This is a genomic window from Acidisoma sp. L85 (genome assembly GCF_009765865.1).
Lineage (GTDB): Bacteria > Pseudomonadota > Alphaproteobacteria > Acetobacterales > Acetobacteraceae > Acidisoma.
Map to the genome: position 1 here is coordinate 74,351 of NZ_LMUQ01000049.1, position 56,614 is coordinate 130,964.

General features: G+C 63.2%; 52 protein-coding genes, 5 tRNA genes and 1 pseudogene (1 of these 58 only partly in view). 53 read left to right on the forward strand and 5 right to left on the reverse strand.

Annotated features, from left to right (window positions below):
• The first annotated feature begins 407 nt into the window (after positions 1–407).
• Genes GSQ83_RS14515 through GSQ83_RS14545 form a run of 7 tightly spaced genes read left to right on the forward strand, consistent with a single transcriptional unit; the run spans position 408 to position 7,765 of the window.
• Positions 408–653 carry a helix-turn-helix domain-containing protein gene (locus GSQ83_RS14515; protein ID WP_158803584.1) on the forward strand — a complete coding sequence of 82 codons (246 nt, stop codon included), beginning with the start codon at positions 408–410 and terminating at the stop codon, positions 651–653.
• 46 nt (positions 654–699) lie between these two features.
• Positions 700–2,700: a hydrogenase 4 subunit B gene (gene hyfB, locus GSQ83_RS14520; RefSeq protein ID WP_254065694.1), complete on the forward strand. Its 2,001-nt coding sequence runs from the start codon at positions 700–702 to the stop codon at positions 2,698–2,700.
• Between the two features lie 8 nt (positions 2,701–2,708).
• A complete protein-coding gene (locus GSQ83_RS14525; protein ID WP_158803585.1) occupies positions 2,709–3,656 on the forward strand; it encodes a respiratory chain complex I subunit 1 family protein in 948 nt (315 codons plus the stop codon).
• On the forward strand, positions 3,656–4,318 hold the full coding sequence (locus tag GSQ83_RS14530; protein WP_158803586.1) for a hydrogenase-4 component E: 663 nt from the start codon (positions 3,656–3,658) through the stop codon (positions 4,316–4,318). The genes GSQ83_RS14525 and GSQ83_RS14530 overlap by 1 nt, the downstream gene beginning before the upstream one ends.
• A complete protein-coding gene (locus tag GSQ83_RS14535) occupies positions 4,315–5,763 on the forward strand; it encodes a hydrogenase 4 subunit F (RefSeq protein WP_158803587.1) in 1,449 nt (482 codons plus the stop codon). Before GSQ83_RS14530 ends, GSQ83_RS14535 begins: the two co-directional genes overlap by 4 nt.
• A complete protein-coding gene (locus GSQ83_RS14540) occupies positions 5,760–7,256 on the forward strand; it encodes a hydrogenase expression protein HypE (RefSeq protein WP_174246668.1) in 1,497 nt (498 codons plus the stop codon). The genes GSQ83_RS14535 and GSQ83_RS14540 overlap by 4 nt, the downstream gene beginning before the upstream one ends.
• Positions 7,256–7,765 carry an NADH-quinone oxidoreductase subunit B family protein gene (locus GSQ83_RS14545; RefSeq protein ID WP_158803588.1) on the forward strand — a complete coding sequence of 170 codons (510 nt, stop codon included), beginning with the start codon at positions 7,256–7,258 and terminating at the stop codon, positions 7,763–7,765. Before GSQ83_RS14540 ends, GSQ83_RS14545 begins: the two co-directional genes overlap by 1 nt.
• A gap of 22 nt (positions 7,766–7,787) precedes the next feature.
• Here GSQ83_RS14545 and GSQ83_RS14550 read toward each other — a convergent pair whose 3' ends face one another.
• Both GSQ83_RS14550 and GSQ83_RS14555 read right to left on the reverse strand, forming a co-directional pair.
• Positions 7,788–9,380 (reverse strand): DHA2 family efflux MFS transporter permease subunit, encoded by a 1,593-nt coding sequence (locus GSQ83_RS14550; RefSeq protein WP_158803589.1) that lies wholly within the window; start codon positions 9,378–9,380, stop codon positions 7,788–7,790.
• Positions 9,377–10,504: an HlyD family secretion protein gene (locus GSQ83_RS14555; RefSeq protein WP_158803590.1), complete on the reverse strand. Its 1,128-nt coding sequence runs from the start codon at positions 10,502–10,504 to the stop codon at positions 9,377–9,379. Before GSQ83_RS14555 ends, GSQ83_RS14550 begins: the two co-directional genes overlap by 4 nt.
• A 169-nt stretch (positions 10,505–10,673) precedes the next feature.
• Between GSQ83_RS14555 and GSQ83_RS14560 the strand changes: the two genes are divergently transcribed.
• From GSQ83_RS14560 to GSQ83_RS14590, 7 genes and pseudogenes are all read left to right on the forward strand, one after another.
• The gene (locus tag GSQ83_RS14560) at positions 10,674–11,255 is read left to right on the forward strand and encodes a helix-turn-helix domain-containing protein (RefSeq protein ID WP_158803591.1); all 582 of its coding nucleotides are present in this window, start codon (positions 10,674–10,676) and stop codon (positions 11,253–11,255) included.
• 10 nt (positions 11,256–11,265) lie between these two features.
• Positions 11,266–12,000 (forward strand): histidine utilization repressor, encoded by a 735-nt coding sequence (gene hutC, locus GSQ83_RS14565; protein WP_158803592.1) that lies wholly within the window; start codon positions 11,266–11,268, stop codon positions 11,998–12,000.
• Between the two features lie 174 nt (positions 12,001–12,174).
• Positions 12,175–13,176, forward strand: a complete 1,002-nt coding sequence (locus tag GSQ83_RS14570; RefSeq protein ID WP_158803593.1) for an ABC transporter substrate-binding protein — start codon at positions 12,175–12,177, stop codon at positions 13,174–13,176.
• Positions 13,177–13,211: 35 nt separating this feature from the next.
• Positions 13,212–14,012 (forward strand): ABC transporter permease, encoded by an 801-nt coding sequence (locus GSQ83_RS14575; protein WP_158803594.1) that lies wholly within the window; start codon positions 13,212–13,214, stop codon positions 14,010–14,012.
• Positions 14,009–14,488 (forward strand): annotated as a pseudogene (locus GSQ83_RS31370) (ABC transporter ATP-binding protein); the annotation flags it as partial. The gene GSQ83_RS14575 and the pseudogene GSQ83_RS31370, both read left to right, overlap by 4 nt.
• Positions 14,489–14,787: 299 nt before the next feature.
• Positions 14,788–16,107 carry a histidinol dehydrogenase gene (gene hisD / locus GSQ83_RS14585; protein ID WP_158803596.1) on the forward strand — a complete coding sequence of 440 codons (1,320 nt, stop codon included), beginning with the start codon at positions 14,788–14,790 and terminating at the stop codon, positions 16,105–16,107.
• A 2-nt stretch (positions 16,108–16,109) separates the two neighbouring features.
• Positions 16,110–17,117: a zinc-binding dehydrogenase gene (locus tag GSQ83_RS14590; protein WP_158803597.1), complete on the forward strand. Its 1,008-nt coding sequence runs from the start codon at positions 16,110–16,112 to the stop codon at positions 17,115–17,117.
• Between the two features lie 5 nt (positions 17,118–17,122).
• Here GSQ83_RS14590 and GSQ83_RS14595 read toward each other — a convergent pair whose 3' ends face one another.
• Positions 17,123–17,908, reverse strand: a complete 786-nt coding sequence (locus GSQ83_RS14595; protein WP_158803598.1) for an SDR family NAD(P)-dependent oxidoreductase — start codon at positions 17,906–17,908, stop codon at positions 17,123–17,125.
• 225 nt (positions 17,909–18,133) lie between these two features.
• On the opposite strand from GSQ83_RS14595, the gene GSQ83_RS14600 reads away from it, so the two are divergent.
• Genes GSQ83_RS14600 through GSQ83_RS14610 form a run of 3 tightly spaced genes read left to right on the forward strand, consistent with a single transcriptional unit; the run spans position 18,134 to position 21,005 of the window.
• Positions 18,134–18,919 carry a (Fe-S)-binding protein gene (locus GSQ83_RS14600; protein WP_254065695.1) on the forward strand — a complete coding sequence of 262 codons (786 nt, stop codon included), beginning with the start codon at positions 18,134–18,136 and terminating at the stop codon, positions 18,917–18,919.
• Complete coding sequence (locus GSQ83_RS14605; protein WP_158803599.1) at positions 18,916–20,331, forward strand: LutB/LldF family L-lactate oxidation iron-sulfur protein; 1,416 nt, start codon at positions 18,916–18,918, stop codon at positions 20,329–20,331. The genes GSQ83_RS14600 and GSQ83_RS14605 overlap by 4 nt, the downstream gene beginning before the upstream one ends.
• Positions 20,328–21,005, forward strand: coding sequence for an LUD domain-containing protein (locus GSQ83_RS14610; RefSeq protein ID WP_158803600.1), 678 nt, complete (start codon positions 20,328–20,330; stop codon positions 21,003–21,005). Before GSQ83_RS14605 ends, GSQ83_RS14610 begins: the two co-directional genes overlap by 4 nt.
• Before the next feature lie 22 nt (positions 21,006–21,027).
• Here the strand turns inward: GSQ83_RS14610 and GSQ83_RS14615 are convergent, their stop codons facing one another.
• Positions 21,028–21,783 carry an SDR family oxidoreductase gene (locus GSQ83_RS14615; RefSeq protein WP_158803601.1) on the reverse strand — a complete coding sequence of 252 codons (756 nt, stop codon included), beginning with the start codon at positions 21,781–21,783 and terminating at the stop codon, positions 21,028–21,030.
• On the reverse strand, positions 21,780–22,172 hold the full coding sequence (locus GSQ83_RS14620) for a DUF305 domain-containing protein (RefSeq protein WP_158803602.1): 393 nt from the start codon (positions 22,170–22,172) through the stop codon (positions 21,780–21,782). Before GSQ83_RS14620 ends, GSQ83_RS14615 begins: the two co-directional genes overlap by 4 nt.
• Before the next feature lie 150 nt (positions 22,173–22,322).
• Between GSQ83_RS14620 and GSQ83_RS14625 the strand changes: the two genes are divergently transcribed.
• From GSQ83_RS14625 to GSQ83_RS14800, 36 genes are all read left to right on the forward strand, one after another.
• On the forward strand, positions 22,323–23,756 hold the full coding sequence (locus tag GSQ83_RS14625) for an NAD(P)H-hydrate dehydratase (RefSeq protein ID WP_254065696.1): 1,434 nt from the start codon (positions 22,323–22,325) through the stop codon (positions 23,754–23,756).
• Between the two features lie 59 nt (positions 23,757–23,815).
• Positions 23,816–23,900, forward strand: a tRNA-Leu gene (locus GSQ83_RS14630).
• Positions 23,901–23,989: 89 nt separating this feature from the next.
• The gene (gene tig, locus GSQ83_RS14635; protein ID WP_158803603.1) at positions 23,990–25,324 is read left to right on the forward strand and encodes a trigger factor; all 1,335 of its coding nucleotides are present in this window, start codon (positions 23,990–23,992) and stop codon (positions 25,322–25,324) included.
• 209 nt (positions 25,325–25,533) lie between these two features.
• Positions 25,534–26,178: an ATP-dependent Clp endopeptidase proteolytic subunit ClpP gene (clpP, locus tag GSQ83_RS14640; protein WP_158803604.1), complete on the forward strand. Its 645-nt coding sequence runs from the start codon at positions 25,534–25,536 to the stop codon at positions 26,176–26,178.
• 133 nt (positions 26,179–26,311) lie between these two features.
• Entirely contained in the window at positions 26,312–27,565 is a 1,254-nt protein-coding gene (gene clpX, locus GSQ83_RS14645) for an ATP-dependent Clp protease ATP-binding subunit ClpX (RefSeq protein WP_158803605.1), read from the forward strand.
• Between the two features lie 160 nt (positions 27,566–27,725).
• Positions 27,726–30,149, forward strand: coding sequence for an endopeptidase La (gene lon / locus GSQ83_RS14650; protein WP_158803606.1), 2,424 nt, complete (start codon positions 27,726–27,728; stop codon positions 30,147–30,149).
• A 145-nt stretch (positions 30,150–30,294) separates the two neighbouring features.
• Positions 30,295–30,369: transfer RNA gene (locus tag GSQ83_RS14655), tRNA-Val, on the forward strand.
• A 159-nt stretch (positions 30,370–30,528) separates the two neighbouring features.
• Positions 30,529–30,605, forward strand: a tRNA-Asp gene (locus tag GSQ83_RS14660).
• A 188-nt stretch (positions 30,606–30,793) separates the two neighbouring features.
• Positions 30,794–31,159, forward strand: a complete 366-nt coding sequence (locus GSQ83_RS14665) for an NADH-quinone oxidoreductase subunit A (protein WP_158803607.1) — start codon at positions 30,794–30,796, stop codon at positions 31,157–31,159.
• A gap of 62 nt (positions 31,160–31,221) precedes the next feature.
• On the forward strand, positions 31,222–31,740 hold the full coding sequence (locus GSQ83_RS14670) for an NADH-quinone oxidoreductase subunit B family protein (RefSeq protein ID WP_158803731.1): 519 nt from the start codon (positions 31,222–31,224) through the stop codon (positions 31,738–31,740).
• A 94-nt stretch (positions 31,741–31,834) separates the two neighbouring features.
• Positions 31,835–32,380: an NADH-quinone oxidoreductase subunit C gene (locus GSQ83_RS14675; protein ID WP_158803732.1), complete on the forward strand. Its 546-nt coding sequence runs from the start codon at positions 31,835–31,837 to the stop codon at positions 32,378–32,380.
• Between the two features lie 3 nt (positions 32,381–32,383).
• On the forward strand, positions 32,384–33,592 hold the full coding sequence (locus tag GSQ83_RS14680; protein WP_158803608.1) for an NADH-quinone oxidoreductase subunit D: 1,209 nt from the start codon (positions 32,384–32,386) through the stop codon (positions 33,590–33,592).
• 2 nt (positions 33,593–33,594) lie between these two features.
• A complete protein-coding gene (locus tag GSQ83_RS14685; protein WP_158803609.1) occupies positions 33,595–34,335 on the forward strand; it encodes an NAD(P)H-dependent oxidoreductase subunit E in 741 nt (246 codons plus the stop codon).
• Positions 34,336–34,339: 4 nt separating this feature from the next.
• A complete protein-coding gene (nuoF, locus tag GSQ83_RS14690) occupies positions 34,340–35,656 on the forward strand; it encodes an NADH-quinone oxidoreductase subunit NuoF (RefSeq protein ID WP_158803610.1) in 1,317 nt (438 codons plus the stop codon).
• A 5-nt stretch (positions 35,657–35,661) separates the two neighbouring features.
• A complete protein-coding gene (gene nuoG, locus GSQ83_RS14695) occupies positions 35,662–37,749 on the forward strand; it encodes an NADH-quinone oxidoreductase subunit NuoG (RefSeq protein WP_158803611.1) in 2,088 nt (695 codons plus the stop codon).
• A 9-nt stretch (positions 37,750–37,758) separates the two neighbouring features.
• Entirely contained in the window at positions 37,759–38,769 is a 1,011-nt protein-coding gene (gene nuoH / locus GSQ83_RS14700) for an NADH-quinone oxidoreductase subunit NuoH (protein ID WP_158803612.1), read from the forward strand.
• 15 nt (positions 38,770–38,784) lie between these two features.
• Positions 38,785–39,273 (forward strand): NADH-quinone oxidoreductase subunit NuoI, encoded by a 489-nt coding sequence (gene nuoI / locus GSQ83_RS14705; protein ID WP_158803613.1) that lies wholly within the window; start codon positions 38,785–38,787, stop codon positions 39,271–39,273.
• A 12-nt stretch (positions 39,274–39,285) separates the two neighbouring features.
• Positions 39,286–40,011 carry an NADH-quinone oxidoreductase subunit J gene (locus GSQ83_RS14710; RefSeq protein WP_158803733.1) on the forward strand — a complete coding sequence of 242 codons (726 nt, stop codon included), beginning with the start codon at positions 39,286–39,288 and terminating at the stop codon, positions 40,009–40,011.
• Positions 40,012–40,014: 3 nt separating this feature from the next.
• Positions 40,015–40,323: an NADH-quinone oxidoreductase subunit NuoK gene (gene nuoK / locus GSQ83_RS14715; protein WP_158803614.1), complete on the forward strand. Its 309-nt coding sequence runs from the start codon at positions 40,015–40,017 to the stop codon at positions 40,321–40,323.
• 4 nt (positions 40,324–40,327) lie between these two features.
• Positions 40,328–42,250, forward strand: coding sequence for an NADH-quinone oxidoreductase subunit L (nuoL, locus tag GSQ83_RS14720; RefSeq protein ID WP_158803615.1), 1,923 nt, complete (start codon positions 40,328–40,330; stop codon positions 42,248–42,250).
• Positions 42,251–42,255: 5 nt separating this feature from the next.
• Positions 42,256–43,791, forward strand: a complete 1,536-nt coding sequence (locus GSQ83_RS14725) for an NADH-quinone oxidoreductase subunit M (protein ID WP_158803616.1) — start codon at positions 42,256–42,258, stop codon at positions 43,789–43,791.
• Entirely contained in the window at positions 43,788–45,212 is a 1,425-nt protein-coding gene (gene nuoN / locus GSQ83_RS14730; RefSeq protein WP_158803617.1) for an NADH-quinone oxidoreductase subunit NuoN, read from the forward strand. The genes GSQ83_RS14725 and nuoN overlap by 4 nt, the downstream gene beginning before the upstream one ends.
• Entirely contained in the window at positions 45,209–45,997 is a 789-nt protein-coding gene (locus GSQ83_RS14735) for a biotin--[acetyl-CoA-carboxylase] ligase (protein WP_158803618.1), read from the forward strand. The genes nuoN and GSQ83_RS14735 overlap by 4 nt, the downstream gene beginning before the upstream one ends.
• On the forward strand, positions 45,994–46,803 hold the full coding sequence (locus GSQ83_RS14740; protein ID WP_158803619.1) for a type III pantothenate kinase: 810 nt from the start codon (positions 45,994–45,996) through the stop codon (positions 46,801–46,803). The genes GSQ83_RS14735 and GSQ83_RS14740 overlap by 4 nt, the downstream gene beginning before the upstream one ends.
• A gap of 19 nt (positions 46,804–46,822) precedes the next feature.
• The gene (locus GSQ83_RS14745; RefSeq protein WP_158803620.1) at positions 46,823–48,475 is read left to right on the forward strand and encodes a ribonuclease J; all 1,653 of its coding nucleotides are present in this window, start codon (positions 46,823–46,825) and stop codon (positions 48,473–48,475) included.
• A 28-nt stretch (positions 48,476–48,503) separates the two neighbouring features.
• Entirely contained in the window at positions 48,504–48,770 is a 267-nt protein-coding gene (locus GSQ83_RS14750) for a DUF1467 family protein (protein WP_158803621.1), read from the forward strand.
• Between the two features lie 63 nt (positions 48,771–48,833).
• Positions 48,834–48,908: transfer RNA gene (locus tag GSQ83_RS14755), tRNA-Val, on the forward strand.
• Positions 48,909–48,959: 51 nt separating this feature from the next.
• Positions 48,960–49,958: an MBL fold metallo-hydrolase gene (locus tag GSQ83_RS14760; RefSeq protein ID WP_254065697.1), complete on the forward strand. Its 999-nt coding sequence runs from the start codon at positions 48,960–48,962 to the stop codon at positions 49,956–49,958.
• Positions 49,959–50,134: 176 nt separating this feature from the next.
• Positions 50,135–50,845, forward strand: a complete 711-nt coding sequence (locus tag GSQ83_RS14765) for a response regulator transcription factor (protein ID WP_158803622.1) — start codon at positions 50,135–50,137, stop codon at positions 50,843–50,845.
• 80 nt (positions 50,846–50,925) lie between these two features.
• A tRNA-Ser gene (locus tag GSQ83_RS14770) sits at positions 50,926–51,015 on the forward strand.
• Positions 51,016–51,756: 741 nt separating this feature from the next.
• Positions 51,757–52,080 carry a hypothetical protein gene (locus tag GSQ83_RS14775; protein ID WP_158803623.1) on the forward strand — a complete coding sequence of 108 codons (324 nt, stop codon included), beginning with the start codon at positions 51,757–51,759 and terminating at the stop codon, positions 52,078–52,080.
• 527 nt (positions 52,081–52,607) lie between these two features.
• On the forward strand, positions 52,608–53,372 hold the full coding sequence (locus GSQ83_RS14780) for a short-chain dehydrogenase/reductase (RefSeq protein WP_158803624.1): 765 nt from the start codon (positions 52,608–52,610) through the stop codon (positions 53,370–53,372).
• A 90-nt stretch (positions 53,373–53,462) separates the two neighbouring features.
• Positions 53,463–54,215, forward strand: coding sequence for an ABC transporter ATP-binding protein (locus GSQ83_RS14785; RefSeq protein WP_158803625.1), 753 nt, complete (start codon positions 53,463–53,465; stop codon positions 54,213–54,215).
• Positions 54,208–54,900: an ABC transporter ATP-binding protein gene (locus GSQ83_RS14790; protein ID WP_158803626.1), complete on the forward strand. Its 693-nt coding sequence runs from the start codon at positions 54,208–54,210 to the stop codon at positions 54,898–54,900. Before GSQ83_RS14785 ends, GSQ83_RS14790 begins: the two co-directional genes overlap by 8 nt.
• 42 nt (positions 54,901–54,942) lie before the next feature.
• On the forward strand, positions 54,943–56,175 hold the full coding sequence (locus GSQ83_RS14795; protein ID WP_158803627.1) for an ABC transporter substrate-binding protein: 1,233 nt from the start codon (positions 54,943–54,945) through the stop codon (positions 56,173–56,175).
• Positions 56,176–56,189: 14 nt separating this feature from the next.
• Positions 56,190–56,614, forward strand: the beginning of a protein-coding gene (locus GSQ83_RS14800) for a branched-chain amino acid ABC transporter permease (protein ID WP_158803628.1). It continues 463 nt past the right edge of the window; 425 of the gene's 888 nt are visible here — the first part of the coding sequence; its start codon is at positions 56,190–56,192; its stop codon lies beyond the right edge, outside the window.

The following is a 56,614-nucleotide window of genomic DNA, read 5'->3' on the forward strand; positions in this document are numbered from 1 at the left end:
CATGGACGCTGGGCAGTCCACACGGTGACGCCTCAATTTGCGGTAGCGTCTAGATTATCTGACCCTTGGAAACGCGCCAACTAGCCTCCGCGAAGTGCGGGGGGCCAATACTCGGTGAAGGCACGTAGGCACCCAACCGCGGTGTCCGGATCTTTTGCATCGGGCCGTGAACCTCGGTGAGATCGTTGCCAACGAGAAGTCGGGCTGGTGCGGCAACGTCCGTTGCGGATCCTAACGACAGTCGGGTGATAGGGTGGCGACTATCGACAGACAGGCATTCATATCGCAAATTGCGGTTGAAACTCATGAAATGCAGTTTTAGACATCACTTCTTAGAGTTCGCGCTGACGCCTTAGCCGGCAAGACGTCTTCCCGCGCGAGCTAGGTCATCCCGAGGGGGAAGGCGCATGATTACGGCGTCACAGATGCGAGCGGCGCGTGCCCTGCTGGGGATGGACCAGCGCGAGCTCGCTGAGAGCTCCGGCCTTTCACTGCCGACGATTCAGAGAATGGAGGCCAGTGATGGCGTCATCCGCGGGAACGTTGATTCCCTGATGAAGTTGATTACTGCGCTGGAGGTCGCTGGCGTCGTGCTGATCGGCGAAGGTGTGCCAAGCGCTGGTGGCGGCCGTGGCGTGAGGCTGAAGACGTGACTTCGCGCATGGCACGAGTTGCTGCGCAAGCGATCGAGGGCCGCCGGTGATCATCGGCATTCTCCTCTGCGTTGTCGCGCTGCTGGCCCTCGCCATGGCCGCGACCGCTCTGGTCCGGGGCAAGCTTGCGACTCCTGTTGTCTATTCCGGCTGTCTGCTTCTGTCGCTCGTGCTCGCCACGCTTGCCGCGGTCTCGGTTGTTGCGGCGCCCACAACCACAATTTTGCCAATAGGATTGCCATGGGTCGGGGCGCGGTTTCGCCTCGATGCGCTCGCCGCCGCCTTTCTGGCGATCATCAATATCGGCGCGGCGGGCGCGAGCGCCTTTGGTATCGGCTATGGGCGGCACGAGACTACGCCGGGCCGGGTGTTGCCCTTCTTCCCAGCCTTCCTGGCCGCCATGAACCTCGTGGTGCTCGCGGCCGACGCCTATAGCTTCCTGTTTGCCTGGGAGCTCATGTCCCTGACCTCCTGGGCGCTTGTGATGTCGACGCAGCGCAGCCCGGGAACGGCGCGAGCGGGGTTCGTCTACCTGCTCATGGCGAGTCTCGGGACCTTCGCGCTATTGCTCGGCTTCGGGCTGCTGTCGGGCGGCGGAGGCTTCTATACCTTCGATGCGATGCGCACGCATCCTTTGCCGCCTGGTTTGGCGGCGCTGGCCTTGTTTCTCGTGTTGATCGGCGCTGGGTCGAAAGCGGGCCTCGTTCCGTTGCACATCTGGCTGCCGCTCGCGCATCCCGCGGCACCGAGCCATGTCTCCGCGCTGATGAGCGGGGTGATGACCAAGGTCGCCATCTACGCCTTCATTCGCATCACCTTCGACCTGCTCGGGCCGATGGTCTGGTGGTGGAGTGCGCCGGTCCTGATACTCGGCGGCTGCACGGCGGCGATGGGCGTGCTCCACGCGCTGATGGAGACCGACCTCAAACGCGTGCTCGCCTACAGCACCATCGAGAATGTCGGCATCATCTTCGTGGCACTCGGACTCGCCATGGCATTCAAGGCGAGCGGCTTGGCGGGTGCGGCGGCGCTTGCCCTGACGGCGGCGCTGTTCCACGCGATGAACCACATGCTGTTCAAAGGCGTGCTGTTCTACGGCGCCGGCACGGTGATCGTGGCGACAGGCGAGCGCAGCCTTGAGCGGCTGGGCGGTCTGATCAAGCGCATGCCCGTTTCCTCGGCCGCAGTGCTGGTCGGTAGCATGGCGATTTCGGCGCTGCCGCCGTTCAACGGCTTCGCGTCGGAATGGCTTATTTTCCAGAGCATTCTCGTCAGCCCGCAACTGCCGCAAATGGGGCTGAAGCTGCTGGTGCCGGCGATCGGCGTGTTGCTTGCTCTGGCGGCGGCGCTCGCGGCAGCCTGTTTCGTGCGGGCCTTTGGCACAACCTATCTTGGGCGTCCGAGGAGTGCGGCGGCCGAGGGAGCGGTTGAGGCCGATCGGTGGTCGATCGGCGCGATGGTTGTCTTCGCCGCGCTGTGCTTGGCGGCGGGAATTTTCCCGACGATCGTCATTGATTGGTTGCAGCCGGTCTCGCGCCTTCTCGTCGGCGGGGCGATGCCGGCGCAAGGCGGCGGCAACTGGCTTTCCATCGTACCGGTGTCGGCTAGCCGCAGTTCCTATAATGGCTTTCTGGTTTTTGCTTTTGTGGTGGCTTCCGCAGGAATCGTGGCGACCGCGGTGCATCGGTTCGCGTCCCGCGCCGTGCGTCGCGCTCCGGCCTGGGATTGCGGCTATCCCGGCGCTGGCCCGGTCGCGCAGTATTCGGCGACGAGCCTGTCGCAACCTCTCCGGCGCGTTTTCGGCTCGGTCGTATTTGCGTCGCGCGAGCAGGTCGAGATGCCGCCGCCCGGCGATATGCGGCCCGCGCGGCTGCAAAGGATCCTCCGCGACCCTGTCTGGGATCTTGGCTACGCGCCGGTGGCGAGAAGCGTGAATGCCGCGGCGACCGTGCTCAATCGCCTGCAGTTCCTGACGATCCGCCGTTATCTGGGGCTGGTGTTCCTGACGCTGGTTCTGCTGCTCGTGGCGCTTGCGCTGTGGGAGTAGCGGCCGGCATGGTTGGGACGCTGGCGGCTCAGCTTCTGCAGATGCTGCTCGTGCTGGCTCTGGCGCCGGGCGTGACGGGGCTCGTCCGTAAGCTAAAGGCGAGGCTGCAGCGGCGAATCGGGCCGCCGGTATTGCAGCCCTATCGCGACTTGCGGCGCTTGCTTGGCAAAGAGGTCGTGCTGGCCGAGAGCACATCCTGGCTGTTCCGCGCCGCGCCGTATCTCATCTTCGCCACGACCTGGGTTTCGGCGGCGCTGGTGCCGACCTTCCAGGCAGGGCTGCTGTTCAGCTGGACCGGCGATCTCATCGCCATTGTCGCACTGCTGGGTGCCGCACGGTTTCTGCAGGCGCTCGCGGCATTGGATGCCGGCACCAGCTTCGGCGGCATTGGCGCGAGCCGCGAAATGATGATCGCGTCGCTCGCCGAGCCGGCCATGATCATGGTGGTGTTCACTGTCGCGCTGGTTGCCGGTTCGACGCTGCTCTCCACTATCGCCGAATTCATGGTGAACACCGGCGGGCTGCGCGTGTCACTCGGCATGGCGCTGATCGCCCTGGTCATCGTGGCACTGGCCGAGAATGCCCGCATCCCGGTCGATAATCCGGCCACGCATCTCGAACTCACGATGGTGCATGAGGCGATGGTGCTGGAATATTCGGGCCGTCATCTGGCGATGATCGAGATGGCGGGGTCGCTGCGTCTGCTGCTCTATCTGTCGCTGATCGCCTGTATCTTCGCGCCTTTCGGACTGCTCACTCATGCCGCGGGATTGCTCGCGCATGCGGGAGCGCTCGCCGCCTATCTGCTCAAGATGGTCATCGGCTGCGTCTTGTTGGCGACGTTGGAAACCACGATCGCCAAGATGCGGGTGTTTCGCGTGCCCGACTTCCTGGGCATCGCGCTGATGCTGGGGCTTCTGGCGACGCTGCTGTTATTCGTCGCGGGGCATATGTGATGACGCCCTTTGCCTTCGACGTCGCGCATATGTTTGCCGGCGGCCTGGTGCTGGTCAGTCTCATGATGCTGTACCAGGACCGGCTTTTGCCGCTGATCAATGTCCTCAGACTGCACTCGTTGCTGCTGACCCTGTCGGTCGCCTGGCAGGCGCATATCCAGCAATTGCCCGATCTTTATGTCACGGCGGTGATCGCCTTCGGCTTCAAGACCGTGGCAATTCCCATCGTGCTGCGCCGCATGGTGCTGCGGATGGGCATTCATCGCGAGATCGAGGTCGCGGTCTCGACCGGGTTGACCATGCTGGTGGGCATCGGCCTGATTGCCTTGTCGATGGATCTCATGCTGCGGGTGACGGCGCGCGCCGCATTGCTTGTGCGAGAGGATGTCGCGCTGTCGCTTTCCGTCGTGCTGCTCGGTCTGCTGATCATGGTGACGCGGCGCAATGCCGTGAGTCAGATCATCGGCTTCATGTCGCTGGAGAATGGGCTGGTGCTGGCGGGGACCGGTGCGAGCGGGATGCCGCTGGTGGTGGAAATCAGCGTCGCCTTCTCGGTGCTCATCGCCTTCATCGTGATCGGCATTTTCCTGTTCCGTATTCGCGAGCGCTTCGACACGGTAGACGTGCAGGCGCTGGACCGCTTCCGCGGAGAGCGACAATGAGCCTGCTGCCACTCAATCCGGTGAGCGCCTTGCTGCTCACGCCGCTGGTGGCCGCCGCCGTGCTGGCGCTGGTGCAGGATTATCGTCTGTCGGCGCGGGTGAACATGGCGGCGAGCGCGATTGCGCTGCTCTTCGCGGTTGTGTTGCTCCGGGGCCATCCGCCGGTGACGCGCTTCTTCATCATCGATGACCTCAACATTATTTTCATTCTGCTGAACACGCTGATCGGCCTCACCACCAGCATTTTCAGCGCGAGCTACATCGGCCATGAATTGGAGAGCGGGCGGCTGACGCCCGGCTATCTGCGTTTTTATCACGCGACCTTTCAACTCATGATGTTCGGCATGAACCTTGCGCTCACGGCCAATAATATCGGCCTGATGTGGGTGGCGATCGAGCTTGCGACGCTCACCACGGTCATGATGGTGGGGATCTACCGAACGCATGAGGCGATCGAGGCGGCGTGGAAATACTTCATACTTGGCAGTGTCGGCATCGCGCTGGCGCTGTTCGGCACCATCCTCGTCTATCTCGCCGCGGTATCGGTGCTCGGGGAGGGTTTGGGTTCGATGGCCTGGAGCAACCTGCTTCAGCATGCGACCGCCTTGGACCCGGCGCTGCTCAACGTCGCGCTGATCTTCCTGCTGCTGGGCTATGGCACGAAGGTCGGTCTGGTGCCGATGCATGCCTGGTTGCCGGATGCGCATGCCGAGGGCCCGACGCCGGTTTCGGCCGTGCTGTCCGGATTGCTGCTGAACGTGGCGCTCTATGCGCTGCTGCGATTCAAGATGTTGATCGAGGCGAGTCCGGGTGCCATCGCGTTTGGGCCGTTGCTGATTCTGCTCGGGCTCGTTTCGCTGCTTTTCGCCGCTTTCATGCTGTATCGGCGCCGCGACATAAAGCGGCTGTTCGCTTATTCCTCGATCGAGCATATGGGCATCATCGCCTTCGCCTTCGGCATGGGCGGGCCATTGGGGAATTTTGCCGGGCTTTTGCAGATGGTCATGCATAGCCTCACAAAATCGGCGATTTTCTTCACGGTCGGGCATGTGGCGCAGGTCAAAGGCACGCAGCGGATCGATGAAATCCGCGGGCTGACGACCAGCCATCCGGTGCTTGGCTGGACCCTGGTCGCCGGGGTCGTGGCAATAGCGGGACTACCGCCGTTCGGGATCTTCACGAGCGAGTTTCTTCTCATCACGTCCACTTTTGCCCGGGCGCCGGTGCTGGCTGTCATCGCCGTGATCGGGTTGCTGGTGGCTTTCGGCGCGCTGCTGTTCCAGATGAACCGCCTGGCCTTTGGCGAGCCGACCGGTAGCAATGCCGCGGTGCGGGCCTCCTATGTGCCGATCTTCGTTCATCTCGCTTTGGTTCTGGCGGCGGGGCTGTATTTGCCGAACGTGATGGTCGGCTGGTTTCAGAATGTCGCGGTGCTGCTGAAATGATCGCTGAGGGCCCCACACTCGATCCCATGGCGCTGCCGGGCTGGGCTGTGGCCGGTCATTGGCCTTGGCCTCGGCTTGCGGTCTCGCCGGAGGTATGGGCGGAGGCGGCAGAACGTCTGGGTAATGGCGCGCTGGTGTTGCTCGGACTGTGGGGAGATTTCGGCGCGGTCCATATGGCGATCGCGGATGCGGTGGATCCGGCTCGCATTCTCGTGCTGAGTCTGCATTGTCCGGATGGAACCTACCCCTCCGTTGGGCGCGCTCATCCGCCGGCGATCCGGCTGGAGCGCGCCACACAGGATCTTTTCGGCACAAGCGCGATCGGTCTGCCGGATAGCCGGCCATGGCTTGATCACGGGCTATGGGACGAGCAGGCCAAGGCTGCGGCCTACGAGTTCCTCCCGGTTGAGGCTGAGGACGTCCACCAGATTCCGGTCGGGCCGGTGCATGCCGGCATCATCGAGCCCGGCCATTTTCGCTTCACCGCGGATGGCGAGACGATCGTGCGGCTCGAGGCGCGGCTTGGCTATACGCATCGCGGCATCGAGAATCGTCTGCAGGGCATGCCATTGGAGCAGGCGGCGCGGCTGGCGGGCCGGTGCTCGGGCGATTCGACCGTTGCCTATACGCTCGCTTTCTGCCGGGCGGCGGAGGCCGCGATGGGATGGGAGCCGCCGCGCCGGGCGGTTTGGTTGCGCGCACTGATGGCGGAGTTGGAGCGTCTCGCGAACCATCTCGGCGATATCGGCGCCATCTGCAACGATGCGGGTTTCGCCATCCTGCTCGCGCGGTGCGGCGTGCTGCGGGAGGATGTGCTGCGTATCGGCGCCGCATGTTTCGGACACCGGCTGATGATGGACCGGATCGTGCTCGGCGGTGTCGCGGTGGATCTGGATGCGACGGATTTTGCGCTCATCCGCGCGCTGGTGCCGGATGTGCGGAGCCATCTGAAGCCTTTGATGGCGCTATACGATAAAACCGCTTCGCTGCAGGATCGCACAGTTGGGACCGGTATTCTGCGACCAGCGCTGGCCGCGCAGTTCGGGGCTGGCGGATATGTCGGCCGCGCGTCCGGTCGCCGCTGCGATGCGCGGCGCTGGCCTGGCTATGCGCCGTATGACGAGCTCAACTTCGATATTCCGGTTCTCACCAAGGGCGATGTCGATGCGCGGCTGCGCATCCGGATCCTAGAGGTGGAGCAATCCTTGCGGCTGGTCGAACAAATTGTGTTCCGCATGCCCAATGGCGAGATCCAGGTGCCGGTGCCACCCGCCCATGGCGGCGAGGGTATGGCCATCGTCGAAGGCTTTCGCGGCGATATTCTGGTCTGGCTGCGGGTCGATACGGCCGGGCATGTCGCACGGTGCCATCTGCGTGACCCGTCCTGGTTCCAATGGCCTTTGCTGGAGGCGGTGGTCGAGGGCAACATCATCGCGGATTTCCCGCTCTGCAATAAGTCGTTCAATTGTTCCTATGCGGGGCATGATCTCTGATGCGCGGCACCCTGCTCGAAAGCCTGCTTCGCGGGCCTTTCACGGAGAAGGCGCCGCTGGGGGCTGACGGCGATATCGCGCGGATGGCGGCTGAACTCGATGTCTCGGCGCAGCGGCGTCTGGGCCGCAGCCTGTCATTGCGATTGGTCGATGCGGGGTCCTGCAACGCATGCGAGCTGGAACTCAATGCGCTGAGCAATGCCTATTACGATCTGGAACGTTTTGGACTGCGCTTCGTCGCGTCGCCGCGTCATGCGGATGTGCTGCTCGTTACCGGGCCGGTCACCAAGAATATGCGGGAGGCGCTGTTGCGGACGCACGATGCAATGCCGAGCCCGAAATGGGTGGTGGCAGTGGGAGACTGCGCGACCTGCGGCGGGCTGCTGGGCGGTGGCTATGCCTGTCTGAACGGAGCGGGCGACGTGCTGCCGGTCGATCTTAGAATTCCGGGATGCCCGCCGACGCCTACGCAGTTACTGCAAGGCCTGCTCGCGCTATTCGCGAAATAGGCAGTGCTTTGGGCGCACGGCGTCAATGCGCGTCAGCCGGTGGAGCTTTCGGCCGGACGACCTTTTTCATCAGCGGCACCATCACCGTTGCGATGATGAAGCAGAGGGCAATGCTGAGGAAGGCGTCTGAGAAAGACAGCGTCTGGGCCTCGTTCCACGTCAGCAGCCACAGGGATTTGAGTGCCATGGCGCCACCTTTCGCGGCATCGCCTCCAGCCAGAACCGTATCGTGGGCGGTGGTTCGCTGAAGCAACGCGGTCATCGCGGGATTTGCGGTGGTCAGATGTTCGGCGAGCCGCTCGAAATGCAGGTTGGTGCGGTTGTTCAGGATCGTCCCGCACGCGGCAATGCCGATGGCGCCGCCGAGATTTCGCATCAGGTTGAACAAGCCGGAGGCGAGCTTGAGGCGATTTGGTGCGAGGCCGCCCAAAGTCAGCGTCACCGTCGGCGCCACGGCGAATTGCTGCGCGAAGCCGCGGAAGGCTTGGGGCAGCAGCAATTGCCGCCATCCCCAGTCATGGGTGATCGGCGTGAAGAACCACATCGAGAGGGCGAAACAGCCGAGGCCGAACATCATCAGCCAGCGCAGGTCGATGCGTTTGGCGAGCACGGTGTAGACGGGAATCGCGCAGACCTGGAACAGGCCGGTCGAAAAGATCGCAAGGCCGATCTGCAGGGCGCTGAAGCCGCGCACGCCGCTGAGGAAGAGCGGCGTGAGGTAGATGGTCGCGAAGATGCCGATGCCGGTGACGAAGGAGAAGAAACAGCCCAAGGCGAAGTTGCGGCTTTTGAGCGCGCGCAGATCGACCACTGGCTGCGCGATGGTAAGGCTGCGCCAGACAAAGGCGACCCCCGCGATGCCCGAGACCCAGGCAGCCGCGCGAATGCTGTCATCGCCGAACCAATCCCATCGCGGTCCTTCCTCCAGCGTATATTCGAGGCAGCCGAGGAAGAGCGCCATCAGCACCATGCCGAGATAGTCGGCGCCTTTGAGAAGTGAGAGGTCGGCCTTGTCGATGCGGATGAGGATCGGGACCACAACAGCGACGAAGATTCCAGGCACGAGGTTGATGAAGAACAGCCAGTGCCAGGAATAATTATCCGTGATCCAGCCGCCGACGGTCGGCCCCAAGGTCGGGGCCAGCGAGGACAGCGCGCCGATGGTCGCGGCGGCAAGGACGATCTGCGGGCCTGAGAAGAACGCGAAAGCCGTGGTGAAGACGGTCGGGATCATCGAGCCGCCAAGGAAGCCCTGCAGCGCGCGGAACGCGATCATGCTCTGGATGTTCCAGGCGGCGCCGCACAGCAGGCTGGCCAGGGTGAAACCGACGGCTGAGGCGCAGAACAGCCAGCGCGTCGACATCACGCGCGACAGCCAGCCGGAGAGCGGAATGACGATGATCTCGGCGATCAGGTAGCTGGTTTGCACCCAGGCGGTTTCGTCCGTGCCGGCCGACAGACCGCCGCCGATATCGCGCAGCGAAGCGGAGACGATCTGGATGTCGAGCAAAGCGATGAACATGCCGACGGCCATGGTGGCGAAGGCGAAAATCTTGCCGGTTTGCGTGAGGGTTCGTGGCGCGCCGGGCGCGGCCGCGACCGAGAAGGCGCTCATTGGCTGGGGGCGTCGCGATCCCGCTCGACGACCGAGGCGGTGACTGAGAGGCCGGGCCGCAGCCTTCCGAGTTCGGACGCGCCGTCATCGAGGCGAATGCGGACCGGGACGCGCTGCACGATCTTGGTGAAGTTGCCGGTCGCGTTCTCGGCGGGCAAGACGCTGAACTCGGCGCCTGTGGCGGGTGCCAGACTGACGACATGGCCGTGGAAGACCTCGCCAGGGAGAACATCGGCGGTAATGTTCACCGGCTGTCCGGCCTTCATGCGGGCGAGCTGGCTTTCCTTGAAATTCGCATCCACCCAGAGGTCGTGCGCCGGGATGACGGAGAGAAGCTGCGCGCCGATCGCGGCGAAGGCGCCGAGTTGCGCGCTGCGGTTGCCGACGACGCCGTCCACGGGCGAGCGCAGGGAGGTATAGCCGAGATTGAGCCGGGCCGTGTCGCGGTCGGCAATCGAGGCGGCGAGCGAGGCTTGCGCCTGCTGGCTTTCCGTGTCGATCACGTCTAGCCGGCGGCGGGCTGCTTCTAGTCCGGCATGGGCCTTGGCGTCGGCGCCGACCGCCTCGGTATAGGTCGCGTTGGCTTGCTGGTAGCGTTGCAGCGACGCCCACTGATCCTTGGACAGGGATTGATAGCGGTCGGTGTCTTCCTTCGTGCGGATCGTCTCGGCATTGGTGGTGATGAGATCCGCCTGGGCCTGCGCGATGGTCGATTCTTGGAGGCGGCGGGTTGCGGCGATATTGGCGAGCGACGCCTGCTGCATGGCGACCGCGGCATCGGCCTTGGCGAGGGCGGCACGGTAGTCGCGGTCGTCGATCTGGAGGAGGAGTTGCCCCGCTTTCACGGTCTGGTTGTCCGCGATGGCGAGTTTCGTGATGAAGCCGCTGACCTGGGGGGCGATGACGGTGATGTCGCCACCAACATAGGCGTCATCGGTGCTTTCGATGAAGCGGCCGATTGTCCACCAGTCGTAGCCATACCAGCTGCCGCCCGTCGCGATGACCAGAGCCGTCGCGGCGAGCAGAAGTTTCCTACGGGAAAGACGAGCGGTTTTGACGGGTGCGGGAGCGAGGTCGCGCGGGATGACGGCGGCACCTTGTCTCTCAAGCACTTGGTCGCTCATGAACGCCCTCCGGCCCCAGTGGCTTGCATGTTGCAATCAACCTGCGCTAGTCGATAGCATTGTGCAAGTGACTAGGTTGGTCGGCGGTGCATGGCTGACCTCAAGCAACCCCCGCACTGCATCGAGCGTGAGACTTGCATAATGATAGAGACATCCGGAGAATGGCGGGATGCAACGTAAAAGCTTCGGCGACATGCAGTGCCCCATCGCTCGCAGCCTCGAGCGGGTAGGGGAGTGGTGGAGTATCCTCATCCTGCGTGACGCCTTCCACGGCCTCACGCGCTTCGATGAGTTCCAGAAGAGTCTGGATATCGCGCCCAATATTCTGACGCGCCGGCTGGCGGCGCTGGTTGAGAGCGGATTGCTGGAGCGTCGGCGCTATAGCGAGCGGCCACCGCGTGACGAGTACATTCTCACGGACCTCGGCCGCGATTTCCGGCCGGTGATGCAGGCGCTCCTCGGCTGGGGCAACCGGCACTTCGCGCCGGAAGGGTTGAGCGTCGTCTACGAGGATACCGATACCGGCACGATCGCGGAGCCGGTGATGGTCGATCGCCTCAGCGGCCAGCCGATGAATGATGCGCGCTTTCAACTTACGGCGGGGCCGGCCGCTGGTGCGCGGGTGCAGGCGCGGATCGAGGCCGCCGCCAAGCGTCGGGCGCAGGCTCAAGCTCAGGCGTCTCGTCAGGCGGCGCCTCTCCGTGGCATGACGGCTTCGGGTCGGCGCGGCCGACGCGCGGGACAAATTTGAACGGGTGGGCATGGACGGCCGTCTGCCGCGCTACATCGAGATCCGTCAGGCACTAGAGAGCCGTATCGTCTCCGGCGACTGGGCGCCGGGCCATCCCGTTCCCTCGGAACTGACGCTGGCGGCGCTGTACGGCTGCTCGCGCATGACGGTGAACAAGGCGCTTTCGGCGCTGTCGGAGGCCGGGCTTATCGCTCGCAAGCGGCGATCTGGGTCGGTGGTTGCCGTGCCACGGTCAGAGGAGACGATCCTCGAAATCCACGACATCAAGGCTGAGGTCGCGGCGAGCGGCAAACCTTACCGCCACGTTGTATTGAGCCGCGGGACGCGGCCGGCGCGTGCGGAGGATGCGCGGCGGCTTGGGCTGCCACGGGGGAGCCCGGTGCTGGCGATCGCGGTGCGCCATTTGGCTGCGGGGCACCCCTTCGTCCATGAGGATCGGCTGCTGAACCTCGCCGCCGTGCCACAGGCGGAGGAGGAGGCTTTCGAGACGGCGCCGCCAGGGACTTGGCTGTTGCGGGAGATCCCTTGGACCGAGGCGGAGCACGCGATCCGCGCCGTCAGTGCTGATGCCGAGATCGCGACGTCTCTTGTGTTAGCCAGTGGTGCCGCCTGCCTGCAGGTGGAGCGGCGGACCTGGCAGGCGGGGACGCCGATCACGAGCGTTCGGCTGACCTATCCCGGAGATCGGCACGAGTTGGTTGCTCGGTTCAATCCTGCCGGCTCGCGGCCTCGGAGGATGGGCTGAGCGCGGAGGGCGTAATTCTTAATATGTATAGACATGTCGCCTTGACGCTCGTCCTGTCTTGGCGTGAGATTGCCTCGTGGCTGCCATGCGTGTGACGTTAGCCACGGACCGTGCGAGCGATGCGTCTTTGTGTGGGCGCAGGCGCGCCCAGATCATCTTCCAAGGGAAAAACCGATGAGCCTATCGATCTGGAAGGGTGCCTGTCTCGCCGCCGCCGCCGCGATCAGCCTCGCGATACGCCCGGCTCTTGCGGCGGACAGCATTCCGACGAAGCCCGAACCGGGCACCTTCAAACTCGGCACTGAGCCCTGGCTCGGCTACGGGCAATGGGATGTCGCGGCGAGCAAGGGCTTCTTCGCGAAGCGCGGGCTGAGCAAGGTCGAGCTCGTCAATTTCAGCGAGGATAAGGACCTCAACGCCGCGCTCGCCAGCGGTCAGTTGGACGGCGCCAATGTCGCGAGCCATACCGCGATGGTGATGGCGGCTGCTGGGCTACCGATCAAGGTCATCATGCTACTCGATTTCAGCATGACGGCGGATGCGATCCTGTCGGGCAAGGACGTAAATACGGTTGAAGATCTCAAGGGCAAGAAGATTGCTTTCGAGCAAGGCACGACGAGCGACATTCTGCTGAACTACGCGCTGCAGTCCAAAGGCATGACGATCGCTGACGTGACGCCGGTGCCGATGCCGGCGGCTGATGCGGGCAGCGCGCTAATCGCGGGGCGGGTCCCGGTGGCGGTGACCTATGAGCCGTATCTGACCGCGGCTCGGGCGCAGAACCATGACGTGAAGCTGCTGTTCAGCGCGGGCGTCGATCCTGGCTTGATCAGCGACGTTCTGGTGGTTCGGGATTCGGTGCTTAAGGAAAAGCCGGGCCAGGTTCTCGCCATGGTCGAGGCTTGGAACGATGCACTGACCGACTACAAAGCCAATACGGCGGAGGACCGCGGGATCATCGCCAAGGCAGTTGGATCAGACCTCGCCAGTCTCAACACTGCGTTCGATGGCGTGCGTTTCTATTCGCTCGCGGAGAACAAGCAGGTGCTGCAGGGGAGTTACGCTCAGAAGACCTTCCTTGACGTGGAACAGGCGGCTACCAAGGCGGGGATTCTATCGTCGAAGGTCGACGCGAAGGATCTTATCGATCCGAGCTTTGTCGAGGCCGCGCAGTAGATTGTGGCTACTTGCTTGATCACTGAGTCCGTTTGATGCGCCGCCGTCCCCGATTTTTCGTCATTGGCGCGCGCATCGACCGGACGTTGTTCGTCGCCATCGCCGTTGTCGTGTTTCTGCTGCTCGGCCTGATCTGGTGGGTTGCGACGGCGGGGGGCTTCGTGACGGCGATTTTCTTGCCGTCGCCGGCTGGCGTGTGGAACCAGATGGTGAAGCTCGCGGCGAATGGCACGCTGTGGGATGACGCGCGTATCAGCTTCTATCGCATCGTCATCGGCTTCCTGATCGCCTCGGCGATGTCGATCCCGATCGGCGTGCTGATCGGCTGCTTCCGGGTATGGGAAGCGGCAATCGAACCGCTGGTGGATTTCGTGCGCTACATGCCGGTAGTTGCCTTCGTGCCGCTGACGATCCTCTGGGCTGGCACGGGCGATACGCAGAAATTCCTCATCATCTGGATCGGCACCTTCTTCCAGCAGGTGCTCATGGTGATGGATAATGTGAAGCGCGTGCCGGAGGATTTCGTCGGTCTTGGGCGCACGTTGGGGTTGCCGGAGCGCAAGATTCTCATGCGCATCGTGGTGCCCTCGGCGCTGCCTGGCATCTGGGACACACTGCGCATCAGCTTGGGATGGGCCTGGACTTGGCTCGTGCTGGCGGAGCTGGTGGCGGCTACTTCCGGGCTCGGCTATCGCATCACCGTGTCGCAGCGCTATTTCCAGACCAATACGATCATCGGCTATATCCTGCTGCTCGGCATCTTCGGCCTCATCACGGACCAGGCGATGAAGGCGATGGAGAAGGTGCTGTTCCGTTATGCGGCGCGGGCACAATGAGCGTTCCGAAGCTCCAGATCGGTGGGCTCAACAAATCCTTTGGCAAAGGCGCCAAGCGGGTGCAGGCGCTGTTCGACATCGATCTCAGTTTGGCAGATCGCGAGTTTGTGTCCCTGGTCGGGACTTCAGGCTGCGGGAAGAGCACGTTGCTTTCGATTGTCGCGGGGCTGATGGATTTCGATTCCGGGACGCTGCTGGTGGATGGCGAGCCCGTGACGGGGCCGGGGCTCGATCGTGGCGTGGTGTTTCAGACCTACACGCTGCTGCCCTGGCTGACGGCACAGCAGAATGTGGAGTTCGCGCTGAAGGCCGCCGGCTACAAGGGCCGCGAGCGGCGGGAGATCGCGCGCGAGCATATCGAATTGGTGCGGCTTACCCGTTTCGCGAACGCTTATCCGAATGAGCTTTCCGGCGGCATGAAGCAGCGCGTGGCGATCGCGCGGGCGCTGTCCTACCGGCCCAAAATGTTGCTGATGGACGAGCCTTTTGGCGCGTTGGATGCCCTGACGCGGCGACAGATGCAGGAGTTGTTGACGCGCATCTGGGAGGAGCATCGGCTCACCGTGCTGTTCGTCACGCATGACGTGGAGGAGGCGGTTTTCCTGTCCGACCGCGTTGTTGTCATGGGGATCGCGCCGGGCTGCATCAAGCGGACATTCGATGTGGGTGTTGGGCGGCCGCGCGACGAGGATAGCATTTCCAGTCCGCAGGCGGTGGCCCTGCAGCGAGAAGTGCTGCGTTCGATCCGCGAGGAGTCGCTCAAGATGGAGGCTGCATGACCGCCGTTCCGAATCTCCACGATCTGACCGCGGCGGACCAGACGCCGCCAGCGTTGTTCGCTCGCACCGAAGCGGATCTGACCGTCTTCATGGATCGCGCGAAGCCGATCATCGAGGCAGTGCGGCGGGAAGGTGACGCGGCGTTGCGGCGCTTCGCTCATGAGTTCGATCATGCGCCGGCTGATCTGTCCTTGCGCGTGACCGAGGCCGAATTCGACGCGGCCGCAAAGGCCGTCAGCGCGGAGGTGCGCGCCGCGCTGGAATTCGCGATCGACAATATCCGCCGCTTCCACGAGGCGCAGAAGCCCGAAGACATGTGGCTGAAAGAAATCCAGCCCGGTGTCTTCGCGGGCGACCGCTTCCTGCCGATCGAGTCCATCGCCTGCTACGTGCCGCGCGGAAAAGGCTCGTTCCCGAGCGTCTTCATGATGACGACGATCCCCGGCAAGGTCGCGGGTGTGCCGCGCCTGATCGTGCTGACGCCTCCGGGACCGGATGGCACGGTGGATGCGGCGACGTTGGTGGCGGCGAGGCTGATTGGCGTGACGGAAGTGTACAAATGCGGCGGCGCGCAGGGCGTCTCGGCGGTGGCCTTTGGCACCGAGACCGTGCCGAAATGCCTCAAGATCGTGGGACCTGGCAGCCCTTGGGTGGTCGCGGCCAAGCGGCTGCTGTCCGATCACATCGATCCCGGAACGCCGGCGGGGCCGAGCGAGGCGATTGTTTTGGCAGATGGTGCCGCAAACGGTGCTTTGGCGGCGCTGGACCTCATTATCGAGTCTGAGCATGGCCCGGATTCCTCCGCCTATCTCGTCACCAGCAGCCGCCGCGTGGCGGAAGAGGCGCGGGCAGCGCTGCCTAAGTATTGGGCGGAGATGGAGGAGGGCAGGGCGAAGTTCTCGCAGGCGGTGCTGTGCGGCCCGCATGGTGGGATCGTGCTGACGAAGGATTTCGACGCAGCCATCGCCTTCGTCAATGACTATGCGCCGGAGCATTTGGAGATCCTGGCGGCCGAGCCGCTTGCCGTGATGGGGCGGATCAAGAATGCGGGCGAGATCCTGCTCGGTGAGTATACACCGATGACGATCGGCAATTTCGTGCTCGGACCGAATGCTGTTTTGCCGACCGGGGCGGCGGCCAAAACGGCTTCGCCGCTTTCCGTGTTCGACTACATGAAGCGGTCGTCTATCGGCTATGTCACCAAGACCGGCTTTCCGCCGCTCGCGAAACATGCCGAAGTTCTGGCGCGGTACGAGGGTTTCGACGGCCATGCGCGCGCTGTTTCATCGCTTCGCGCCAAAATCCAAGCCGGCTGACAGTGCGGGCGGTTCGCTTTCACAAGCCGGGTGATTTGCGGGTCGAGGACATTCCGCGTCCGGGCGCGCTGTTGCCTGATCAGGTGCGGATTCGCGTTCGCGCTGCGGGTATCTGCGGTTCCGATGTCCATAATTTTCGCACCGGGATGTGGCTGGCGCAGCTTCCGGTGACGCCGGGGCATGAATTCTCGGGCGAGGTTGTTGAAGTCGGCGCGGATGTTCTTGGGTTCAGCGTGGGCGATCTCGTTGTCGCTGATTCTCGTGTGCCTTGCGGGCGGTGTCCGCATTGTCTCGCTGGGCGTGCCAATCTTTGCATCTCGCTTGGCTTCGTCGGCGAGGTGTGCGACGGGGGCTTCGCCGAAGAGGTGTTGTTGCCGGCGCGGGGTCTGCTGCGCGTGGCGTCCGACATAGCGCCCGAGATCGCGGCGCTATGCGAGCCACTGGCGGTGGCATTGCATGCGATCCGGCGCCTCGATCCGATACCTGGCGAGCCGGTGCTGGTGGCGGGGGGCGGGCCGATCGGCGGTCTCGCGGCGCTGCTGCTGAGCAGCTTCGGTTTCGGCCCGGTGCTGCTGGCGGAGCGGAATGCGCGGCGTTCAGCGCTGCTCGAGGAAGTCGCGGGGGCCGAGCCTATTGCGCTCGATCCGGTGGTGATTGGCGCACGCTGTGGCGGCATCGGCCCGCGTTTCTGCCTTGAGGCGACGGGCTCCTTGGATGTGCTGCGAGTGCTGTTGCGCTCCGTGTCGGGTGGCGGGCGCATCGCCATGGTCGGGATCTTCCATGGCGAGGGCATGCTTGACCCGAATCTCATTGTGGAGCGGGAGATCGACTTGCGCGGTTGCAGCGTGTTCGGCGGCGAGCAGGCCGAGGCTTTGGGTTTGTTGCCGGCACTCGCCCCGAAGCTGGCGCGGCTGACCGAGGATCCCATCGGGCTCGCGGATGTCCCGGCGGCTTACGATCGGCTTATTCGCGGCGAGACCTCGAAGCTGAAGACCCTGATCCGGCCATGAGGCTTTCAGATCGAGGCGAGGAAGCCGCCGTCGACATAGAGCACCTGGCCGGTGACATAGGCGGCGGCGGGCGAGGACAGGAACACCGCCGCGCCCATCAGATCCTCCATGCGGCCAAAGCGGGCAAGCGGGATCTTGGCGAGCATGTCCGTTTGCCATGCCTCATTCCCGTAGAAGACTTCGGTGAGCGCGGTGCGGAAATAGCCGGGGCCGATGCCATTCACGCGGATGCCGAGCGGCGCCCATTCGGTGGCGAGCGCGCGTGTCATGCCGAGCAGGCCGGTTTTGGAGGCGCCATAGGGGACCGCCGTGGGGATGCCGACCTCGGAGGTCAGCGAACAAAGATTGAGGATCGCGCCGCCTTGTCCCGCCTTGCTCATCAGCCGGGCCGCCGCCTGGGCGCAGAAGAAGGCGCCCTTGAGATTGGTGTCGAGCAGGCTATCCCACAACGCCTCATCGATTTCGAGCGATGGTTTCACCTGCTCGATCCCCGCATTGTTGATGAGGATGTCGATCCCGCCGATGGTTTCGGTGATCGTGGCGAAAGCCGCGCCGATGCTGGCGACGTCGGAAACATCAAGTCGCTGCACAAAGGCTTTCCTGCCGAGCGCGCGTATGGCGTCGGCGGTCTCCTCCAGGGTTTTGGGCTCGCGTCCGGCGAGCACCAGCTCCGCCCCCGCCTGTGCGAGCGCGACCGCAAGAGCCTGGCCGATGCCGCGTGATGCACCGGTGACGAGGGCCGTCTGTCCGGTGAGGCCGAAATCGACGGGATCGAAGTGTGGAACGGTCATCTCGGTATCGCCTGCGGGCTGGATTTGGAGCGCTCGCGATGATTACACGCGAGAACTCATGCGGAACAGACATGGACGCCGTCGCGCGTTAGAAGGCCGCGGCGAAATACGTGGACGGGACTCTGGTCGTCGCGACAGACTAGTTGTCACGGCTGCGGCAAGCCTTCCAGGACATCGAGGCCACATGACGGTGGCGCCCGCTGCTGGGGAGATGCGGATCATGAGTTGCTTCCAAAGGTGACCGGCGAGGTACCCCTGCGGGTCGGGCTGTTTCCGACTTGTCTGGTCGATCTTTTCCGGCCGGTTGTGGGTTTCGCCGCCGCTCAGCTTTTAACAAGAGCCGGTTGCGAGGTTAGCCTTCCCGAGGGGCTCACCTGCTGCGGCCAGCCCTCATATAATTCCGGAGACAGGCGTAGCGCGCAGCGACTGGCGCGGCAGGTTATCTCTGCCTGCGAGGGCTTCGACTATATCGTCATCCCCTCGGGTTCCTGTGGCGGTATGCTTCGTCATCACTATCCGGAGTTGCTGGCGGATGATGCGCTTTGGGCGCCGCGTGCGCGGCAGCTCGCCGAGAGGTCCTACGAGCTGCTGTCTTTCCTCGTCGATGTGCTGAAGCTGGAGGGCGTCGATACAGCCTTCCCCGGGACAGCGACGTATCACGATTCTTGCTCGGGGCTGCGGGAACTCGGGGTTAAAACGCAGCCGCGAAAGCTGCTGGCCAGCGTCGAGGGGTTGGCGCTGACCGAGATGCCGGGTGCGGAAACCTGCTGTGGGTTTGGCGGAACGTTTTGCGTGAAATATCCCGCGATCTCGAACCGGATGGTTTCCGACAAATGCACGGAGGCGCAGGCGACCGGGGCGAAGCTGCTGCTGGCGGGCGATCTCGGTTGCCTCATGAACATCGCGGGCAAGCTGTCACGCCTCGGGTCGCCGATTGAGGTGCGGCATGTGGCGGAGGTTCTCGCGGGGCGGCTGGAGGTTCCGGCGCTTTGCGGGAGGGCGGATCCATGAAACCGCAAAGCCACGCGTTCAAGTCCGAGTCGGCCAAGGCACTTGAGGATCCGGCGCTGCAGCATGCGCTGTCGCAAATTCAGGGTCTCTTGGTGAACGGCCGCCGTGCGGCAGTGGACGCGCTGCCAGAGTTCCAGGCGCTGCGGGAGGCCGGGCGGGCGATCAAGGACCACACGCTGGACCATCTCGACCTCTACCTGGAGCATTTCGCCAGCCAAGTGGAGGCGCGGGGCGGGCAAGTACACTTCGCCGCCACGGCCGAGGAGGCTTGCGCCGCCGTGCTGGCGATCTGCCGGGACGCCGGCGCCGAGCGGGTGATCAAGAGCAAGTCGATGGTGACGGAGGAGATCGGCCTCAACGCCGCTCTAGAGGCGGCGAGCATTCGGCCAGTAGAGACGGATCTGGGCGAATACATCATCCAGCTACGCGACGAACCGCCGAGCCATATCATCGCCCCGGCGGTCCATCTCGGCCGCCGCCAGGTCGAGGAGGCGTTTCGCGCCAATCACACCTCGCTGCCGGTGAGCCGGAAAATCGATGAGCCGGCGGAGCTGCTGGCTGAGGCGCGGCATGTGCTGCGCTCGCAGTTCGTGTCGGCAGATGTCGGCATTACTGGCGCCAATTTCCTGGTGGCCGAGACGGGTTCGGCGGTGGTGGTCACGAATGAGGGCAACGCCGACCTCACGATGACGCTGCCGCGCGTGCATATCGTGCTGACGGGCATCGAGAAGGTGGTGCCGACACTGGAGGATGCGCTGGTTCTGCTGCGGCTGCTGGTCCGCTCGGCGACCGGCCAATCCGCGACGGGCTACACGACGATCGCCAGCGGCAAGCGCGAGGCTCGGGATCTGGACGGACCGGACGCCTTCCATGTGGTGCTGGTGGACAATGGCCGCTCGAAGCTGCTGGGGTCGCGTAACCGGGAGATGCTTCGCTGCATCCGCTGCGGCGCCTGCATGAACCACTGCCCGGTCTATGGCGCAGTGGGCGGCCATGCCTATGGCTGGGTCTATCCGGGGCCGATGGGCGCGGTGCTCACGCCGAATTTCGTCGGGCTGCATGAGGCGAAAGACCTTCCCAACGCCTCCACCTTTTGTGGGCGCTGCGAGAGTGTGTGTCCCGTGATGATCCCGCTGCCAAAGCTGATGCGGAACCTGCGGGAGGAGCAGTTCGATGCGCGGGACGTGGCGAGGTCCCAGCGATGGGCGCTTGGGCTCTGGGCGACCGTTGCGGCGCATCCGACTCTCTATCGTTTTGCAAGTCGGCTGGGCGCCCGCGTTTTGGCGAGGCTGGGCGGCCGGCGTGGCAAGCTGGCGCGGTTGCCATTGGCGCGCGGTTGGACCGGCCATCGCGATCTGCCCGCGCCGACGGGTTCGACTTTCACCGATCTCTGGAAGGGCGGCGCGCGGTGAGTGGCGGCCGCGAGACGGTACTGTCCTCGCTGCGGCGTGCCTTGGGTGTCACCGGCGACGATACCGTGCGTCGCGCGGGAGTGGCTGCGCGGCTGGAGGGCGCGGGCGGCCCTTCTCTGGCATTGGGCCGCCTCAGCGGTGATGCGGCGGTGCAGGCTTTCGTCACGCGGGCGCAGGGGCTTTCGGCGAGTGTCGAGCATGTCGCGGAGATCGAGGGTTTGGGCTCGGCGGCGGCGCGGGTCATTCGGCGCTTGGGGTTGCCGCCTCGTGTGGTGATGGCGTCCGACCCTTTGCTGCTGCGGGGTATGTCGGGATTCGCGGTACAGGGAATCGCCACGCGCTCGGGGGCCGCCGAAGCGGCCGACTCGGTCGGCGTGAACGTGGCGGCGGCTGCGGTGGCAGAGACTGGGGTGGTGATGATGACGTCTCGCCCGGAGACGCCGACGAGCCTCAACCTGCTGCCCGAACTCTGGATCTGCGCGGTGCCGCGTTCGCGCATCGTCGGGAGTTACGAGGAGGCTCTTGCGCTCCTACGGCGTGACTATGGTCTTCGTCTGCCGCGGGCAGTGAATTTCATCGGCGGGCCATCCCGGACCGGCGACATCGAGGAGATCCTGCAACTTGGCGCGCACGGGCCGAAGACGGTTCACCTTGTGATCATCGATGCGCTTTAGCCGGTGGAGCTAGGCGCCGCGCTCAGCCGCCTTCCTTGATGACCTTGAGGCCGCCGAAGGCCTGGCAGACGGGCATGATCTCGATTGTGTTGACGTTGAAGTGCTTTGGGAGGGAAACGACCCAATGCACTGTTTCGGCAACATCTTCGGCCGTGAGCGGTGTAGTGCCCTCATAAATTTTATCTGCGCGCCCTTGATCGCCATCGAAGCGCACGGCGGAGAATTCCGTGCCGCCGACGAGGCCGGGCTCGATGTTGGTGACCCTCAGCTGGGTGCCTGCAAGATCGGTGCGGAGATTGAGCGAGAAGTTGCGCACGAAGGCCTTGGTCGCGCCGTACACGTTGCCGCCCAGATAGGGCCAGGTGCCTGCGACCGAGCCCATATTGATGATGTGCCCGCGGTCGCGCGCCACCATTCCTGGCAGCACGGCATGGGTGAGATAGACGACGCCGCCGATATTGGTGTCGATCATCGCCTGCCAATTATCGAGCTTCGCCTCCTGCGCCTTGTCGATGCCGCGGGCGAGGCCGGCATTGTTCACCAGCACATCGATCTCAGCCCAGTCGGCGGGCAGGGAGGCGATGGCCGCTACGACCGCCGCGCGATCGGTCACGTCCAGTGGCAGGGCGAGCACGCGGTCCGCGCCGACTTCCTGTCGCAGCGCCTCCAGCCGATCGGCGCGGCGGCCGACAGCGATGATGCGGTGTCCGCTGTTGGCGAGGCGATGGGCGATCGCGGCTCCGAAGCCAGCGCTGGCGCCGGTGATGAGGGCGGTCATTGGGCGGCGCCCGCATGAATGGGGTGCCGTGTCTGCCATGCTTTCATATCCGCGATCTCGTGCCTTTGAGCTGTGATGATGTCGCGCGCGAGGCGGCGTAGGAAGGGGTCATGACCGTATTTCAATTCGACTTCGGCCATGTCGATCGCGCCCTCATGGTGGGGGATCATCGCGGCGACGAAATCCTGATCGGGATTTCCGGTCATCGGTGCATCCGCCATCTGCCGTTGCATCTCCTTCATCCCGTGAGCGAAGGCGCTATCTGCTGAAGACGCGGCCGGCATGGACATTGCGCCACTCTGCTGAGCTGTCGCCGGGAGTGATCCGGCTAGGGCGAGAGTGAAAATGCCGAGTGTAAGGCCGCTGATATGATGCCAGGCCGCGGTCATGAGGGGTCTCCATTGAGCCTACTCGATTGAGGATAGGCGGGAGCGCAGCGCAACGACACCCCTGCGCCGGCTTGCGCCGCTTAGTGCGTGGATCATTTGATCGGTAAGGCCCAGTGGCATTCGTCGAGCCTCACCTTTGGGAGACGTTTCATGCATCAGCCAGCCGATCTTCTGACGCCCGACCAAATGGCGGCGGTGGATCGCGCGGCACCGGGCGCTGGGGTGCCCGGACTGACGCTCATGGAAAATGCCGGCCGGGCGGTCACGCGGGCGATCAGGCAGCACTACCGGCCTTGCCGCGTGCTGGTTCTGTGTGGTCCGGGAAATAATGGCGGCGACGGCTATGTGGTGGCGCGATTGCTCGCGCAGGAGGGCTGGCCGGTGACGGTGGCGGCGCTTGCCGAGCCCCGTGCCGCGAGCGACGCGGCGGTCATGCGGCGCAGATGGACGGGATCGATGCGAGGCTTTGTCGCCGCGGAAGCCGCCCGGGCCGAGTTGGTGGTCGATGCGGTCTTCGGTGCCGGGCTGGGCCGCGATATCGCGCCAGAGGTCGCCGAAGTGTTGCGCGCGGCGGGGCGGGTGGTGGCGGTCGATACACCCTCCGGCGTCGATGGCGCGACGGGTGCGGTGCGTGGCTATGCGCCCCAGGCGGAGATGACGGTGACCTTCGTCCGCCTCAAGCCGGCCCATTTGCTGCTTCCGGGGCGAGACCTCTGCGGCAAACGTATCCTCGCGGATATCGGCATGCCCGACGCTGCCTTGAGGGCCGTGGAGGCGAAGACCTTTGCCAATGGGCCGGGGCTCTGGCAGTTGCCGGCGCTCGAAGCGCAGGGACAGAAGTATACCCGTGGCATGCTCACCATTCTCGCCGGAAGCGAAATGGCCGGGGCTTCCCGGCTCGCCTCGATGGGCGCGCGGCGCGTGGGCGCTGGCCTCCTGACGCTTGCAGTGGTCGGGAGCGGCGACGTGCTGCGGTCCACGGAACCAGGTCTGATCGTGAGCGAGAAGCCGCTCGACGAGCTGCTCAGGGACGACCGGCGCAAGACTTGGCTATGCGGGCCGGGGCTCGGGTTGGAGCGTGCTCGAGAGGCTTTGCCCAAGCTCATCGCGGCGGGGCGTAGGATCGTTGCCGATGCCGATGCGCTCGGGGCTTGCGCCGGGGCGCCCGAAAAGCTGCGCGGCGTTACCGCTATCACGCCGCATGGCGGCGAGTTCTCGAAGCTGTTCGGGCCGCTGGGTAAGGACAAGCCGGGTGCGGCGCGGGATGCGGCGGCGCGGATCGGGGCCGTGGTGGTCCTGAAGGGTTCCGACACCGTGGTCGCCTCGCCGGATGGGCGGGTCGCGATCAATCACAACGCACCGCCCAGTCTGGCAACGGCCGGTTCGGGGGATGTGCTGGCGGGCATAATCGCGGGGTTGCTCACGCAGGGCATGGAGGCATGGGAAGCGGCGTCGGCGGGCGTTTGGCTGCATGGGGAAGCGGCGCGGCAGGCCGGGGGAGCCACCGGCGCGGGCTTGATCGCAGAGGATCTGGCGGATGGGCTGGTGCGCGCATTGGCGGCACTTCGTTCCGGCTCTGGCTGATCCCGCTTGTGGGGATGTGGCTAGTGCTGTACAGCGCCCCCCCTGCGGCCTGAGGGCCTGCGGGCGTGGTGGAATTGGTAGACACGCCAGATTTAGGTTCTGGTGGCGCAAGTCGTGGGGGTTCAAGTCCCTCCGCCCGCACCACTCGGCCCGATCTTCTGGCCGACTTCCGCTTGCCTGCTTCTCCCTCGATCCGCCTGTTCTTATGACTCTACCCGGAGTGCCGAGCCCTCATGCAGATCACCGAGACCCAGTCAGACGGGCTTAAGCACGCCTTTACTATCGTGCTGCCAGCCGCCGATCTGCAGCAAAAGCGCCAGGCGAAGCTCGATGAACTGGGCCGAACCATGCGGATGCCCGGCTTCCGGCCCGGCAAGGTTCCGATGACGGTGCTGCGCAAGCGCTACGGGAACGCGGTGGCCGCGGAGGTCGCCGATGAATCCATGAACGAGGCGACCCGGCAGCTGCTCTCCGAGCGTGGCCTGCGGCCCGCGACGCAGCCGAAGGTCGATTTCGTCTCTGACATGATGGCTGAGGCGAATGACCTCGAGTTCAAGCTCGAGCTGGAAGTGCTGCCCGACATCACGATCCCGGACCTGTCGCAAATCAACCTCACGCGGTTGAAGACCGAGCCGAATGATGAGGCGGTTGGCGCGGGCCTCGCCAATATCGCCCGGAGCCGCCGCAAGGAGGTCGAGATCACCGAGGAGCGCGGCGCCGAGGCTGGCGACGCTGTCGTCGTCGATTTCCTTGGCCGCATCGCGGGCGTCCCCTTCGAGGGTGGTGCGGCGCAGGATGTGCCGGTGGAGATCGGCGGCTCAGGCTTCATTCCGGGCTTTGCCGAGCAGCTCGAAGGACTGAAATCCGGCGAGACGCGGACCATCAACGTGACCTTCCCCGCCGATTACGGCGCGGTTGAGCTCGCTGGCAAGGATGCGGAGTTCGAGGTCACCGCCAAGGGGCTCAAGCGTTTCGAGACGCCGGAGCTCGACGATGCGATCGCGGCCGAGCTGGGCTTCGAGGATCTCGAGGACCTCAAGAAGTTTGTGCGTGACCGGTTGCAGCGGGAGCTGGATGCGGGAGCACGGCAGAACCTGAAGCGCCAGCTGCTCGACGCCCTCGCCGAAACCAGCGACTTCCCGGTGCCGCCGAGCCTGACGGAGGGCGAGTTCAAGCAGATCTGGGATCGGCTTGAGGAGGAACGCAAAGCCGGCCGGCTGGACGAAGAGGACAAGGCGAAGGACGAGGAGACGCTGCGGACCGAGTATCAGGCGATCGCCGACCGGCGGGTGCGACTCGGGCTGCTGCTCGCCGAGATCGGCCAGCGCAACGGCATCACGGTCTCCAACGAGGAGATGAACCGCGCGGTTTTCCAGCACGCCATGCAATATGGCGCGCGCCAGAAGGAGGCTTTGGATCTCTTCCGCAAGAACCCGCAGGCGGCGGAATTCCTGCGGGGGCCAATCTTCGAGGAGAAGGTCGTCGATTATATCCTTGAACTGGCTCAGGTCTCCGATAAGCAAGTGACGCCTGAAGAGCTGGCGGCCGCTGTCGACGCCGAAAGCTGAGAACGGCAGACCACCCCTTCCATTTCAATCGGAGCGGCCTCACATAGCGGTGAGGCCGATGTCCGCTACGCCAAGGCTGCCCGCGATGGGGGCCGGTGATGGCGGGTCAGAACCTCACGCGTAGCTGCTTGCGGTGAGGCTGGCTTAGTGGAGAATTGCCCAAACCGGGGCTGCCAAACGGAGCCTCCGGGGCAAGGAAAGGACAAGCTATGAGGGATCGGGATCCGATCGACGTCTACATGAACACGCTCGTTCCGATGGTCGTCGAGCAGACGTCGCGAGGGGAACGCTCGTACGACATCTACTCCCGGCTCCTCAAGGAGCGGATCATCTTCCTGACCGGCCAGGTCTTCGACGAGATGAGCGCCCTGGTCTGCGCCCAGCTGCTGTTCCTGGAGAGCGAGAACCCTTCCAAGGATATTTCTTTCTATATCAATAGCCCAGGCGGCGTCGTGACCTCCGGTCTCGCGATCTACGACACCATGCAATACATCCGGTCGCCGGTGAGCACCGTATGTATCGGGCAAGCGGCCTCGATGGGCAGCCTGTTGCTGGCAGCCGGTGCGGCCGGCAAACGGTTCGCCCTGCCCAATGCGAGGATCATGGTTCACCAGCCTTCCGGCGGTGCTCAGGGCCAGGCGACCGATATCGAGATCCAGGCGCGGGAGATCCTCCGGATTCGCCAGCGGCTGAATGAGATTTATGTCCGGCATACCGGGCAGACGCTGGAGAAGATCGAGAGCAAGCTCGAGCGCGACAGCTTCATGTCCGCCCAGGAGGCGCTGGAGTTCGGCCTTATCGATCTGGTCGTTGAGAATCGACCTGTCGTTGCCGAAGACGGCAAGGTCCTCTGACGATACCGCCATTGCCAGAGCCTGGGCCGGATTTGGGAATACCCGGCCGGTGTCAAGCGCCTTGTTCGATTAAGCGTTCGCGGCGTAGTCTGAATTTTGGTGGCCCCGGCGCGGTCCGGGGAAGGAGCCTGTTGTGAGCAAATCCGGCGAGTCTAAGAACACCCTCTACTGCTCGTTCTGCGGCAAGTCCCAGCACGAAGTTCGCAAGCTCATCGCCGGCCCGACCGTCTTCATCTGCGATGAATGCGTCGAACTGTGCATGGACATCATCCGCGAGGAGAACAAGACCCACCTCGTGAAGTCGCGGGACGGGGTGCCCACCCCGCGCGAGATCTGCAAGGTCCTGGACGATTACGTTATTGGCCAGGAACATGCCAAGAAGGTCCTGAGCGTCGCGGTTCATAATCATTACAAGCGCTTGGCCCATGGCCAGAAGCATAATGACGTTGAAATCGCGAAGTCCAACATCCTGCTGATCGGGCCCACCGGCTCGGGCAAGACGCTGCTGGCCCAGACCTTGGCCCGCATGCTGGACGTGCCCTTCACGATGGCCGATGCGACGACCCTCACCGAGGCTGGCTATGTCGGTGAGGATGTCGAGAACATCATCCTCAAGCTGCTCCAGTCGGCTGACTACAACGTCGAGCGGGCGCAGCGCGGCATCGTGTATATCGACGAGGTCGATAAGATCAGCCGCAAGTCGGACAACCCCTCGATCACCCGCGATGTGAGCGGCGAGGGTGTCCAGCAGGCTTTGCTGAAGATCATGGAGGGCACCGTCGCCTCCGTGCCGCCGCAAGGCGGGCGCAAGCATCCCCAGCAGGAGTTCCTGCAGGTCGACACGACGAATATCCTCTTCATCTGCGGCGGCGCTTTCGCCGGGTTGGAGAAGATCATCGGCGCGCGGGGCAAGGGCTCGGGCATCGGCTACGGCGCGACCGTGCAGTCTCCGGAGGAGCGGCGGACGGGCGAGGTGCTGCGCGCGGTCGAGCCCGAGGATTTATTGCGATTCGGCCTTATCCCGGAATTCATTGGTCGTCTGCCAGTAGTAGCGACCTTGGAAGATCTGGACGAGCCGGCGCTCATCGAGATTCTGACGAAGCCGAAAAACGCCTTGGTTAAGCAGTATGGCCGCCTGTTCGAAATGGAAGGCGTAAAGCTTTCGTTCACCGAAGACGCCATGAAGTCCGTCGCGGCGCGTGCCATTCAGCGCCGAACGGGTGCCCGCGGATTACGCTCGATCATGGAGCAGATACTCCTCGGGACAATGTTCGAACTGCCGGGCCTCGGGAACGTCGAGGAGGTGGTAATCAATCGCGAGGTGGCTGAGAATCGCGCTGCCCCGCTATTCACCTACGGTAAGGAAAGGGCCGAGGAGAGCGCGTAAGACGGCTAACGCTCAACGCTTCGGTCCTGCGGTCTAGTCACCGCTGCCGCGCTTAACTTGATCGGGGGGCTTCGGCCGCCCAGCTAGAATTACAGCTCTCGATGAGGGTGCCGAGTCTTCGGGCCCGCTTCAGAGGCGACTGTCCTTGAAGGAGGTCATCATGCCTGAAACCCAGCCCGTAGCGGCGTCGCCTCCGAGCGAAAGCCGGATGCCAGTGCTTCCGCTGCGGGACATCGTCGTATTTCCGCACATGATTGTGCCGCTCTTTGTCGGCCGCGAGAAATCTGTCCGGGCGCTCGAAGCCGTCATGACGGAGGGCAAACAGATCCTCCTCGTGGCCCAGAAGAACGCCTCGCAGGATGACCCGTCCGCCGAGGATATCTTTCGCGTCGGAACCGTCTCCACGATCCTGCAGCACCTCAAGCTGCCCGATGGCACCGTGAAGGTGTTGGTGGAAGGCACGCGCCGCGCCCGCGCCGTCGATTTCACCGAAACCGAGAACTATTTCGAGGCCGAGACGGTCGCGATCGATGACATACGCGCCGAGCCCAAGGAGCTGGAGGCGCTGGCGCGCACCGTGGTCGGGCAGTTCGAGCAATACATCAAGCTCAACAAGAAAATCACTCAGGAAGTCCTGGTTTCGCTGAACCAGATCGACGACCCGGCGAAGCTCGCCGACACGGTGGCGAGCCACCTCACGTTAAAGATCGCCGAGAAGCAGGAACTGCTGGAGGTTCCCGCGGTCAGCGATCGGCTGGAGCGGCTCTTCGCCCATATGGAATCCGAGATTGGGGTCCTCCAGGTCGAAAAGCGTATCCGTAACCGCGTGAAGCGGCAGATGGAGAAGACCCAGCGCGAGTACTATCTCAACGAGCAGCTCAAGGCGATCCAGAAGGAGCTCGGCGAGGGTGAGGACGGCAAGGATGAGAATGCCGAACTCGAAGACCGCATGCGCAAGACCAAGCTCTCCAAAGAGGCGCAAGAGAAGGCCATTGCCGAGCTGAAGAAGCTCAAGTCGATGAGCCCTATGAGCGCCGAGGCGACGGTGGTGCGCAACTACCTCGACTGGATGCTGAGCATCCCGTGGAAGAAGCGCAGCGCCGTCAAGAAAGACCTCGTTGAAGCCGAAAAGGTCCTTGATGCCGAGCATTACGGCATGGAAAAGATCAAGGAACGGATCATCGAATATCTTGCGGTGCAGGTGCGCAGCAAGAAGGTGAAGGGTCCGATCCTCTGCCTGGTGGGGCCGCCCGGCGTGGGCAAGACCTCGCTCGGCAAGTCGATCGCGCATGCCACAGGCCGTAACTTCGTCCGTATGTCGCTGGGCGGCGTGCGGGACGAGGCCGAGATCCGCGGCCATCGGCGGACCTATATCGGTTCGATGCCGGGCAAGATCGTCCAGGGCATGAAGAAGGCCAAAACGTCCAACCCGCTCTTCCTGCTCGACGAGATCGACAAGCTGGGCCAGGACTGGCGCGGCGATCCGACCTCGGCACTTCTCGAGGTGCTGGATCCGGAGCAGAACTCGACCTTCGCGGACCATTATCTCGAGGTCGATTACGACCTGTCCGACGTGATGTTCATCACCACGGCGAATAGCCTCAAGATGCCCCAGCCGCTGCTGGACCGCATGGAGATCATTCGCATCCCCGGCTACACCGAGGATGAGAAGGTCGAGATCGCGAAGCGCCACCTGATTCCGAAACAGACGACGGCCCATACGCTGAAGCCGGACGAGTGGTCGGTGCATGACGACGCGCTGCGTGACCTCATCCGCTACTACACGCGGGAAGCCGGCGTCCGTAACCTGGAGCGTGAGATCGCCAAGCTCGCCCGCAAGGCGGTGAAGGAGATCCTCGTCGGGAAAAGCAAGAAGGTCGCTTTCACCCGCAAGAATCTGGAGAAATATTCCGGCGTCCGGAAGTTCCAGTTCGGCGAGGCGGAGGCCGAGGATATGGTCGGCGCCGTGACTGGCCTGGCTTGGACCGAAGTCGGCGGCGAGATCCTGACGATCGAGAGCGTGATGCTGCCGGGTAAGGGCAAGGTGCAGAGCACCGGCAAGCTTGGCGACGTGATGCAGGAGAGCGTGCAGGCGGCGATGAGTTATGTGCGGAGTCGCGCGATCGACTTCGGCATCAAGCCGACGATCTTTGAGAAGCGAGACATCCACGTGCATGTGCCCGAGGGTGCGACTCCGAAGGACGGTCCTTCGGCCGGCATCGCTATGGCGACGAGCATCGTGAGCGTGCTGACGGGAATCGCCGTGCGGCGCGATGTGGCGATGACGGGTGAGATCACCCTGCGCGGCCGCGTGTTGCCGATCGGTGGGTTGAAAGAAAAACTGCTGGCGGCTCTACGGGCCGGTATCACGACGGTTCTGATCCCGAAGGACAATGAGAAGGATCTCGCCGAGATTCCGGACAACGTGAAGAAGGGGATGACGATCATCCCCGTGGCGCATGTCGACGAGGTTCTCGCCCGGGCGCTGGTGCGCAAGCTGGAGCCGATCGAGTGGACGGAGCCTGAGGAACAGCCGGTGCCCGTTACTCCGCCGCCGACACAGGGCGCTTCCCTGCCGCACTGAGGTTGGGCTGAAGGTTTAGGTATTTCCAGAAGAGCGCGCGGGCTTCGGTCCGCGCGCTTTTTTGTCGCCCGCTCGGCGCGCTTGTGCTTAGAGCGTCGCGTTGCCCCAAGGGTGCGGGTTCACGGCACCGCAAAGGGTCTGGCTGGGGCGGTTAGCTCAGCGGTAGAGCGTCTCGTTTACACCGAGAGGGTCGGCGGTTCGAAACCGTCACCGCCCACCAGCCACTAGACAAGTCGAAAAACCCTGGAACGCGCGGCTTGCGCATAGTCGCCTCCGCCGCCGCGCTTTCAGCTCTGCAAGCGCTGTCTCACGCAGGGTCCTCGCGCGCATGCCGCCGCTTGACGCTGCCGCGCCGCCGCTTTAACACCCGCCCGTCGCTGCGGGTGTAGCTCAGTTGGTTAGAGCGCCGGCCTGTCACGCCGGAGGTCGCGGGTTCGAGCCCCGTCACTCGCGCCAGCGGCGAAGTCCAAGCTCCTCCGCCAATCCTTGTCATCCAGACGCCTCGCGGCACACCGCGGGGTGATGGGTCGCCCTCTGGCAAGGCGGCTCTTTGGGGTATAGGTTCCGTTAGCAGTTGCGGCGGAAGGCAAGGCGCGGTGAGACGCGGCTGTGCCGATCGCCGCTTGGTTCATGAGGAGGTCAGGGTGCAGCCCATCCTTGCGCAGTATTGGCCGATCCTCGTTTTCCTGGGCGTCGCCGGCTTTATCGCCGCGGCCATGGTGGGCGGCTCGCTACTGGCGGCGCGGCAGAAGCCCTATGCGGAGAAGCTTTCCGCTTACGAATGCGGCTTCGATGCCTTCGACGACGCCCGTAGGCGCTTCGATGTCCGTTTTTATCTCGTTTGCCTGCTTTTCATTATCTTTGACCTTGAGGTGGCCTTCCTGTTTCCCTGGGCGGTCAGCCTCTCCCATATCGGATTGTTTGGTTTCTTCACGATGTTGGGCTTTCTCGCGATCCTGACGGTTGGTTTTATCTACGAGTGGCGCAAGGGCGCCCTGGACTGGGAGTGAGCGTCGTGGACCTGCCGCATCCCACCGAAGGCGCGCCGCTGCCCGTCGCTTGGAACCGCGAGATGCTGCCGCCTGGTCCCGACCAGGAGGACGTCATCCGCAGCATTACCGGCGAGATCGCCGGGCGCGGTTTCGTGGTCGGCAATATCGACAAGCTGGTGAACTGGGCGCGCACCGGCAGCCTGTGGCCGATGACCTTCGGCTTGGCCTGCTGCGCCGTCGAGATGATCCACGCCTATATGCCGCGCTACGACCTCGACCGCATGGGCATTATCCCGCGCGCGAGCCCGCGTCAGAGCGACGTCATGATCGTGTCCGGCACCCTGACCAACAAGATGGCGCCGGCTCTGCGGAAACTCTACGACCAGATGCCCGAGCCGCGCTGGGTCATCTCGATGGGCAGTTGCGCCAATGGTGGCGGCTACTATCACTACTCCTATTCGGTGGTGCGCGGCTGCGACCGGATCGTGCCGGTCGATATCTACGTGCCGGGCTGCCCGCCGACGGCTGAAGCGCTGGTCTACGGCATCATGCAGCTACAGAAGAAGATCCGCCGCACAGGGACGATCCTCCGTGGCTGAGGCGCCGTCGCCCGCCCCGGCCGAAGAGGCGCTTCCGATTCCCCCGACACCGATCCAGCAGCTTACCGCAAACGTGGGCGCGCTGCCGCGCGTGATGAGGGCTTCCGTCGAGATCGGCGAGGTGGTGATCCATACCGATCGCGACTCGCTGCTCGGACTGTTGGAGACCCTGCGGGACGACCCGCGCTTCGCCTTCGAGCAGCTCATGGATATTTGCGGTGTCGACTGGCCGCAGCGGGCGGAGCGCTTCGACGTTGTTTACAACCTGCTCTCCGTCTCCCTGAACCATCGCATCCGGGTCATCGTGACGACTGACGAGGCCTCGGCTGTGCCCTCCGTCTGTGGTGTGTGGCCCTGCGCGACCTGGTGGGAGCGGGAGGCTTACGACCTGTTCGGCATCACCTTCTCGGGGCAAGCCGATCTGCGCCGCATCCTCACCGATTACGGCTTCGTCGGGCATCCGCTGCGCAAGGACTTTCCCCTCACCGGCTATGTCGAGGTGCGATACGACGAGGAGCGGCGCCAGGTCATCTATGAGCCGGTGAAGCTGACGCAGGATTATCGCCGGTTCGATTTCATCTCGCCTTGGGAGGGCATGACGACGCTCCCCGGAGACGAGAAAGCGCATCGCGAGGGCTGAGAGATGAGCGATACGGCAATTCGCGAGAAGACGACCAAGACGGTCGAGATCGATAGCCATGCGATGAATTTCGGGCCGCAGCATCCTGCGGCCCATGGCGTGTTGCGGCTCATCCTCGAGATGGATGGCGAGGTTGTGGAACGTGCCGATCCGCATATCGGCCTGCTCCATCGCGGCACCGAGAAGCTGATGGAGTATCGGACGTATCTGCAGAACGTCCCGTATTTCGACCGGCTCGACTACGTGAGCCCGATGGCGCAGGAGCACTGCTACTCGATGGCGGTCGAGAAGCTGCTGGGCATCACCGTGCCAGAGCGCGCAGAATGGATCCGCACGATGTTCTGCGAGATCACGCGCATTCTCAACCATCTGCTGAACGTGACATCCTTTGCGCTCGATGCCGGCGCGCTCACGCCGAGCCTTTGGGGCTATGAGGAGCGCGAGAAGCTCATGGAGTTCCATGAGGCGGCGTCCGGCGCACGCATGCACGCCAATTACGTGAGGCCGGGCGGCGTGAATCGCGATTTGCCTGCCGGTCTCGATGAGCGGATCCTCGCCTGGTGCGACGACTTCCCGAATTATCTCAACGATCTCGAAGGGCTGCTGACGAACAACAGAATCTGGAAGCAGCGCACCGTCAACATTGGCGTCGTTTCCGCTGAAGAGGCGCTCGCCTGGGGCTTTAGTGGCCCGAACTTGCGAGCTTCGGGCGTGCCATGGGATCTGCGTCGCGCACAGCCCTACGCGAAATACAATGATGTCGCCTTTCAGGTGCCGGTAAGCCGCAATGGCGATTGCTACGACCGCTACCTCATGCGCGTCGCCGAGATGCGTGAGAGCGTGAAGATTATCCAGCAGTGTATTGCGAAGATGAAGCCCGGGCCGGTGCGAATTCAGGATAACAAGTTCACGCCACCGAAACGCGCTGAAATGAAGCGTTCGATGGAAGCGCTGATCCATCACTTCAAGCTCTTTACCGAAGGCTTCCATGTTCCGGCCGGCGCCACCTACACGACGGTTGAGGCGCCCAAGGGCGAGTTTGGGGTCTATCTGATCGCCGACGGCACGAACCGGCCCTATCGCTGCAAGATCCGGGCGACGGGGTTCTCGCATTTGCAGGCCATGGACAAGATGGCTCATGGGCACATGCTGGCCGATGCGGTCGCGATCATCGGCTCCATCGACCTCGTTTTCGGCGAAATCGACAGGTAATCATGAGCGAAACGAGCATCGCCGCCGCCGCCGAGCCCACCAGCTTCGCGTTCGATCCGCTCAGCGATGAGCAGATCGCCATCATTCTCAAGCGCTACCCGCCGGGACGGCAGGCGAGCGCCGTCATTCCCGTCTTGTATGTCGTGCAGAAGCAGATGGGCCGCCTGACCGGCAGCGCGTGGGTGCCGCGCGTCGCGATGGATGCGGTGGCCGCGTTGCTGGAGATGCCGCCGATCCGCGTCTATGAGGTCGCGACCTTTTACCTCATGTTCAACACCAAGCCGATCGGGCGTTTCCATCTCCAGGTTTGCACCACGACGCCATGCTGGTTGCGCGGCTCGGATGATGTGGTCGCGGCCTGCAAGCGCGCGACGGGCATCCAGCACATGGGCGAGACGAGCGTCGATGGGCTCTTCACCATGACCGAGGTCGAGTGTCTTGGCGCCTGCGTGAATGCGCCGATGATGCAGATCAACGACGACTACTATGAGGACCTGGACGGGCCGCGAACCGAGGCGCTGCTCGCCGCGTTTCGCCGGGGCGAGACGCCGCCGATTGGTTCGACGATCGGGCGCGAGGGTTCCATGAGCGTGGGCGGTCCGACGACGCTGACGGATGAGGCGGCGCTGTGGAACCCGGAACATTATGCGGCGGAACGCCGCGCACGCGCCGAGGCGGAGGCTGCCGCAGCGGCGGCCGCCGCGGCACCGCCGCCGGCCGCACCGCCGCCGGCTGGGGAGTGAGGTCATGCTGAAAGACCACGACCGCATCTTCACCAACCTGTATGGCCAGCACGACTGGCACCTCGATGGCGCGCGTGCTCAAGGCGATTGGGATGGCACGGCGGATTTGCTGGCGCGTGGACGAGACGCCATCGTCAACGAAATCAAGGCTTCCGGCTTGCGCGGCCGTGGCGGCGCCGGCTTTCCGGCGGGGCTCAAGTGGAGCTTCATGCCGAAGGATCGCGGCAACAAGCCGGCCTATCTGCTCGTCAACTGCGACGAGAGCGAGCCCGGCACGTGCAAGGATCGCGAAATCCTCCGCTTTCATCCGCATAAGCTGGTGGAGGGCTGCCTTGTCGCGGGCTTCGCGATGGGGGCGACCGCTGCCTACTGCTACATTCGTGGCGAATATTACAACGAATATGTTCATCTCCAGACGGCGGTCGAGGAAGCCTACACGGCTGGACTTCTTGGGCCTGACGCCTGCGGCTCGGGTTACGCCTTCGATGTCTTCGTTCATCGCGGCGCGGGGGCCTATATTTGCGGCGAAGAGACGGCGCTGATCGAGAGCCTTGAGGGCAAGAAGGGCATGCCGCGCTCCAAGCCGCCATTCCCGGCGGCGATGGGGCTCTATGGTTGCCCTAGCACTGTCACCAATTGCGAGACGGTGGCAGTGGCGCCGACCATTATGCGGCGCGGCGCCAAATGGTTCGCGGGCTTTGGGCGCGATAAGAACCAGGGCACGAAACTCTTCTGCATTTCCGGGCATGTGAACCGTCCTTGCACCGTCGAGGAATCGATGAGCGTTCCGCTGCGGGAGCTCATCGAGGTTCATGCGGGCGGGGTGCGCGGCGGCTGGGACAATCTGCTGGCCGTCATTCCCGGCGGCGTCTCGGTGCCGATGATCACGAAGGAAATGGCCGAAACCGCTCTGATGGATTTCGACAGCCTGCGCGAATTCCGCAGCGGTCTCGGAACGGGCGCCGTTATCGTCATGGACAAGTCCACTGACGTCATCAAGGCGATCGCGCGGATCTCGGCCTTTTACAAGCACGAGAGCTGTGGCCAGTGCACGCCTTGCCGTGAAGGCACTGGCTGGATGATGCGGATCATGAATCGCATGGTCGAGGGTCGCGCCGAGGTCGAGGAGATCGATATGCTCGACCAGATGTCGCGGCAGATCGAAGGCCATACGATTTGCGCACTGGGCGACGCGGCGGCCTGGCCGATCCAGGGCTTGATACGCCATTTCCGCCCGGTTCTGGAGGAGCGGATCGCCCAGTATAAGCGCGACCTTCTGGCGAAACGGCCGCCGATGCCAATGCCGATCGCGGCGGAGTAGGCGGGATGTCAGAAGCCCAGACGTTCATCAAGCCGACCAAGCTCACCATCGACGGCGTCGAGATCGTGGTCGAGGCCGGGACCTCTGTGTTGCAGGCGGCGGAGCAGGCGGGGAAAGAGATCCCGCGCTTCTGTTTCCACGACCGGCTTTCGGTCGCCGCCAATTGCCGCATGTGTCTGGTCGAGGTCGAGAAAGCGCCGAAGCCTGTTGCGTCCTGCGCTTTCCCGGTGGGCGAGGGCATGGTGGTGAAGACCGATAGTCCGCTGGTGCGCAAGGCGCGTCGCGGGGTGATGGAATTCCTGCTCATCAACCATCCGCTGGATTGCCCGATCTGCGACCAGGGCGGCGAATGCGATTTGCAGGACCAGGCCATGGCCTATGGCGCGGATCATACGCGCTATCATGAGAATAAGCGGACGGTGCGGGACAAGGATCTCGGTCCGCTGGTCAAGACCAATATGACGCGCTGCATCCAATGCAGCCGCTGCATCCGTTTCTCGACTGAAATCGCTGGTGTTCCGGAATTGGGTGGCACCTCGCGCGGCGAGATGATGGAGATCACGACCTATGTCGAGAAGGCGCTGACCTCGGAGCTTTCCGGCAACCTGGTCGATATCTGCCCGGTAGGTGCGCTGACCTCGAAGCCCTACGCCTATCATGCGCGGCCCTGGGAGCTGAAGAAGACCGACAGCATCGATGTGCTGGATGCTGTCGGCACCAATATCCGCGTCGATGCGCGCGGCCCGCAGGTGATGCGCGTACTGCCGCGACTGAACGAGGACATCAACGAGGAGTGGATGGCGGATAAGTCGCGCCATTCGATTGACGGGCTCATGCGCCGCCGCCTGGACAAGCCCTGGCTGCGCCTTGCCGGAAAGCTCCAGCCAGCGACATGGCCGGAGGCGTTTCAAGCCATCGCCACCCGTCTCGCGGGCGTGCCGGGCGGCCGCATCGGAGCCTTGGCGGGTGATCTCGCGGATGCCGAGAGCATGCTGGCGCTTAAGGATCTCATGGCAGCGCTCGGTAGCGAGAACATCGATTGCCGTCAGGGTGGCGCTCGGTTCAACACGAGCCGCCGGGACTATTACCTGTTCAATACGACCATCGCCGGGATCGAGCAGGCCGACGCGATCCTGCTGATCGGCACCAATCCTCGCCATGAGGCGCCGATCCTGAACGCGCGCATCCGCAAGCGTTGGCTGATGAACCGGTTGCCGGTCGGCGTGATCGGCTCGGCGACCGATCTGACCTATCCCTCGACGATCCTTGGCGACGGTGCGGCAGCCTTGGACGGGCTGGCCGATGGCAGCCACGACTTCGCCAAGGTACTGGCGAAGGCCGAACGGCCGATGATCGTGATCGGGGAAGCGGCCCTCGCCGGAGCGGACGGCGCAGCCCTACTGGCGGCGGCTTGGTCGCTTGCCGGAAAGGTTGGCGGACTCGGCGCCGATTGGCACGGATTCAACGTGCTTCACCGCGCGGCGGCGCGCGTCGGCGCCTTGGATCTCGGCTTCCTGCCGGGCGAGGGCGGGCAGGATTGGCAGGGCATGGTGCGCGGGGGCGTCGATCTGCTCTGGCTGCTCGGTGCCGATGAGTTCGATGCGGCGCAGATCAGCCCGGAGACCTTCGTCATCTACCAGGGACACCACGGCGACCGCGGCGCGGCGCGTGCCGACGTGGTGCTGCCGGGTGCCGCCTATACCGAGAAGAGCGGAACCTATGTGAACATGGAAGGCCGCGTCCAGCGCACCGCGCTCGCCGTCTTCCCGCCAGGAGAGGCGAAGGAGGATTGGCGCATTCTCCGCGCCTTCAGTGCCGTGATCGGCAAGACGCTGCCCTATGACACGCTTGAGGCGCTACGCACACGCCTGGTTGAGGTCAATCCGGTCTTCGGCACGATCGGCAGTTTCCGCCGCATGGCGACGGGTGATGCCGGAGGGCCCACGGCCCCGGCAGCCGGCGGAATGCGCACGGAGCATTTCGCGCCGGCCATCACCGACTACTATCAGACCGATCCGATCAGCCGTGCGAGCCCGACCATGCGAGTCTGCACCGAGACGTATAGCGCGCCTCTCATGCAGGCGGCGGAGTAGGGCAGGGCGATGGGCTTCTTCACGACAATCCTCGGCCAGATCATCCTGCGCCTGCTGGAGACTTTGGCCGTACTCGTGCCGCTACTGATTCTGGTCGCCTATGCGACCTACGCCGAACGTAAGGCCCTTGCCGCCATCCAGTTGCGGAAGGGGCCGAACGTGGTGGGTCCCTTCGGTCTGTGGCAGCCCTTCGCGGATGCCATCAAGATGGTCATGAAGGAGACGATCATTCCGACCGGCGCCAATCGCGCGCTGTTCATCATGGCCCCGATGATTACCTTCGGCCTAGCGATGACCGCCTGGGCGGTGGTGCCGACCGGCAACCATCTCGCTGTCGCCGATATCAATGTCGGCATTCTTTATCTGTTCGCGATCAGCTCGCTAGGTGTCTACGGCATTATCATCGCGGGCTGGGCGAGCAATTCGAAATACGCTTTCCTCGGCGCCCTTCGCTCGGCGGCGCAGATGGTGAGTTACGAGGTCTCGATCGGCTTCGTGATGGTCTCGGTGCTGCTCTGTGTCGGCAGCCTGAATCTCAATGACATCGTGCTGGCGCAGAACGGGCTGTGGTTCTGCATCCCGCTGTTTCCGATGTTCATAGTCTTCTTCATCTCCGGTCTCGCCGAGTGCAACCGCGCCCCCTTCGATCTGCCAGAAGGCGAGAGCGAGATCGTGGCCGGCTTCTTCGTCGAATACAGCGCGATGAGCTTCGCGATGTTCTTCCTCGGCGAATACGCCAACATGATCCTGATGAGCGGGATGACGACGATCCTGTTCCTCGGCGGCTGGATGTCTCCGCTGCCCTTCGTGCCGTTCACGCTCATTCCCGGGCCGATCTGGTTTATCGCGAAAATCTGCTTCGTGATGTTCATGTTCTTCTGGGTGCGCGCCACCTTCCCGCGCTTCCGCTACGACCAGCTTATGCGCCTCGGCTGGAAGGTCTTTCTGCCGCTGTCGCTGCTCTGGATGGTGATCACCGCGGGCGCGCTCGTCGCCTTCGGCTGGCTTCCCCACGCGTAAGAGGATCTTCGTCGCATGGCCTTCCTCGACCGCACCGCGCGCAGCCTGCTTCTGACCGAGCTTCTCGGCGGCATGTATGTGACCTTTAAATACATCTTCAAGCCGAAGGTCACGATCAACTACCCCTTCGAGAAGGGGCCGATCAGCCCGCGCTTCAAAGGCGAACACGCGCTTCGCCGCTATCCCAATGGCGAGGAGCGCTGCATCGCCTGCAAGCTATGCGAGGCGATCTGCCCGGCACAGGCCATCACCATCGAGGCCGAACCGCGCGAAGATGGCAGCCGCCGGACCACGCGTTACGACATCGACATGGTGAAATGCATCTATTGCGGCTTGTGCGAGGAAGCCTGCCCGGTCGATGCCATCGTCGAGGGTCCGAACTTCGAATTCGCGGTCGAGACGCGGGAGGAGCTGCTTTACGACAAGGAGAAGCTGCTCTCGAACGGTGACCGCTGGGAGCCGGAGCTGGCGCGTCGTCTTGAACTCGATGCACCCTACCGTTAAGGCGGCGTCATGATCTTCGACCAGATCTTTTTCTACCTGTTCTCGGCGGTGCTGGTCGCGGCGGCGGTCATGGTGGTGACCTCGCGCAACCCGGTGCATTCCGTTCTGTTCCTGATCCTGTGCTTCTTCAACGCGGCCGCATTGTTCCTGATCGCCGGAGCCGAGTTCCTCGCGATGATTCTGCTGATCGTCTATATCGGCGCCGTCGCGGTCCTGTTCCTGTTCGTCGTCATGATGCTGGATATCGACTTCAGCCAGCTTCGGGCCGGGGTGCAGCGCTATGCCCCGATCGGCGCGGTTATCGGTGTCATTCTGTTGCTCGAACTGGTTCTGGTGGTGGGCGGCTGGCGTTTCTCCGCGAGCGCCCCGGCCTTGCGGCTCAACCCCGCCGTCGCGGGTATCTCCAATACGGATGCGCTGGGGCGGGTGCTCTATACGCAATACGCCTTCCTCTTCGAGACGGCGGCGCTTGTGCTGATGGTGGCGATGATCGGCGCGATCGTGCTCACCCATCGCGACCGGCGCCGTTCGCGCTACCAGAATATCGCCGAGCAGATCGCGCGGCAGCCTGCCGATACTATGACGATGCTCGATCTGCCGATCGGCGTTGGCGTGAAGCAACTCGGCATTCTGCGGCCAAAGCCCAAGCTAGCGGCGTTGCCGGCTCCGGCTGAGGCGCCGGTTCAGCTTGCCAGCGATCATCGCGTTCCCGAGCCGATCACACGTGTGGAGGGCTGAGGGATGCCTCTGAGCGTCAGCCATTACCTCGTCGTATCCGCCATCCTGCTGGTCATTGGCATCTTCGGCATCTTCATGAACCGCAAGAACGTCATCACCATCATGATGTCGATCGAGCTCATGCTGCTCGCCGTCAACCTCAACCTGGTCGCCTTCTCGGGCGCGCTGGGCGATCTCACCGGCCAGGTCTTTACCATGTTCGTGCTGACGGTCGCCGCCGCCGAGGCGGCGATCGGTCTCGCCATTGTCGTCACCTACTTCCGCAACCGCGGTTCTATCGCGGTCGAGGATGTTAATCTGATGAAGGGCTGAGACCGTGATCTTCGCCATCGCCGTCTTCGCGCCGCTCTTCGGCTCCCTGATCTCCGGCTTGTTCGGCCGCTGGCTGGGCGACCGCGGCGCGATGGGCGTGAGCCTTCTCTTCATGGTGATCGCGGCTGCCGCCGGCATCTTCACCGGCGGCCAGATTCTGACGGGCCTGGTTCCCGCCAGCACCGTCTCGATCGGCGATTGGCTGCATGTCGGGAGCTTCCAGGCAAATTGGGAGCTTCGCTACGACAGCCTTGCCGCCGTCATGGTGGTGATGGTGACGGTCGTCTCCACGCTTATCCACCTGTACTCGGTGGGCTATATGCACGGCGACCGCTCGGTGCCGCGCTTCTTCGCCTACCTGTCTCTGTTCACCTTCGCCATGCTGATGCTGGTGACGGCGAACGACCTGCTGCAACTGTTCTTTGGCTGGGAAGGCGTGGGCCTCGTCAGCTATCTGCTGATCGGCTTCTGGTACGACAAGCCGAGCGCGAATGCGGCGGCGATCAAAGCCTTCATCATGAACCGTGTAGGTGACCTGGGGTTCGCCCTGGGCATCGCGCTGGTGTTTTTCCTCTTCGGCTCGATCCAGCTCGACACGATTTTCGCCGACGCGCCGCTGCACAACGCGGCCACCTACCGCCTGTTTGGCACCAATATGCATGCCTATGACGTGATCGGCGTGCTGCTGTTCATCGGTGCCATGGGCAAGTCGGCGCAGATCGGGCTGCACACCTGGCTCGCGGATGCCATGGAAGGGCCGACGCCGGTTTCTGCCCTCATCCATGCGGCGACCATGGTGACGGCTGGTGTCTTCCTGATGGCGCGGATGTCGCCGCTGCTGGAATACGCGCCCTTCGCGCTGACGGTCGTGACCATCATCGGCGGCACGACGGCGCTTTTCGCGGCGACCATCGGCTGCGCGCAGACGGACATCAAACGGGTCATCGCCTATTCGACCTGCTCGCAGCTCGGCTACATGTTCGTGGCGATCGGCGTCGGCGCCTATCAGGCCTCGATGTTCCATCTCATCTGCCATGCCTGCTTCAAGGCGCTGCTCTTCCTCACCGCCGGCTCGGTCATCCATGCGATGTCGGGCGAGCAGGATATGCGGAAGATGGGCGGCCTCGCCCGGCGCATTCCCTATACCTATGTTATGATGTGGATCGGCAGCCTGGCCATTGCCGGTATCCCGGTCCTGTCGGGCTTCTACTCAAAGGACGCCATCCTCGACGCCGCCTATTTCGGGCGCGGCGGCGGCTATGGCTTCATCTGCGGCGAACTCGCGACCTTCCTAACCGCCTTCTATTCCTGGCGCCTCATCTTCCTAACCTTCCATGGACCGTCGCATGTCGCGCCGGAGGTCGAGCACCATGTCCATGAGAGCCCGCTGGTAATGACGGGGCCGCTTGCTGTGCTGGCGCTCGGCGCGATTTTCGCGGGCATGACGCTGCGCTACAGCTTCATCGGCGGCGGGCAGGGGCTATTCTGGGCGGGATCGATTTCCGACATCCACCACCCCAATCTGCTGACGCAGATCGAGCACACACCGCTGTTCATCGAATTGCTGCCGTCGCTTCTTGGCCTGCTCGGCATCCTGACCGCTTTCGTGATGTATATCGCGATGCCTGGGCTGCCCGCGCGGATGGCGCAGATGTTCGGGCCGATTTACCGGCTGTTTCTCAACAAGTGGTATTTCGACGAGCTGTATGACGCGGTCTTCGTGCGGCCCTACCACGCCGTCGCCCGCGTGCTTTGGCACGTCGGCGATGAGGGCATTATCGACGGTATTCCGCGTGGCGGCGCGGCCCTGGTGCGCGGCTCGTCGGGCGGGGTTGTCCGGCTGCAAACGGGCTCGTTGGCGGGCTACGCTTTCGTCATGCTGATCGGCCTCGTAGTGCTGATCACCGTGTTTCTGATTTTCCGGTGAGCGTGATGAACCAAGCCGGATTCCCGCTGCTCTCATTGCTCACCTTCCTGCCGCTGGTCGGCTGCCTGGTGATCCTGACCGTGCGCGGCGACGAGGCGACGGTCGCCTCCAATGCGCGCTGGGCGGCGCTATGGACCAGCCTGATCGTCTTCGTGCTCAGCCTGGTGCTGTGGTTCGAATTCGACCGCGGTCAGGCGGGCTTTCAGTTCACGGAGCGGCTGAGCTGGCTGCCGACCTATGGCATCGATTACCGTATGGGCATCGACGGCATCAGCGTATTGTTCGTGCTGATAACGACAGCGCTTACGCCCATCGCGATCCTGTCGAGCTGGACGGCGAAGGTCCGGGTGCGGGAATACATGCTGGCCTTCCTGTTCATGGAAACCACCATGATCGGGCTCTTCTGCTCGCTCGACTTCGTGATGTTCTTCATTTTCTTCGAGGCCGTGCTGATCCCCATGTTTCTCATCATCGGGGTCTGGGGCGGCGAGAAGCGGCTCTATGCTGCGATCAAGTTCTTCCTCTACATGTTCACCGGCTCGATGGTGATGCTGCTTGGCATCCTGGCCCTATGGTTCCATGCGGGAACGACGAGCATCCCGGTGCTGTTGCAGACGCCATTGTCGCGCGACATGCAGTTCTGGCTTTTCCTCGCTTTCCTCGCCGCCTTCGCGGTCAAGATCCCTATCTGGCCAGTGCATACCTGGTTGATCGACGCGCATCGGGAGGCACCGATCGCGGGTTCAGTGTTGCTCGCGGGTGTGCTCGCCAATATGGGCGGCTATGGCTTCCTGCGCTTTTCCGTGCCGATGCTGCCCAATGCCGCCGAGTATTTCGCGCCGCTGATGTTCGCGCTGGGGGTGATCGCGATCATCTACACCTCGGTCGTGGCGCTGGTGCAGCGGGATATGCTCAAGCTCGTCGCCTATTCCTCAGTTGGGCATATGGCGATCGCGGTGGTCGGCATCTTCACCTTCACGGTGCAGGGGATCGAGGGCTCGCTGTTCCGCATGCTGAGCCACGGCTTCATCACCGCCGCCCTCTTCCTGTGTGTCGGCGTACTGATGGACCGCACGCGTAGCCAGAGCATGGACGGCTTCGGCGGCGTCGTGCATCGCATGCCCTTCTTCGCGTTGCTCTTTATGATCTTCGCCATGGGCACCGTGGGGCTGCCTGGAACCGCCGGCTTTATCGGCGAGATCCTGGTGATCGTCGGCGCGCTGAAAGTGAATTTCTGGGTGGCCTTCCTGACCGCCATCACGCTGATCATCAGCGCGGTCTACACCCTGGTCTGGTATCGGCGGATCATCTTCGGCGCCTTGGTTCGGCCGGACCTCAAGGCGCTGGTTGACCTGAACGGTCGCGAGATGGCGATGCTGATACCATTGGTCGCGCTGACCCTGTGGATGGGCCTCTACCCCTCCAGCTTCTCGGTGTTTTTCGACGCGACGGTGGGCGCCATGGCGCAGCAGCATGTGGCGGCCATTGCCGGGACGACGCATCTCGCCGCAGCCTTGCCGATGGCGGGAGTGATCCGATGAACTGGCTCGTCGCGCTGCCGGAGATCGCGCTCGCGATCCTCGCGATGGCGATTTTGCTGGTGGGAGCTTTCGCACCGAAGCCCGGCGCCTTCCGGCTCGCCAGCATGCTGTCGCTCGGCGCCTTGCTTATCACCACGGGACTGGTTGCCGTAGCACCTCAGGGCATCGGCTATGGCGGCCTGTTCGTCGCCGACGCCTTCAGCCGTTTCGTCAAAGTGGTCATTCTCGCTTCTGCCGCGCTCGCGATCATCCTCTCGCTCGACTTCAACGAGCGGGAAGACGAGATGGCCAGGTTCGAGTTTCCGGTCCTGATCCTGTTCGCCTCCGCGGGCATGCTGATCATGGTCTCGGCCAATAACCTGATGACGCTGTATCTGGGGCTGGAGCTGCAATCGCTTGCCCTCTACGTCATCGCCGCCTTCGCGCGGGACACGCTGCGTTCCGCCGAGGCGGGGCTGAAATACTTCGTGCTGGGCTCGCTCGCCTCGGGTCTGCTGCTCTATGGCATCTCGCTGGTCTACGGCTTCTCCGGCAGCATGGATTTCTCGCGGATCGCGACGGCGCTGCTGGCACCCAAGCCTTCCGCAGGCCTGATCGTCGGCATGATCTTCGTGCTCACTGGTCTCAGCTTCAAGATCGCCGCCGTGCCGTTCCATATGTGGTCGCCTGACGTCTACGAGGGGTCGCCGACCTCGGTGACGGCACTGCTCGGTTCCGCGCCGAAGGTTGCCGGCATCGCCTTGCTGTTGCGGGTCATGCTCGTGCCGTTCGGCCATCTGTTGCCGCAGTGGCAGTTGCTGATCGAGATCGTCTCGATTGCGTCGATGGTGCTCGGCTCGCTCGCGCCGATCATGCAGACCAACGTCAAGCGGTTGCTCGCCTATTCCGCCATCGGCCATGTCGGCTACGCCCTGATGGGTCTGGCGGCGGGCAACGCAAACGGCGTGACGGACACGCTGGTTTACCTGGCGACCTATGCTTTCATGGCGCTCGGCTCCTTCGCCGTCATCATAGCGATGCGGCGTCAGGGAAGGCCGGTGGAGACTATCGCCGATCTCAGCGGTCTTGGACGCAACGACGGTGCCCTCGCCTTGGTGCTCGCTGTGTTCTTGCTGAGCATGGCCGGGCTGCCGCCCTTCTCGGGCTTCTTCGCCAAGCTTTATGTGTTCCTCGCGGCGGTCCATAGCGGGCTCTGGACGCTCGCTGCCTTCGGCATCATCACCAGCATTTTTGGCCTCTATTATTACCTGCGGATCGTGAAGGTGATGTATTTCGACGCCCCCGCCGGGGTGTTCGATCACCGCGCGCCATCACTCTCTTTCGTCATCGCGGCGACCGGTATCGTGACGACATTCTTCATCGTCGTGCTGGGTCCGGTGACTGCGGCGGCGCAAGCAGCGGCGCAGGCGTTGCTGGGTTGAGCCTTGGGCTAGCCGCCACCGCCCCGGACCAGATAGACGGCTTTCGGTTGGAGAAAGTCGGGGTCGTTTCCTCGACCTCCGACATTTGCCTCGCACGCGCCCGGCTCGGCGCGCCCGATGGGCTGAGCATATTGGCGGAGGCGCAAAGCGCCGGGCGCGGCAGTCGCGGACGCGCCTGGAGTTCGCCGGTCGGCAACCTCTACCTTTCGGTTCTCCAGCGCCCGGCACGGACCACCGCTTCGCCTGCCGACGTCATCGGCGGATGGTCGCTGCTGTCGGGTCTTGCGCTACTGGAAGCGCTGGAGGATTGCGGCGCGGAAGAGGCCCAGCTTTCGCTTAAATGGCCGAACGACATCCTCAGCCGTGGCGCCAAGCTCGCGGGCGTGCTGGTGGAAGGTGCGATCGGCACGACCGTCGACTGGCTGGTGATCGGTTTCGGCGCCAATCTTGCTGTCGCGCCAGAGCTTCCCGGCCGAGAGACGGCGGCCTTGGCTGCCCCGGCGCCGACTCCGGGCGACGTCACGCGGGCGCTGCTGCCGAGGCTCGCCATCTGGCGCCGGCGACTGGAAGCGAAGGGTCTGGAGCCGATACGCGAGGCTTGGCTGGCGCGAGCGCATCCACTCGGCACGGCAATCCGCGTACAGTATGGCGGTGGCGAGGCGCGGGAAGGCTTCTTCGCCGGCCTCTCACCAGAGGGCAAACTTTTGTTGCAGTGCGGCGACAATCTTCACGTCGTCTCCACCGGGGATGTGCTTCTGTCAGGGCAGGGGAATCCTAAGCCATGATGCTCGTGGTCGATGCCGGCAATACCAACATCGTCATGGCGGTGCATGACGGTGCCCGCTGGCGGGGTATCTGGCGCATATCAACCGACGCGCAGCGCACCTCAGACGAATACGCGGTATGGTTGCTGACTCTTTTGCAGCATAACGGTCTCAAGCGGGCCGGCATAAGCCGCGCCGTGATCGGCACCGTGGTGCCGGCCGCGCTCTATCACCTACGCCGTCTTTGCCGGGAGTGGTTCGAGGTCGAGCCGCTTATCGCCTCGTCCGGACTGGATTGGGGCTTCGAGATACGCATAGATCACCCCGCGGAGGTGGGGGCCGATCGTCTATTGAATACGCTGGCCGCCCATCAGATCTATGGAGGGCCGCTGGTGGTGATTGATTTCGGCACCGCGACAAATTTCGATGTTGTCGGTGACGATGGCGCCTTCCTCGGCGGGATTATCGCCCCTGGCGTGAACCTCTCGATCGAGGCGCTGCATCGCGCGGCGGCGCGGTTACCACGGATCGCAATCGGGCGGCCGCAGGCGGTGATTGGGCGCTCGACGGTCCCGGCGATGCGCTCGGGGATTTTCTGGGGCTATGTCGGCATGGTCGAAGGCTTGGTGGAGCGGGTTCGCAAGGAGATCGACGCCCCCATCAAGGTTATCGCGACCGGCGGCCTAGCTCCGCTGTTTGCCGAAGGCACCACGATTTTTGACCACATTGACCAAGACATCACGCTGGAGGGGATGCGTTTGTTGGCGTTGCGCAACCCTGCACCCAGCTTGCCGAGAGACTGGAAGCGCCAGCCCACAGGAGACTGACCACAAGGACTGACCGACTATGGATATTGATGAGAACGACCTCGCCTTCCTTCCTTTGGGAGGGACGGGCGAGATCGGCATGAATTTGAACCTGTACCGTTGTAATGGGCAGTGGCTGGCGATTGATTGCGGCCTCGGCTTTGGCGGCCCCGAGCATCCGGAGGCCGAGATCATGGTTCCGGATCCGAGCTTCATCGCCGAGCGCCGGCAGAAACTCGTTGGCCTGATCATCACTCACGCCCATGAGGATCACATCGGCGCCGTCGCCTGGCTATGGCGCCAGCTGCGCTGCCCGGTCTATGCGACGCCCTTCACCGCCGCCGTACTGCGCCGGAAGCTCGGGGAGGCAGGGCTGCTGTCGGAGGTGCCGCTCAAGGTGGTGCAGCCGGGGCAGACGCTTGATCTCGGCACGTTCCACGTCGAGTTCATCCCGATGACGCACTCCGTTCCGGAGGCGCAGGCTTTGGCGATCACCACACCCTATGGTCTGGTCCTGCATAGCGGCGACTGGAAGCTCGATCCCGATCCGCTGGTCGGGCCGCTCTCCGACGAGCCGGCGCTGAAGGCGCTGGGCGATCGTGGCGTGCTGGCGATGATCGGTGATTCCACCAATGCCTTGGTGGAGGGGCATTCCGGCTCGGAGTCCGAGGTCCGGCGTGCGCTGCCGGCGCTGATTCGCGGGCTGAGCGGGCGTATCGCGGTAACATGCTTCGCGAGCAATGTCGCACGGGTGGAGACAATTGCGCTTGCCGCTCAGGCGGTAGGCCGTCGCGTAGCGGTGGCGGGTCGCAGCCTTCGCAATTTGGAGCAGGCCGCGCGCGAATGCGGCTATCTCTCGACGGTGCCGCCCTTCCTGAGCGAGGACGCGGCAGCCGACATTCCCGACGACAACCTACTGCTCATTGTCTCGGGCAGCCAGGGCGAGGCGCGTAGCGCCATGTCCCGCATCGCGGCCGACAGCCACCCGCGCATTGCGCTGGGCGAAGGCGACACGGTGATCTTCTCAAGCCGGGTCATCCCGGGCAACGAGCGCGCTATCAGCACCGTGCAGGACAATCTGGCTCGCCGCGGCGTGCATCTGATGACCGACGACGACCACATGGTCCACGTCTCCGGCCACCCGGCGCGCGACGAACTCCGTCGTATCTATGAGTTGGTGCGGCCGACCCACGCCGTGCCGGTCCATGGCGAGTGGCGCCATCTTGCCGCCCACGCCGCATTGGCGCGGGAAGAGGGGTCGCGACCCTATATGCTGGAAGATGGCGACATCCTGCGGCTGGCTCCGGGGCAGCCGCGCGTCGTCGATAGCGCTCCGGTCGGACGGCTTGTGGTCGATGGCAATCGGCTGGTGCCGGTTTCCGGCGGCCTCATGGCGGCACGGCGGCGCATGTTGTTCAATGGCGTCGTCATCGGCAGCCTGATGGTCGATTCCAATGGGCGGGTCCGGGGTGAAGCGCAGATCAGCGCACCTGGGCTACTCGACTCGGAAGACCCCGAGACCGCGCGCATGGCGGCGGAGTTCGCGGCCGCGGTGGATGATCTGCCAGGTGCGATGAGGCAAGATGATGTGACGCTCGCCGAGTCTGCGCGGGCTTCGCTCCGCCGCACGGTGGGCCGCAGGCTGCAGAAGCGGCCCTTGGTGGATGTGCATCTGATGCGAATCGCGGTCTAAACCGTACCAAGCCTGAAAGGTCGCGAAAATGGCGTGGTTCACCGGCGTGGTGCTCTACGTTCTCATTTGGTGGTCCCTGCTTTTCGCTGTGCTGCCCTTCAGCAGTCCGGCGACGAGCGAGGCCGATCCGGTTTCCGGCTGGCGGGGAACGCCGACCCGCCCCTTCATCAAGCGCACGATCCTGCGCACGACGGTCATCACGACGATTGTGTGGCTTTGCGTATGGGCCCTGATCCATAGCGGCTGGATCAGTTTCCACCATGGTTGGTTCGCCATGACGGAGGACCAAGGGTGACACGGCGGCAGGCTCTTGCGGCGGCCGTGTGCAGCGGCTAGGAAGTCGCCGCATCGGGTTCGTGGGCGCATAGCTCAGCGGGAGAGCACCACCTTGACACGGTGGGGGTCACAGGTTCAATCCCTGTTGCGCCCACCACGAACCGACCGGCAGCCATCCGAAGCCTTTAGCGCTTTCGCGAAGCGAGGCATGCCCTGTCCCCCGGACCCTCCCATTAGCCCCCCTCAGTCTGACCATTTCGACGGCCGGCGCTTCCGCAATCCCGGGACCTCGTCACGGTCGGGTGGGTTGCTGGCGGTGCTGAAATGGCAGATGCGGCGCGACCGTGTACGATGGCCGGACAGCATCGTCGATCCTCGCTACAATCCACCTCCGGAGCCCAACTCGCCTAGGGATATCGTTGCGACCTACATCGGCCATTCGACGTTCCTGCTCCGCCTCGGCGGCCTCACGATCCTGACCGACCCGATCTTCAGCCTTCGCTGCTCGCCTGTTTCCTGGGCAGGCCCCAAGCGTGTTCGGCCTCCCGGACTGGCGCTCGCCGATCTTCCGCCCATCGACCTGATCCTGCTGTCTCACAATCACTATGATCATATGGACCTACCGAGCCTTCGCGCCCTTCGCAGCCGAGGGGACACGGTCGTCGTCACGACACTGGGCAATGGGCCACGCCTGAGGCGGCTGGGCTTCACGCGCGTGGAGGCCTTGGATTGGTGGGGCAGTACCCAGATCGGTGACGCAAGGGTAACAGCGACGCCGGCGCGTCATTTCGCCGCCCGCACGCTTTGGGATCGCAATCGAACACTGTGGTCCGGCTTCATGATAGAGGCCGCAGAGCGACGATTGCTCTTCGCGGGCGACTCAGGTGCAGGCGGACATTGGGCCGAGATCGGGAAAAGATTGGGGCCACCCGATTTGGCCCTCTTGCCGATCGGAGCTTATGAGCCCCGTTGGATGATGGCCCCCGTGCATATGAACCCGCACGAGGCCGTGCAGGCTCATCAGGCACTTGGGGCACAGCGTTCGATTGGGATGCATTTTGGGACGTTTCGGCTCACGGACGAAGCGGTCGATGCCCCCGTTCAGACGCTCTCCGTTGCACTGAAGGCGGCTGCAATAGAGCCGTCCCAATTCTCAACCCTGGGCTTCGGTCAAAGCATGGTTGCAATAAAAGATGACGCCGACTGAGACAAAGCTAATTTCCTAAAGGTATCGTTCCGCAAGAATTTGCTTGCGGAGACGATTCATTGATAAATCGGACGAAAATTTCTAACAGTATATTTTTTAATACATTTCAATTTATTTTCGTCGTTGACCGGCACACGCGGAAGTAGCACTCTCTTCACAACCTAGGAGTGCACCCCATGCGCATCGTCTTGGTCGAAGATGAACCAAATTCAGTCGCGGCCGTCATGCTGGCTCTCAAATCCACGGGGGCGGTCGTCGAACACGTCGAAACAGGGGAAGAAGCCCTGCTTCTCGCGAAACGATACGATTATGACCTAATGATCCTGGATCTTATGCTTCCAGACATGGAAGGTTATGAGGTCATCCGGCGGCTACGCTGGGCGCGCCTTGATCTCCCAATCCTTGTCTTGTCAGGCCTTACCCGGCCGCAAGCGAAGGTGAAGGGGTTCTCGCTGGGTGCCGATGATTTCCTGGCGAAGCCGTTCGATCAGACTGAGTTGCATGCCCGCGTGCAAGCGCTCGTACGCCGCTCCAAGGGCCTCAGCCATTCCAAGATTCAGATCGGTCCCGTCGTCCTCGATATGGACGGTCACGGTGTCACCGTGAACGACCAGGACGTGCATCTCACCGAGAAGGAATATGCGATTCTCGAGCTGATGTTCCTTCGCAGCGGAACGATTATCGCGAAGGAATCGTTTCTTAACCATCTCTACGGCGGCAACGATGAGCCAGATATCAAGATCATCGACGTTTTCGTTTGCAAGCTGAGGAAAAAACTTCAGGCCGCGGGAGCCTCCAGCGTCATCTCCACCGTCTGGGGAAGAGGCTACATCGTCAAGGAGAATTCCGAAAGAATGCCCGAACGCGGCGAGGTTGTCGCGGCCTAACCGCTCACATTAGCGGCTGCTTTTCAACGACGGAAATGCGTTCTATTTTATCTTCGCGGCCGCCGGACCGGCCGTCGCGGGGATGGGTGGCCGAGTGGTTTAAGGCAGCGGTCTTGAAAACCGCCGTGCGTGCAAGCGTACCGTGGGTTCGAATCCCACCCCATCCGCCAGAGTCTATGTGTCCGACCTTGAGACTTAGGTAACGGATCGTTCCTGAGACATGGCTGACAACCTCGAGTGGAGGCGATTGTCTCATAGAGCAGCAAGCACTCGAAGCTTGGTCGGTGACATTGAGCGGGCAGCAGCATTGGCCGTCACCGAGCCTGAACTCGCCCTTGAAGTCGGCACGCAGAGATCGTCGCAAAAGGGTTTGGTCATCGATCCCCAGTTGTTCCGCGTCGTCCCGGTCGCTCCAAAATCTCATAGGGTCGGGTACGGAAAATGCGTCCATCGGAGTTCGATTTTCTACACGACATCGAAACGAAAACTGCTACCGCCGCGCTCCCGCGGAGAGCCCCCACACGAACTTCGAGTTCGCTTACGAGCACCGCTGGGCAACGCGCGGAGATGCCTGCCGCGATGCGCAAGCCCCACGCCGAAGACCTGTCACAATCGACTATAGATGCGTTCATGCGGGACTGTGGAAAGCCAATGCACAAGTCTCCAGCCACGTTCCTCGCCGGCGAGTGCCGCACCATTGCAAACGTGCATCGGTGGAAATTCCAGGAAACCCCGGAAATTCCAGTCGCGGCGTTTGCGGATCGTAGTTTGGCTCTGCTAACGAAGAGCGGGATCATCTTGTAGGAAGGCACCACGTTGAGATTTGCCAAAACGTAACGTCCTCGACATTGTCGCGATGTGCGCCGACGATTACGCTACCTACACACAAGCATAAGCGGGATTTGTGGCCGGTGTTTGAACAGTCGTCGTTTCACGTTCTTCGATATCGGCAGGCGGAACCTCATCCGGACGGAACCAGAAACCGCAACTCTTATTTTGTCGAAGTCGAGATTGGCGGCGTTGTGTACGAGGTAGGGATTGTGCGGGCCAACGGCCGTGCGCAAGTGCCCGAAAAGCTAAAGGGCCATCCGTTAGCCCAAGACATCAAGGGAGCCGCATTGGAGTTTGTGCTGCAAGATCTTCAAGCCAAGCTGACGGCGACTTGGCCTCGCCGCATGGGGGAGCGATTGGCGCGCGGGGTGCCCCGCGTCAACGAACCCCGCTTGGGTGAATGACATTCACGTGTCTTGCCGCCTCTACGCGCCGCATGCCTTCTAGCGGGCTATACCCAAGCTCAATTGCATTTTTTTGGACGCGGACGGAAGCCGCGCTGCGTCAAGGGCGAGGCTGCGATACCTGCAGTCTTAGGTTGCAATGACGTTTCGGCACTCGCCGCAGACTTCGGGTCGCGGCAGCGGATGCAGCGACGTATAACATCATGCGGCAATGTAAGGCCGCCGCCGTGGAGCATGCCGGTGTCGCACCGGGCCTCAATGTCCCGAGAAAATCCTGCGTCCTCGCGCTACCCTATGCAACCATGGCGGGAATGCTGCGCTGCGTCAAGAAATTCAGTCGCTCGCGGACTACTGGCGGCCGGCAGGCGATATATCACCGATCGGCCCGGCCCGTCTCGGGGGTCGCGTGTTGCCGCCGACCGGATTGTCACTGCAGAGTTCGGTTGAGGTGTGTAGGGCTTTCAGGCGGGGTGCGGTTAACCTGCCCGAGCTTAGACCGCCCGCCTGGGGTCATTCTGGAGTGGAAGATGGATTTGCAGCTTGCCGGCAAACGCGTCGTTATTACTGGAGGCTCGAAGGGCATCGGCCGAGCGGCTGCGGAGACGCTTGCCGCGGAAGGATGCGAGTTGCTACTCGTCGCGCGTGATCCGGCTGCTCTGAACGAGACTGCAGCCGGGATCCGGGAGCGCTTTCAGGTGGCTGTCTCCACATTTGCGATTGATCTTTCCAGCGATGCGGCGGCACGCGCTGTCGCTGAGACGGCTGGGGACTTCGATATATTGGTGAACAATGCGGGCGCGATACCGCCGGGGACGCTCACTGCCGTGGATGACGCCACTTGGCGCAAGGCCTGGGACCTGAAGGTGTTCGGCTTCATCTCCCTCAGCCGGGCGGTGTATCCCATGTTGGCGAAGCGAGGCGGCGGGGTGATCGTCAATGTGATTGGCTCGGCCGGGGAACGATTCGATCCTGCCTATATCACGGGCTCGGCCGGCAATGCCGCGCTGATGGGTTTTACGCGGGCCTTGGCCGGCGGCAGCCATAAGGATGGTATTCGGGCGGTTGGCATCAATCCTGGGCCAGTTCTAACCAAGCGGCTGGAGATGCTGCAGCGTGCGCGGGCCGAGCGCGAATTCGGGGATGCGGAGCGCTGGCCGGAACTGCTGAAGGGCATGCCCTTCGGTCGCCCAGCTTCCCCCGAGGAAATCGGCGCCGCCGTGGCATTCCTGGCGAGCCCGAGATCGGCCTATACCTCGGGCACGATTCTCACGATTGACGGCGGCGGCCGATAGGGCGGGACTAGATCGTCTCCGTGGATTGCGCCTCTCGGGGGTCTATGCGACTTATTTTGGTAAGGCACCGACAACGCGGGAAGAGACAATTTGGCCGAAGCGATCCTGGAGACGGCCGGTCTGAGCAAGGTCTTTGGCGGCTTCTCGGCGGTCAGTGATGTCAAGTTACGGATTGAAACGAATAGTATTCACGCGCTGATCGGACCCAACGGCGCCGGCAAAACCACTTGCTTCAATCTGCTCACGAAATTTCTTCAGCCCAGCGCGGGCACGATCCATTTTCAAGGCGAGGATATCACGAGGTTGAAACCCGCCGACATCGCTCGTCGCGGTCTGGTTCGCAGTTTTCAAATCTCCGCGGTGTTTGGCCACCTAACAGCCGCTGAGAATATTCGCATCGCGCTTCAGCGGAAACGAGGGCGGAGCTTTGACTTCTGGCGGTCGGATGCCGTGCTTCGCCGGTACAATGATCGCGCGCATGAACTGCTTTTCGATGTCGGGCTAGCGGATGCCGCGGCAACCCCGGCGGCGGAACTCTCGTACGGTCGCAAGCGCGCGCTGGAGATAGCGACGACGCTCGCATTGGATCCGGTTCTAATGCTGCTGGATGAGCCAACGGCGGGCATGACGGAGGCGGACGTTCTCCGCATCGTGGCGCTGATCGGCCGCATCAGGGCCGGTCGCAGTATCCTTATGGTGGAACACAATCTCTCGGTCGTCTCCGGTCTCTCGGACCGAATCACCGTGCTGACGCGTGGGAGAATTTTGGCGGAAGGGGACTACCAGACAGTTGCCAATAACCGTGACGTGATCACGGCATATCTGGGAACCGACTATGCTTGAGGTCCAAGGCCTCAACGCCTGGTACGACGAGAGCCACGTTCTCCACGGGCTGGATTTCGAGGTGCGTGAAGGCGAGGTGGTCACTCTGCTTGGCCGAAATGGCGCGGGCAAGAGTACAACGCTGAAGTCGATCATGGGTCTGGTGCCGCGCCGGGAAGGCAGTATCAAGTTTCGCGGCGAGGAACTCGTTAATGCGCGGCCCGATATCGTCGGCCGGCGCGGCATCGGATTTTGCCCTGAGAATCGCGGCATTTTCGCGGGTCTGAGCGTCACGGAGAATCTGCTGCTTCCCCCCATTGTCGCCCCAGGCGGGATGACGATTGACGAGATCCATACCCTCTTCCCAAACCTGAAGGAGCGTGCCCGTAGTCCGGGTACGAAACTTTCCGGCGGCGAGCAGCAGATGCTTGCGATCGCCCGCATTCTTCGCACGGGCGCGAAGCTTCTTTTGCTTGATGAACCAACGGAAGGTCTCGCCCCCGTCATTGTACAACAGATCGGTTTAATGATCGCTGAGATCAAACGCCGTGGCTTCACTGTGCTTCTGGTCGAGCAGAATTTTCGCTTTGCATCCAAACTCGCTGATCGCCATTACGTCATCGAGCTCGGCCAGGTCGTCGATATGATACCGAACCACGAACTCGGAGCCCGCATGGGCGAGCTGCAAAAGAGGCTCGGCGTCTGACGAGCCGCTGACGTCGCGTTGAATAGCAAGGGAGAAGTCAAAATGGACGTAACAAGACGCACGATCCTCGGCAGTGCCGCGGCGGCTACGGCCGCCAGCTTGCCGATTCTAAAGGCCCGCGCTGCCGGAAAGTTCCTGACGATCGGCGTTTGCAGCGATTTCTCCGGCACCTATAGCGATGTTGGCGGCGAGACATCCGTCGCCTGCGTGCGGCAGGCATTGGAGGACTATGGCGCCACCGCCAAAGGCTATAACGTCAAGGTCATCAAGGGTGATCACCAGAACAAGCCCGATGTCGGCGCTGGGCTGGCGCGTCAGTGGTTCGATAGCGGCGTCGATCTGCTCATCGATGTTCCCAATTCCGCCGTCGGACTGGCGATCGCGGGCGTCGCGGCAGCCAAGAACAAAGCCTATATCAACTCGAACGCGGCCACTTCTGCCCTGACCGGGCCTAAATGCAACGCGAATACGATTCACTGGACCTATGACACCTATATGCTCTCGCATTCCACCGGCGGGGCAATGGTGGCGGCTGGCGGCAAGAGCTGGTACTTCATAACCGCCAACTATGCCTTCGGGCAGCTGCTGCGCGACCAGACCTCGGCGGTGATCAAAGCGGCTGGCGGCACGGTTGTCGGTGGTGTCGCCTACCCATTTCCGCAGACGACGGATTTCTCGTCTTTCCTGGTGCAAGCGCAGTCCTCGGGGGCGCAGGTTCTTGGGCTTGCGAATGCCGGCAAGGATACGGTGAACTCGATCAAGCAGGCGCATCAGTTTGGCATCACGCAAAGCGGGATGAAGATCGCCGGTTTGCTGATCTACCTGAACGATGTGCATGGCATGGGCCTGGACATCGCGCAGGGTCTTGTCCTGACCGAGAGCTTCTACTGGAATATGAACGACAAGACGCGGGCCTTCACCAAGCGCGTCCTGCCGAAGACGCCGAACAACTATCCCTCCATGGCGCAGGCTGGCTGCTATAGTGGTACGCTGCATTTTATGAAGGCGGTCGATGCGATCGGCATTGACGCGGCCAATAAGAGCGGTATCGCGATTGTCGAGCAGATGAAAAAGATGCCCACGGATGACGATGCCTTCGGACATTGCTCGGTGCGCGAGGACGGGAGGTTCATGTGTCCATCCTATCTCTTCCGCGTGAAGAAGCCCGGCGAGAGCAATATCCCCTGGGATTACTACGATCTGCTGCACACAACGCCGGCGGACCAGACCTTCGCCCCACTGGCGACTGAAGGCTGTCCTCTTGTGAAAGCCTGAGGGCAGCGCCCGCCATGGTGATGATCTTCGGCAAGCCGCTGCCGTTGTTGTTCGGGCAGCTCCTGCTCGGCATCATCAACGGCTCATTCTACGCGATGCTTTCGATGGGGCTCGCGATCATCTTCGGCTTGCTGAACATCATCAACTTTGCCCATGGCGCGATGTTCATGGTGGGCGCTTTCGTTGCCTGGGGGCTGTTCACCTATCTGGGTATCGGCTTCTGGGCGGCGCTGGTCTGCGCCCCCATTATTGTGGGCGTTTTCGGCTTGCTTCTGGAGCGGGCTTTCATCAGGCGGATCTACAAGCTCGATATTCTCTACGGCCTTCTGCTGACCTTTGGCATGGCTCAGGTGCTGCAAGGTCTGGCCACAAACTACTTCGGCAGCTCTGGGGTTAGCTACAATGCGCCGAACGCCCTTTCGGGCGTGCTGAAGCTCGG

What these genes read in the sequence shown, in the direction of transcription:
- GSQ83_RS14745 (WP_158803620.1), top strand. Translation starts at nt 46,823, where the DNA reads ATGGATATTGATGAGAACGACCTCGCCTTCCTTCCTTTGGGAGGGACG.
- GSQ83_RS14540 (WP_174246668.1), top strand. Translation starts at nt 5,760, where the DNA reads ATGATCGCTGAGGGCCCCACACTCGATCCCATGGCGCTGCCGGGCTGG.
- tig (WP_158803603.1), top strand. Translation starts at nt 23,990, where the DNA reads ATGCAGATCACCGAGACCCAGTCAGACGGGCTTAAGCACGCCTTTACT.
- GSQ83_RS14620 (WP_158803602.1), bottom strand. Translation starts at nt 22,172, where the DNA reads ATGACCGCGGCCTGGCATCATATCAGCGGCCTTACACTCGGCATTTTC.
- GSQ83_RS14615 (WP_158803601.1), bottom strand. Translation starts at nt 21,783, where the DNA reads ATGACCGCCCTCATCACCGGCGCCAGCGCTGGCTTCGGAGCCGCGATC.
- GSQ83_RS14740 (WP_158803619.1), top strand. Translation starts at nt 45,994, where the DNA reads ATGATGCTCGTGGTCGATGCCGGCAATACCAACATCGTCATGGCGGTG.
- GSQ83_RS14560 (WP_158803591.1), top strand. Translation starts at nt 10,674, where the DNA reads ATGCAACGTAAAAGCTTCGGCGACATGCAGTGCCCCATCGCTCGCAGC.
- GSQ83_RS14675 (WP_158803732.1), top strand. Translation starts at nt 31,835, where the DNA reads ATGAGGGCTTCCGTCGAGATCGGCGAGGTGGTGATCCATACCGATCGC.
- GSQ83_RS14605 (WP_158803599.1), top strand. Translation starts at nt 18,916, where the DNA reads ATGAAACCGCAAAGCCACGCGTTCAAGTCCGAGTCGGCCAAGGCACTT.
- GSQ83_RS14570 (WP_158803593.1), top strand. Translation starts at nt 12,175, where the DNA reads ATGAGCCTATCGATCTGGAAGGGTGCCTGTCTCGCCGCCGCCGCCGCG.
- GSQ83_RS14795 (WP_158803627.1), top strand. Translation starts at nt 54,943, where the DNA reads ATGGACGTAACAAGACGCACGATCCTCGGCAGTGCCGCGGCGGCTACG.
- clpP (WP_158803604.1), top strand. Translation starts at nt 25,534, where the DNA reads ATGAGGGATCGGGATCCGATCGACGTCTACATGAACACGCTCGTTCCG.
- GSQ83_RS14760 (WP_254065697.1), top strand. Translation starts at nt 48,960, where the DNA reads ATGCCCTGTCCCCCGGACCCTCCCATTAGCCCCCCTCAGTCTGACCAT.
- GSQ83_RS14725 (WP_158803616.1), top strand. Translation starts at nt 42,256, where the DNA reads ATGAACCAAGCCGGATTCCCGCTGCTCTCATTGCTCACCTTCCTGCCG.
- GSQ83_RS14765 (WP_158803622.1), top strand. Translation starts at nt 50,135, where the DNA reads ATGCGCATCGTCTTGGTCGAAGATGAACCAAATTCAGTCGCGGCCGTC.
- GSQ83_RS14680 (WP_158803608.1), top strand. Translation starts at nt 32,384, where the DNA reads ATGAGCGATACGGCAATTCGCGAGAAGACGACCAAGACGGTCGAGATC.
- nuoI (WP_158803613.1), top strand. Translation starts at nt 38,785, where the DNA reads ATGGCCTTCCTCGACCGCACCGCGCGCAGCCTGCTTCTGACCGAGCTT.
- nuoK (WP_158803614.1), top strand. Translation starts at nt 40,015, where the DNA reads ATGCCTCTGAGCGTCAGCCATTACCTCGTCGTATCCGCCATCCTGCTG.
- GSQ83_RS14535 (WP_158803587.1), top strand. Translation starts at nt 4,315, where the DNA reads ATGAGCCTGCTGCCACTCAATCCGGTGAGCGCCTTGCTGCTCACGCCG.
- GSQ83_RS14525 (WP_158803585.1), top strand. Translation starts at nt 2,709, where the DNA reads ATGGTTGGGACGCTGGCGGCTCAGCTTCTGCAGATGCTGCTCGTGCTG.
- hutC (WP_158803592.1), top strand. Translation starts at nt 11,266, where the DNA reads ATGGACGGCCGTCTGCCGCGCTACATCGAGATCCGTCAGGCACTAGAG.
- hisD (WP_158803596.1), top strand. Translation starts at nt 14,788, where the DNA reads ATGACCGCCGTTCCGAATCTCCACGATCTGACCGCGGCGGACCAGACG.
- lon (WP_158803606.1), top strand. Translation starts at nt 27,726, where the DNA reads ATGCCTGAAACCCAGCCCGTAGCGGCGTCGCCTCCGAGCGAAAGCCGG.
- GSQ83_RS14670 (WP_158803731.1), top strand. Translation starts at nt 31,222, where the DNA reads ATGCTGCCGCCTGGTCCCGACCAGGAGGACGTCATCCGCAGCATTACC.
- GSQ83_RS14550 (WP_158803589.1), bottom strand. Translation starts at nt 9,380, where the DNA reads ATGAGCGCCTTCTCGGTCGCGGCCGCGCCCGGCGCGCCACGAACCCTC.
- nuoN (WP_158803617.1), top strand. Translation starts at nt 43,788, where the DNA reads ATGAACTGGCTCGTCGCGCTGCCGGAGATCGCGCTCGCGATCCTCGCG.
- GSQ83_RS14595 (WP_158803598.1), bottom strand. Translation starts at nt 17,908, where the DNA reads ATGACCGTTCCACACTTCGATCCCGTCGATTTCGGCCTCACCGGACAG.
- GSQ83_RS14685 (WP_158803609.1), top strand. Translation starts at nt 33,595, where the DNA reads ATGAGCGAAACGAGCATCGCCGCCGCCGCCGAGCCCACCAGCTTCGCG.
- nuoF (WP_158803610.1), top strand. Translation starts at nt 34,340, where the DNA reads ATGCTGAAAGACCACGACCGCATCTTCACCAACCTGTATGGCCAGCAC.
- GSQ83_RS14575 (WP_158803594.1), top strand. Translation starts at nt 13,212, where the DNA reads ATGCGCCGCCGTCCCCGATTTTTCGTCATTGGCGCGCGCATCGACCGG.
- GSQ83_RS14750 (WP_158803621.1), top strand. Translation starts at nt 48,504, where the DNA reads ATGGCGTGGTTCACCGGCGTGGTGCTCTACGTTCTCATTTGGTGGTCC.
- GSQ83_RS14515 (WP_158803584.1), top strand. Translation starts at nt 408, where the DNA reads ATGATTACGGCGTCACAGATGCGAGCGGCGCGTGCCCTGCTGGGGATG.
- GSQ83_RS14530 (WP_158803586.1), top strand. Translation starts at nt 3,656, where the DNA reads ATGACGCCCTTTGCCTTCGACGTCGCGCATATGTTTGCCGGCGGCCTG.
- GSQ83_RS14545 (WP_158803588.1), top strand. Translation starts at nt 7,256, where the DNA reads ATGCGCGGCACCCTGCTCGAAAGCCTGCTTCGCGGGCCTTTCACGGAG.
- GSQ83_RS14625 (WP_254065696.1), top strand. Translation starts at nt 22,323, where the DNA reads ATGCATCAGCCAGCCGATCTTCTGACGCCCGACCAAATGGCGGCGGTG.
- GSQ83_RS14555 (WP_158803590.1), bottom strand. Translation starts at nt 10,504, where the DNA reads ATGAGCGACCAAGTGCTTGAGAGACAAGGTGCCGCCGTCATCCCGCGC.
- nuoG (WP_158803611.1), top strand. Translation starts at nt 35,662, where the DNA reads ATGTCAGAAGCCCAGACGTTCATCAAGCCGACCAAGCTCACCATCGAC.
- GSQ83_RS14780 (WP_158803624.1), top strand. Translation starts at nt 52,608, where the DNA reads ATGGATTTGCAGCTTGCCGGCAAACGCGTCGTTATTACTGGAGGCTCG.
- GSQ83_RS14790 (WP_158803626.1), top strand. Translation starts at nt 54,208, where the DNA reads ATGCTTGAGGTCCAAGGCCTCAACGCCTGGTACGACGAGAGCCACGTT.
- nuoH (WP_158803612.1), top strand. Translation starts at nt 37,759, where the DNA reads ATGGGCTTCTTCACGACAATCCTCGGCCAGATCATCCTGCGCCTGCTG.